The sequence below is a fragment of the Vibrio sp. AIC-3 genome, assembly GCF_013114515.1.
Taxonomy (GTDB): Bacteria; Pseudomonadota; Gammaproteobacteria; order Enterobacterales; family Vibrionaceae; genus Vibrio; species Vibrio crassostreae_C.
In genome coordinates, this window is record NZ_VTXG01000034.1 from 1 (window position 1) to 50,458 (window position 50,458).

Genomic DNA, 50,458 nt, shown 5'->3' on the forward strand with positions numbered 1-50,458 from the left:
TGGGTACGAGTCACTGAAAGTATATTCGGAACCGCCGTATGCGACCCACGCTTGTACGGTGGTGTGAGAGGACGGAGGCTGCGAGGCCTCCTCCTACTCGATTTTCCTCTTTACCGTGTTTTCTTGTCTCTTTTAAGCATGTGAAGTGCGATAAAAATGTTAATAACCGTAGAGACAACACCGCCTTAAATTTGGCGATAAGCCAAGGATTTGACATTACTTAAGCTTATGGTTTGCTTAAAATTATATTCCAATATTAAATTGTGAAATCGCTCGAATTTAATACTAATATTGGGTAGTATGCGCGAGATTTCCCACCACTCGTGAAACTTTGACATGAAACTAACACTAAAGCAGAAGTTGATAGGCGCTAGCCTATCTGCTGTTGTCGTTATGGCTACAGCGTTGACTTGGTTGTCAGCAAACCAATTATTTGAACAGACTCGTAATGGCGTATACCTACGAGCTGAAAGCGTATCTGAAGCAGCATCTGAAGGTATTAAAAACTGGATTGATATCCGTACTGATATCGCATCAGCATTTAATGACTTTTCACGAGAGGATGATGTTGTTCCTTTCCTTAGACAAGCTCGTGTAGCGGGTGGCTTTGACGATATCTTTTTAGGTACTCCAGAAGGTGGAATGTACCGTTCACATCCTGAACGTAATCGTGCAGATTACGATCCTCGTCAACGTCCTTGGTACCAAGAAGCAAACGCTGCAGGTAAGCAAATCATTACTACGGCTTACCAAGATGCAATCACCAAAGCACTTCTAGTAACGATCGCAGAACCTGTTCGCCAAAACGGCCAACTTGTTGGTGTTGTTGGTGCAGACGTACTGATCGACCAGTTGGTTAACGATGTAATCAGCCTTGATGTTGGTGACAACGCTTACGCAATGCTAATTGATGCCTCTGACGGCACATTCCTAGCACACCCAGATTCAGCACTAAGCTTGAAGCCGGTAAGCCAACTTTCAAACGATATCTCTATGCCTATCATCGAAAACGCAGTGCGTACGGGTAGCATCGAGATCATCAAAGAGCGCGGCGCAGACAAGCTGCTTTACTTCACGAAGGTGCCTAACACTAACTGGATCTTCGCGGTTCAGATGGACAAAGCAACAGAAGAAGCGAACCACTCAACGCTACTTACTCAGCTGATCATCACTGCTGTCATTATTACGCTCATCGTAATCGTACTTGTGTCTTGGTTAGTAAGCTTCCTATTCCGCGACCTAAACCGCGTTTCAGCAGCACTTGAAGAAATTGCTTCAGGTGAGGGCGATCTTACTCAACGCCTTGAGCCTAAGAGCGACGACGAAATTGGTCAGCTTGCAGCAAACTTCAACCGTTTTGTGGGCAACATGCACACCATGGTGATCAAGCTAAGCGAAGTATCTGCTGCGCTGGGCAACCAAGCGCGTCAAACGGCTTCTCAAGCTGAAGAACGTAGTGCTCGTATCCAAATGCAACAAGACGAGATCAACATGGTAGCAACAGCCGTTAACGAAATGGCTGCAGCAACACAAGAGATCGCAGGTAACGCAGACCATACTGCACAGAACTCATCTGAAGCGGTTGGCGCGTGTGAGCACGGTACTGGTCAAGTGACACAGACTCAAAGCTCTATCCAAAACCTGGCTCAAGAAGTTCAAATCGCAACCAACGTGATTCTAGAACTTGAAGAGCACGGCAACAGCATCAACGCTATCTTGTCTAACATTCAAGGTATTGCAGAACAAACAAACCTACTTGCACTTAACGCCGCTATTGAAGCAGCACGTGCCGGTGAGCAAGGTCGTGGTTTCGCAGTAGTAGCGGATGAAGTTCGAGTTCTGAGCCAACGTACACACGGTTCAACGCAAGAAATTCAACAAACGATTGAGTTGCTGCAAGGTACAACAGGCAAAGCGGTTAACATCATGAACGATAGCCGTACTCTTGCTGAAACCAGTGTTGATGACGCGAACTCAGCGGCTGCAAGCCTAACGCAAATCCATGCTGCTGTTGAACGCATCAGCGACATGGCAACACAGATTGCTTCTGCTGCAGAAGAGCAAGCGTCAGTAACGTCTGAGATTACTCGTAACACTGAAGGAATCCGTGACGTATCTAACGAGCTAGCAGACGAAGCACACCAAGCTGCAGAGCAAGCTGCGCAGCTTTCTGAACTGTCTCACGAGCTAGAAAGCGAAATCAGCCGCTTCAAGCTGTAATCGAAGCCAATATAACAAAGCCCCGACTTAGGTTGGGGCTTTGATGTATCTGTACCATCTAGACTAACGAGTTATTTAAACTCAAACTTGCCCTTCATGATTGCCCAGTGGCCCGGGAATGAACATAGGAAAGAGTAGTCGCCACCGGCTGTCATTTTCTCTGTGCTGAAAGTGATTGAGGTTGACTCGCCACCACCGATAACACGAGTGAAGGCGTAAACGCGGCTGTCGTCAGGTTTTACGTAGTTATTGTCGATACCTGCCGACATACCATCGATGCCTACTGCTTGTAGCGACGCAGTGTCTGTTATAACGACGTTGTGACCCATTGATTGGGCTGGCATAGAACCAGTATGGTTTAGCGTCAGCTTCACTTCTTTACAGCTCGCTGGAACGCTTAATGTGTCAGTTGAAAATTTCATTTGATCACTAGCATCAATCGATACTTCACATTCCGAGCTCGCTTGAGCGGTAAAGCTAGCACCTACAAGCGCTATCGTTGTTGCGATTAATCGTAAAGACATACACTGTTCTCCATTATTTTAGGGGGAGGTTATTCCATGAGGTTGATTGATACGTATTATCCTAGAAAGATGATCATAGTAATGTGCTACGACTTGAATTGTGTGCAACTCGTTGCTTTGTAAATGGTAAGTTTTTGTAGGAAAGGGCAAAACTAATCAGCGCATGAACAACCGTTTAGGGGGGAATGGTTGCTCGAGACTAGAATCGCAGACAACAAAAAGCCCGAGCATAAACTCGGGCCTTGAATAGTTTTCTTTATAGCTTAAGGGGAAGCTAGATTGCCTGACGAAGTTGGAAATAACGTCCTTCTTCGTTTAACAGCTTCTCGTGAGAGCCGTTTTCAACAATCTCGCCTTGTTCAATCAGAACGATAGAATCCATCGACTCTAGACCAATCAAACGGTGAGTGATGAAGATAACCGTCTTGCCTTCAAAGTGCTTCTCGAACAGCGTCATGATGCTGTGTTCTGTTTGCTTATCTAAGCCTTCTGTTGGCTCATCGAGAAGCAGGATAGGGGCATCATGAAGAATCGCACGTGCGATGCCAATACGGCGCTTCTCACCACCAGATAGTTGACGACCACCGTCACCTAACCAGCTATCAAGTGCGTTATTCTCAAGCAGCTTTTCTAGACCAACGTCTTTTAGGATATTCGCTAAGTGATCATCGGTCGCTTCTGGTCTTGCAATCAACAAGTTGTCACGCAAAGTACCATTTAGAATGTCGACACGTTGGCTTACTACACTGATTGATTCACGAAGCTGCGATTCGTTCCACTGCGTCAGTTCAATACCCGCGATTGATATGTAGCCCTTTTTAGGATCCCAGTAGCGAGTCAGAAGCTGGATCAGAGTCGATTTACCAGAACCCGTTTGACCAACAATCGCAACCTTGTGCGTGGCAGGGATCGTTAGGTCAACAGCGTTCAGAACACTGCGCTCAGAGTCAGGGTAGTTGAACGTCACGTTTGAGAACGTAATATCCAGTGGCTTGTTGATGTCTAGCTTCTCTTCAGCGAACTGAACTTCAGGCTCCGACAAAATAACTTCGTTCAAGCGACGTGCTGAAGACAGAGTTTGACCTAAATGCTGGAACGCACCTGCAATTGGCATTAATAGCTCGAAGCTTGCCATGGTTGCGAATGCCATTAGCGCGATGAACGGGTCTGGTGCATTACCACCCACACCGTCAGCCGCAAGCCAAAGCATAAGAACCAACGTCAAACCGTTGAACAGCATTAGCGCTGCTGAAGCCATACCGGTTAGGTTAGCATTCACAAACTGATTCGCCATCAGCTTGCGTTGAGTCTCTAGAATGGCATTACGGTAACGCTCTTCAGCACCAAACAGAGTCAGTTCGCTGTAGCCTTCAATCCAATCTAGCGTAGTCACACGAAGATCAGCTTTGTTCTGTGTCAGTTCACCACCGTTACGTTTACCCAATTTGTAGAACAAGATTGGCCAAACCAACAGCATGATCAGAAGGATAGAACCCAAGATCAAACCAAGCGAGCTATCGAACCACATCAAGAACAGAGTCAGGAAGAAGATCCCGAACACACCCACCGTCACAGGGCTTACTAAGCGCAGGTACACGTGATCCATCGCGTCTACATCAGCAACCAAACGGTTCAGTAGGTCAGCATCACGAAGGTTTGAGATACGTCCTGGGATCAGCGGAGCCAGCTTCTTGAAGAAGAAGATACGTAGATCAGTCAGAAGTTTGAATGTCGCATTGTGGCTCACAACACGTTCACCCCAACGACCCGCAGTACGGCTCATTGCCAAACCACGCACACCACCGCCCGGTAGCATGTAGTTAAAGGTTTCACGCGCAATCGTCAGGCCTGCAACCGCAGAAGCTGAAATGAACCAACCCGATAGCGTTAACAAGCCGATAGAAGCCGACAGAGTAGCAAAAGCCAATAGCATGCCTAGCGATAGGCCAAACCAATGCTTTTTATAGAGTTTCAGGTAAGGCAGTAAATCACGCATCTAAATTACCCTTATTATCTTGTTGAGCTAAGTTCGCGTTAAGCATCTCTTCGAATAAACCACCCGCAGTCGAAAGCTGAGAGTAATGACCTTGTTCAACCAGACCACCATCGCGCATAACCAGAATGTTATCGACCGATTGAAGTGGAGCGAGTTGGTGCGTCACAAGCAGGGCAGTGCGGCTTTCGATGTTGCTATTGATGCCTTTCATTACCAACTGTTCGCTACGAGTATCTAGGCTGGCAGTGGGTTCATCGAGCAACCAGAACTGACCGTCTTGGATCATTGCGCGAGCCAGAGCCAAACGCTGAGATTGACCCACAGACAGACCGCCAGAGCGATCAGAAATCATGTAATCCAAGCCGTGCTCATTTACGAATTCGTTAGCAAAAGACTGCTCAAGTGCGTTCTCGACAACTTGGTCAGTGATATCGTGCTTACCTAGAGTGACGTTGTCACGAATTGTGCCGTGCAGTAGCAACGGGTTTTGACCAACCCAGCTAATGGTTTTACGCCAAGAGGCTAAGTCTAGGTCACGCAGTTCAATGCCATTGATTTTCAAGCTTCCTTCATAAGGCATGAAACCAAGAATAGCGTTGATCAAACTTGTTTTACCTGCACCACTTGGGCCAACTAACGCAGTCGATTGGCGAGTGTTAAGCGCGAACGAGATAGGACCAACCAGTTGAACACCTTCAGGGCTCAATACTTTCAGATCTTGAGCTTCAATATTGATGCCTTGAGCCGGGTCTAACTGAGTGTCGCCTGATTTAACTTTAGTGATGTCTGTTTTTAGGAACTCGACAATACTTTCCGCTGCGCCAACCGCTTGTTGTTTTGCATGGTAGAAAGTACCTAAATCACGCAGAGGTTGGTAAAACTCTGGCGCCAAGATAAGGATAAACAAACCTGCGAATAGCGTAATGCCAACGCCGTAGTGGCCGAAGTTAAGCTCGCCGATGTAAGTGAAACCAAAGTAAACCGCCGTCATCGCAATCGAGATAGACGTGAAGAACTCAAGTACTGCAGACGACAAGAAAGCGATCTTCAATACATCCATGGTGCGCGTTCTGAACACCTCAGATGCACCTTTCAATACTTCTGTTTCAGCGTTTGTGCGGTCAAATAGACGGATGGTTGTCATTGACTGCAAACGGTCGTAAAAGTGACCAGAAAGACGTTGCAGTGCTTTGAAGTTTTTACGGTTTGCATCGGCTGCTTTCATACCCACAAGTGCCATGAACATTGGTACCAGTGGAGCAGTAATCAAGAAGATCAGTCCTGCTGCCCAGTTTACTGGGAACACCACAACCAAAATAATGAATGGAATCATTACCGACAAAGACATCTGAGGTAAGTAACGAGAGAAGAAGTCTTGCATGTCTTCGACTTGTTCTAGCAACAGGGTTGCCCACGTACCGGCAGGTTTGCCTTTGATATAAGCAGGGCCCAACTCACGTAACTTATCAAGGATCAGTTGCCTGATGTAGACACGGATCTGTTCACCACAGCGATAACCTGCGATCTCACGTCCCCATGTACAGCCAGCACGGCCAACGACCGATAATGCCAAGCCTGCGAAATGACCAACCAGTTCAGACTTATCGACATTTTCGATGATCAGCTGGTGAAGAATAGAGGCGAGAAGAGCTGCTTGAGCAATTAAAAACACGCTTGAAAGTACGCCAAGGCTAATCGCAATCATAAGCCAGCGTTTCGCTAACTTACTCTGTTGCTTAAGCCACTTGTTCAAGCTGCGTTGTTTTTTCTTATCCATTATGAAGGCTTAATGATAATTATTATTTGTTGAGGGCGGCTAGTATACAAAAGAAAGCCCAGTGGATATACCACTGGGCTCTAGGGATTTACAACAAAATGTGATGACGCCCTGCATCTACTGAGGCGAGAGCACCGATAATCAAATCTGCAATCTCAGATTTACTTATCGTTAAGGCCATCTAGGAAGCGTTCAGCATCCAGTGCAGCCATACAACCTGTACCAGCAGAAGTGATTGCTTGGCGGTAGTTGTGGTCCATTACATCACCTGCAGCGAACACGCCTGGGATGCTGGTTTGTGTCGCGTTACCTTCAAGACCAGACTGAACAATGATGTAATCATCTTTCATGTCGACTTGGCCTTTGAAGATTTCAGTGTTTGGTTGGTGACCGATAGCAATGAATGCGCCCATTACTTCGATATCTTCTGTCTTATCAGACTGAGTATCTTTAATACGAACGCCCGTTACGCCCATGTCGTCGCCCAGAACTTCGTCTAGCGTGCGATCAGTGTGAAGAACAATGTTGCCGTTCTCTACTTTGTCCATTAAACGTTTCACTAGGATCTTTTCAGCGCGGAACGTGTCACGGCGGTGAACTAGGTGAACTTCAGATGCGATGTTAGACAGGTAAAGTGCTTCTTCAACAGCCGTGTTACCACCACCAACTACCGCCACTTTCTGGTTGCGGTAGAAGAAACCATCACACGTTGCACAAGCAGAAACGCCACGGCCTTTAAATGCTTCTTCAGAATCTAAACCTAAGTACTTAGCCGATGCACCCGTAGAGATGATCAATGCATCGCACGTGTACTCGCCTGAATCGCCTTTAAGACGGAAAGGGCGGTTAGATAGGTCGACTTCGTTAATGTGGTCGAACAGGATCTCTGTTTCAAAGCGCTCTGCGTGCTCTTTCATGCGATCCATTAGAGCTGGACCCGTTAAACCTTCAGGATCACCCGGCCAGTTTTCCACTTCTGTCGTGGTTGTAAGCTGACCACCTTGCTGCATACCGGTAACAAGTACTGGGTTTAGGTTTGCACGAGCAGCGTAAACTGCAGCTGTATAGCCAGCAGGGCCAGAACCAAGAATCAATAAATTACAGTGCTTTACGTCGCTCATGAGGACTCCGAAATTGAATTTGTTTTAATTTATAATCGCTTAGGATTGTATGGAAAATATGGAGGCAATAAAAGGTTAAACAAGGGCAGAAGTGTAATTAATCGTTATACGTTAGAACATAACCGAACTAAATGATGGTCTTGTAATCCTGTGTCTTAGATCAATAGCGATAAGTCAAGGAAAGTGCTCTTGCAAACAGCTATGCATACTGCTCACTTTTAGGGCCTTCTTGATCATGGTGTTTCTATAGCAGTATTTACTTTTTTGCGTATACATTGATGAGTAGAAAAACAAGAGAACCTGAATCCTATGTTTTATTTTAAAAAGTTTGCGTTAAAAGACGCTGCAAGAATTCATCAAAATTAGCGTGCAGATAAGCGACCACAAGACGCACTTTTAGTATGAACGGCATGATTACAAACAGGTGTAATGTTGGTTAATACTTGAACTGTTGAGTGTTTCTCAGTTGTTATTTTTTTGTATGTGTTATTATTGATATTTATATATTGCGCGGAATCATTTGAACTCTATGCAGATTCTAATCCTTTTTATCAATGTGTTTATTGTGTGCCTGAATTCGGTTTTTGCTTCTCCGCTGCAGGTCAGCGGGGAACAATCTGTGTTAGCTAATGAAGCTGTAAGATGGTATGAAATGCCTTTGTTATCTGATCCAGTCGATTTTCCCATATTAAAAAAACACATTGAATCCTCTCCAAGGATTGAAACGATATTTGGTGGTGAAGGGGCGTTTGGGTTGAGAGTTGATTTGGCCAACTCCGATATCAAGTCGTCACAACAAATAGTTACACTCCATGCAAACTATTTGGATCAAGGCTGGGGTTACTGGCAATCAACAAATGGTCAAGTAAGGCGAATACTTGATTTTGGCCAATTAAGTAACAAGAGTATCTTGCATCTGCATAGGCAAAGCTTCCCGTTAATATTGAATGCGGAGGAATCTGGAACACTTTGGCTCTACTTGGAAGCAAAGAAATTTCCAAAGGCAGTTAACTTCACTCTTCAACCTGAATATCCATTTTATATTCACGTTTTCCGCAACAATACGCTCACATTAGCTTCTATTACTGTCATGCTAACGTTGGGAGTTTTCGCTCTTTTTTGTTACTTTCAAACTAAACATCCAGTCACACTGGCTTGTGCTGGTTATGTTGGGCTACATGGCCTGGGATGGTTCGCCGCTTCAGGCGCTTGGGGGTACTTATTACCAAGCCAAAGCTGGAACCCAGTTTATTTTGGAATGGTATTGTTTCCGTTTGCGGTTGCTTTTTCTTGCTATTACACAAGATTATTGTTTGGATTTCCGCAGCATTTTATTCGTATTAATCTTACCTTTCAGGCCTTTAGTTGGCTGTGTGTCATTATCGGGTTTATTAATGTCTTTGCCCCGTTTTCGTTGACTTTTGTTATGTCCCATTTAATTGCGGCAATCTGGGTGCCGACAATGATAGTGACTGGCGTATTGATGGTTTATCAACGAAACTTTGTCGCTAAATATTATTTGATCGGTGGTCTTTGTTATGGCACGGCTTTGGTATATTACATTTTTGCGCATTTTGCACCATTGCCGACTCAGAGATCGACAGAAGTCATCGTTGTTGTTGCATTAGCAATAGATTGTACCTGCATTTTATTGTCACTGACTGAATGGTTGCGGATTCAACAACATCAACATCAGAAAACCTATATCCAGTCGAGGGTGGATAGTTTAACGGGGCTTGGAAACCGGCTGGATTTTAATGATGCGAGTAAACAATTAGTACATCATTCCTATTGTATCGTCTTCATCGATTGTGATGGCCTTAAATCGATTAATGATACTTATGGTCATGATGAAGGGGATCGCTTTTTAGGATACACCAGCCGCATGATGCGAGAAAAATTTACAGACCTTGGAATGGTTTATCGAGCTGGTGGCGACGAATTTATCTGGTTGTTGAAAGTGGATAAAGAGAAACAAGTTGAGGCTCTCTATTCTCAGATTGAGCTTAGAGTGACTCAGGTGGAAGAGCAAATTCGCAGTGCTGATTGGCCTCAGTCTGGCCTCAGTTTTGGAAGCGCATCTAGTTTTGAATGTGTCAATTTTTCTGAGTGTTTGAGCTTAGCTGACCAGCGAATGTACCAGCAGAAGCGCTCGAAGAACGGTTTTAAAAATCAGTCCAGTGAAATTGAGTGTTAGCTAAATTCCCTATTTTCTAAGTGAATCGTTTTAAGTCTAGTTAACTTATTTTCGTTTTGACTTTTGGTGTAAATGTCACCAAAGGTGGCTCTTTTAGCAACCAACCTTTCAAGCTTGCTTACCCTCTCATCTGTTTTGTGTAGAACATTCCCAATCTTTATAGTCGCCTATTTTTAACGAATTCTAAGTTAGGACATAAAGGCAGACCATCATATTCCAAATAAACGCATCATTTATAATTGTAGGTTTTATTAGAAAGCACTCTATTTGAGGGCGGCCGAGTTCCCCCCGAACTCGACCTGTTCCAGACGCGCAAGCAAAGGCGTTTGGTTTCTGGTGTACTCATAAATTAACCAATTTCAGTTTGTTGTGTAAATAATCAATAGCTTGGCAATTGATAGGTAGGTCGTATTTCGTTGTGCAAAAGCATAGAAATGAATGATGGCGAGCGTGATGCCTGAACTCAGGCAAGAAGGCTGGCGTATTAAAGGGAAAGGGCTGACACAATATGAAACATAGCTTGCTAGTTTATAATATCGTTAAATTTAAATTTGCAGGGATTTATAACTAGCCAGTGGAGTGTGCTAGTTTTAAGAGTTGGTCATCTTTTATTCTGGTGTTATGCACTGCTTTTGAATTTAAAGTTAGTTTTACTATCTGAATTATTATTTCTGACGGGATAAATGATTGTTTAATGTTGATTTGACAAGATCTTCAAGTATCCTTTATGTAAACAAAACGTTAAATATCGAAAGTAAATTAACAATCATTAAGGAGTCGATGATGTTACATGCTCACGAAAATACCCTACATATTACCCACCTCAGTAACCACGCAGTTGAGGAGTTGTCACCGTCATTCTCTAAGCTTCCAAGCACAGAGCATGCGGATGGTCAGTTTCGATTGAGAAGGTACTCGGTGGTTCAATTCAGTAATGGACAAGTCGTAGAGCTAGACAAACATAACTTTGTTCAGTCTGAAGACATTAATCACTTTCAAGGTGACGTTGTTCGCCAATTCGAACCAATTGAAGCACCAATCTTAAGCAGCGAAGGCATGCAAGAGATGTGTGAGTTGTTCATTGAAACCAATGGGCTTGAAGACGGGCAAGAAATCGAAATCCACCAAATCCGCATCGCTGCCATTTTTGAAGAGACACAGGTTGCGCCAGAAGGTGTTCACCAAGATGGCTTCGACCACATCGCTTTAATTGGTGTTAACCGTCATAACATTGTGGGTGGCGAGATCATGCTGTACCAAGATTCTCATGAAGCACCGTTCTTTAGAAAAGTGCTTGAAGACGGCGAAGTTGCAATGCTTGCAGACAGTAAGCTATGGCACAACGCACAGCCAATTCGCACCATAGACCACGACGAGATGGGTTACATGGATGTGTTTGTTCTAACGGCTAAGGATGCGCGCAATGTCCTTCACTCTTAATGATGTGCGCCAGCAGTTTAGCGCGCTAGGCCAATACCATAACGGTAAGCCGGTGACCTTTTTTGATGGGCCGGGTGGCTCTCAGGTTCCTGAAAATGTTTTAGCATCCATGACGGAATACCTTGGGCACTTTAATTCAAACCTAGGCGGTCATTACTTTTCTAGCCAGAAGACCACAGGTTTAATGCAGCAAGCGAGAGAAGCGGCACAAGCGCTACTCAATGCTGAGTCTTCTGGCAACGTTGTGTTCGGTGCGAACATGACCTCGCTGACCTTCCAACTTAGCCGAGCGATCAGCCGCGATTGGAAAGAGGGCGATGAAGTTATCGTCACTGCGTTAGACCATTACTCGAATGTATCAAGCTGGCAGCAAGCCGCAGACGACAAAGGCGCGATTGTTCGCCAAGTTCGTGTCGACGAGTCGGATTGCAGCCTAGACATGGCGCACTTTGAGTCACTGCTGAATGAGAAAACCAAACTTGTCGCGGTGACGTTTGCTTCGAACACGACGGGCTCGATTGTTGATATGGCGAAAGTTATCGAGCTTGCACATCAGCATGGCGCGCAGGTTTATGTCGATGCCGTACATTACGCACCGCATCACTTGATCGATGTTCAGCAACTGAATTGTGATTTCTTAGCGTGTTCAGCTTATAAGTTCTTCGGCCCGCATGTGGGCATTGCTTATGTTGCACCTCAATGGCTACACACGTTAAAGCCTTACAAGGTAGAGCCTGCAACCAATATCGGCCCAGGCCGTTTTGAAACAGGTACGCAAAGCTTTGAAGGCCTTGCCGGTGTGATTGCAGCAGTAGATTACTTGGCGCAGTTTGGTGAGCCAACCGACTCATTGCGTTCTCGTTTAGAGCAAAGCTACGCGCTTTATAATAAGCATGAGAGCCAACTGAGTGAGTACTTCCTTAAACGCTTGTCTGATCTCGAAGGGGCAAAGCTTTACGGGAAAACAGAGTTTGACTCGAATCTAAGAACGCCAACATTTGCCATCACCTTTGATAATCACTCTCCAGAGTTTATCGCTAAGAAGCTGGGCGAGCATAATATCTGTGTGTGGAATGGACACTTCTACGCGCTAGGTTTGGTGAAGCAGCTGGGTATCGAAGAGCAGGGCGTGGTGCGTATTGGTTGTATGCATTACAACTCGATTGAAGAGATCGACTTGCTGTTCAATGTGCTTGAAGGGATCTTGCGAAGCCATTAGCAAGCAGTCACTAGCACTTAATAGCTAAAGAATTAGAAAAGAGCATACTTCTCTCATGAACATTGAGTAGGAAGTATGCTCTTTTTCGTTTCACAGCGCTTATTACTTATTTACGTAACGCCAGTGATTCGATTAAGACCGCTTTTAATCAAGACAGCTGCTCAACAATAGCTACACCCACTGCGTGTGCGCTGGTTGGGTTCTGACCTGTAATGACTCGCTCATCAACAATCACAAGCTCTTGCCAAGGTTGAACCTTGTTGAAACGCGCTGCGCTGCGAGCAAGAGACTCTTCCAATAGGAATGGAATGTCGTTGATGGTGCCAAAGTCGATCTCTTCTTCACGAGTAAAGCCAGTCACCGATTTAGAGCTCAATAGCTTCTCGCCGTTGCTTAAAACAATCGGAAGCAGTGCTGCTGGGCCGTGACATACTGATGCGATCACACCGCCATCTTCATAGTGCTTAGCTGCAATAGCTGCGAATTGCTCGTCGGTTGCTAAGTCAGAAAGCAAACCGAATCCACCTGGGTAGAAGATAGCATCGTAGCTTTCTGCATTAATTTGGCTTACAGGGATCGTATTGTTAATACGGTTTTGGAAGTCATCATCAGCCAAGATCTCCGCGTTTACTGAATCCCCTTCAATATCTGTCCCATACAACGGACCTTTACCACCCTTGATAGAAGCGATGTCGTACTCAAAACCCGCAGCCAAGATCTCTTTCAGAGCATGAGTCAGTTCAGGCGCGTAAGTCCCGTTCGCTTGGTCTGTATCGCCTAGTGTTGCGTGGTTAGTTACAGGTATTAGTATTTTTTTCATGATTCTTCCCTTTGAGCACGTTTGTTTGGTTTCAGCGTCGTTGTTTAGACATCCGCGTTTCTAAGACAGACATCCGTTTTATTGATAGAGGTGCCGCTGTTTCGTTACCTGTAATACTAATAGTAAACCATTTGAGTGATAATATGCCGAATAGACAAAACATTATTGCTATATAGCAATAATCGAATGAGAATTAGTCGGGTATGAATTCGTAGGGTGTAAACAGGTGAAGTATGGACAGCTTTGAAGGGATTAATGAGTTTGTTGCAGTAGCCGAGTGCCACGGCTTTTCTGCAGCAGCAAAACAACTGGGTTGCAGTACCAGTCATGTCAGTCGCCAAGTTTCAAGATTAGAAGAGAGAGTGGGTGTGGCGTTGCTTGCACGCTCTACACGAATGGTGAGCCTGACTGAATCGGGTCACACCTATTATCAGCAGTGTAGAGATTTGGTCATTGGGCTGCAACAGGCCAATGAACAAGTCACGTCTCAACAAACTCAGTTGAGTGGTACTTTACGTGTTAGTGCGGCGGGCGCATTTGCAGAGAACCATGTTGCCGCGGCGCTGATGGAATTTGCTAAAGATCATCCTGAGCTCACCATAGAAATGAATTTCAATACCAAGATGGTTAACTTCATCGAAGATGGCATCGATTTCGCGATTCGTTATGGTCGATTGGACGATTCAGGATTGGTGGCAAGAAAGCTGGTTGATCGCCCGATGGCAGCGGCAGCAAGCAAAGATTACATTGCTGAGTTTGGTGCTCCAGCGAATCCAGAACAACTCAAGCTGCACAGCTGTATTATCGCCAACAGTGACCAGTGGTTGTTCGAGAACGATGGAAATCCGCTAACCGCAGTCAGAGTTCATGGCCGTTGGAAAAGCAACAATTCAAGCGCTGTACTGAAAGCTTGCGAAGAGGGGCTTGGCATCGTTTATCTTCCTAAAAGCAGTTTCAATGGCAGTCTTAGCAATGGAAAACTCGTCCCTGTGTTAGAAGAGTATTGGGGAGCGGGCACAAGCAGTTGGATTGTTTATCAGAACCGTCGTTTTCTTCCACAGAGAGCACGGTTAGCTATCGACTTCTTAGTCTCATATTTCTCTGATTGGAATGAATAGTTCGTAGGTTTAAAGAATAGTGCGCAGGTTTAAAAGAATAGCGAACAGGATTTGAAGTGGTTGGGAGCGGATTCTTTCATCAGTTCAAGGCCAAAAGTAGAAAAAGATAATGGTTACATTGGTATAGGTTATCTATTTCTGTTTTTTGACGCGAATAATGGGATTGAGATGCTTGTCTACTTTTACTAACTCGTGTTAGCAATTGAGTTGTAGAGAAGGCCGCAACAGTACGATATACTAGATGGCATATTAATGTCCCTAGCGCGTGATAGATTGTGTGGAAGCGTTGGCAGGATGTATTGTTATGCTCCAGTTCGTGAAGTATAGCTATAATGCGGAGTTGGCAATGTCTTCAATAAATTTCGAATCCACGTACGGTGTAATAACTATTCAAGATATGAATGTAGTTAGTGTTGACGCTAATTATGCTCGTATTTATGGATACCAATCACCCGAAGAACTACTTTCCAATATAGATAGCTTTCTGGACCTCATTCCAGAAGAGTTTCACGTTCTCGCCTACCAAAATTACCTTGAAACCGTCAGTGGTCAACGCGACCCGCAGGTGCATACTTACACCAATGTTGATCGCCACGACAGAGAGTTCACCGTGTTCTCTATCGACCATGTGACTGAATGGCAAGGTAGGCCTGCGCTGCAAGTTACGGTCATCGATCTTTCTCCTGCGATTCAGCTGCAAAACGTAGTGCGCGAACAAGATAAAATGTACCACGATATGATCATGCAATCCGGTCAGGGCATCTTGGTTCATCGAGATTTTAAGCCGCTGATGGTTAATCAATCTTGGGTCAACATGCAAGGCGCGGCTTCCATCGAGCAAGTATTAGAGCTGGACTCTATCCTTGAACTGGTACCAAAACGGAATGCCGATGGCATCAGCAAGCACTATCACGCGATCGTATCAGGGGAGTTGTCAGGTACTAGTACCGTGGTTGAAAACATTGGCTTTGACGGCGTTCATCGGTTCTTCAATATTTACGACAATGCGATTACTTGGAAAGGTCAGCCAGCCGTTCAGGTTGTGCTCGAAGATGTGACTCAAAAGGTGATGCTGGAAAAGCAGTTGGTACACCAAGCGAACTTCGATGAAATGACCGACTTACTTAACCGTAGAGCGATTTATGAGTGGTTGAGAGAGCACATGTCCTCTAAAAACTACCTTGTTTGTATGCTGCTAGATATCGATGATTTTAAGTCGATTAATGACACTTACGGTCATATGGTCGGTGATGAGGTCATTTGTGCTTTGGCTAATATTACCAAGCGCAGTGCCGAGAAAGCCGGCGGAGTCGCAGGCCGTTGGGGGGGCGAAGAGTTCATTATATTTATCCCAAACACGTCTCTTGAAACAGCACACGAAGTGTCAGAAGAGATTCGCCAACAGTTCAATCAAGTTGAATTCAGAATCGATGAACAGTTACGATTTAATTCGAGTGTCAGTATCGGAATCAGTGATAGCCAAGCCTGTGAAGACGGTGTCACGATTGATGCACTCGTGAATTTAACCGATCAATCTCTCTATCGCGCGAAAGCCAACGGCAAGAATTGTGTAGACGGAGATGTGGTTGCGCTCTAACGCCTAAAATCGTCATCGAAAGCGAATAGGATCGACAACGAAAAATGCCCTCAAGTCATCACTTGAGGGCATTTTATTTTTTGGCTATTCACTAAGCGCTTCTAACTATAAGAAACGTTTAAGTTCTACAAGTTATGCAGACACTTCCACTTCGTAAGAGCCAAATTTACGGATGTTAATCACGCCCGTATCTAAGATTAGGTATTGGCCTTTAATACCTTGCAGCACACCAGATACTTCAGGGTTCTTGTCAAAGTTGTGCGACACAATCTTCACTGGGTGCTGTTCAACTGGGTAGCTCAATGAAGTGATGTTTTCGCTCAGAATCTCGATAGCATCATCACCAAACTTCGCTCTGATCTCTTGGATTTTATCCTCAACCAACGGCAACAGTTCTTTGGCTTTTTCTACCAATTCCATATCGTCGCCGTCGCCTTTAAGCAGCGTGCGCCAGTTGGTTTTGTCAGCAATGTGCTTTGCTAACTCAACTTCGATCAGGCCAGAAATCTGACGTGTTTTTACCTTCAAGATAGGCAAACCTTGAGTCGCGCCTTGGTCAATCCAACGGGTAGGGATTTGAGTGTGACGAGTGATACCGACTTTTAGGCTTGATGTGTTCGATAGGTAAACGAAGTGATCAACCATGCAGTTCTCTTCACCCCATTGAGGCTCGCGACACGTGCCTTCATCGTAGTGACAAGTCTCTGGCTTCATGATGCACATGTCGCAGCTTGCTAGCTTTTTCATGCACACAAAACAGTGGCCTTGAGAGTAGCTCTTCTTAGTTTTCTTACCACATGAGCAGCAAAAAATATTGCCGGTGTGAGTGAGGTTGATGGTTTTACCAATCAGAGGGTTTAGCTCTACAAACTCTTCGCCTACAGGCAAACGGTAGGTAACCGCGCCATCAAGGGAAGCACTCATCTTTTTGAGTGTTCCTTTTGCTAATAAAGACATGACATTACTCGTTGTATTTTGGTTATTATTTCGTCGACTCGATTGCGCTGTGAGCAGGCAGTACGGTTAACGATGATTATGCGATGAGTATAACAAATAGAGCCTGTTTTTATACGCAATATTACTTGATTCTCGCCGTGAATAATCAACAGCAAATACATGCATTAAAATATAGTATGACATTTTGTTCGGGCGTGATATAACGTTTTTTAGTGATTTATTGGTATTAAGATCACTAATTTATCTAACTTGTTTTTTATCGTGAAATCCCAACTATAGGGATATTAAGCAGGAAGCTTAGACGTGAAGTGGATCCATAAGATTGTTATCTTTCTAGTTATCGCAACGCTTGCCATTGTGCAGTATTACCGTGTGAGCGGAAATCGTGTGATAACGGCAATTACCCCTGATAAATATGAATTTATCGCGACCAGTGATCAAGTTGATAGGGGCGTCAGTACATCCCAATTATCCTACGAAAATGGGCAGTATATTCTCGACTGTGAACTTAAAGAGTCGGAGTATCCTTGGCCTTATTGCGGCCTATCGATTCGTATCAATCCAGACATTACCGAAGGCCTTGATCTCTCCCAGTATCACACCTTTAGAGTGAATATTGATTACCATGCGGAAGCGGACTCTCGTGGCCGTTTGAGAACTTACCTACGCAACTACAATCCTGCTTATTCTGTTCCCGATGACGAGTACACACATAAGTACAACGGGATGGAGTTTTCTCCAGGAGTCGATGGTGGTGTGATTGAAATCCCGATCAAAAATCTGCAAGTGATGACATGGTGGCTGGCTGACAACGACATTGCGTTAGAGCATTCGGCCCCTGAATTTTCGAATGTGAATATGGTTGAGTTTGCTACTGCGTCTGGAGCGAAACTCGGTCACCACAGAATCGTCATCCGCAGTATTGAGTTCGAAGGTTCGTATATCACCGCAGAAAGCTTGTTCATGATCCTACTGTTTGTGTGGGTGGGGACGGGCACCGTATTCTTGCTGTCAGAGTTAAACCGTTCAAGAAAACGCATGGTGATCGCAGAGAAAAGACATCACCACTTAAAGAACGTCAATCGCGCACTGAGAGAACAGAATTTTGAATTTTCAGAGATGGCCCATCGTGATGAGTTAACCGGAATACTAAACCGCCACGCGATTCGTGATTGGTTGAAAATGCAGTCACAACATGTGAAGCAAGGACATGGCAAGCTGGGTATGTTGTATCTCGATATCGACTACTTCAAGAGTGTAAATGACAAGTACGGACATCAAATGGGTGACCATATTTTACGCGAGTTCAGCATGGTGGTGGGCAGTTCGATCAGCGCTACCGACAAGTTGGTGAGATGGGGTGGTGAAGAGTTCATTGTTTTTTGCCCTGAGACCGAAGCCGGAGAGGCGCAGATAAAAGCTGAACGCATTCGATTATTGGTTAGCCAGCACCTTTGGGTTCATGGCGATCCGCTGACATGCAGTATCGGTGTTGCCGAGATGAAGCAAGAGCGAGTGACAGAGACCATTGCTCGCGCTGATGAAGCTTTATATCAAGCAAAGCATTCAGGTCGAAACCAGGTGATCTTGAGTCACTAATCTGAAAATTGTTTTGATGAGTTTATAAGCCACACGTGCATATGTGACGTGTGGCGTTTTTATGGTTCTTCTCCCAAAAGCCAAAACAAAAAAGGTGGCGCGGGGCCACCAAAAGGGAAAGCGTTTCTTGTTTTTATATGCCCGTTCAGTGCTTGCTTACGCTGAACGGGCATTTTTGTCTTGGTTGAACCGGGGGAAGTTCAACCAGTTTAGGGGAGCATTCCTGTAAGCATGCGCTTATAGAACGTTAGTGTTTACCAGAAGATCCAAGCGAACAGAGTCAGAACTAGGATACAAACTAGGTTCAACACCATACCGATTCGCATCATCTCTTTCTGCTTGATGTGACCCGAGCCAAACACGATTGCGTTTGGTGGTGTTGCAACAGGAAGCATGAAGGCACAAGACGCAGCAACAGCGATCAGTGCAGACAAAATAACTGGCGACATACCAAGTGCTTCAGCGATGGTTGCGAATACTGGCACCAGAAGTGCTGCACTCGCTGTGTTACTCGCAAATTCCGTTAGGAATACCACGAACGCTACCACGGCTAGAATCGTAAGCAGTACGCCAGCTGTTTCTAAAAATCCGCTTAGTGAGTGTGCTAAGAATACGCTGGTTCCTGTCGCTTTTAGAATGTTACTTAAGCAGATACCACCACCGAATAGGATAAGAACACCCCAGTCCGTTGTCTTCTCAACGTCTTTCCATTCCACCGCTCTAGAAGCGCCAAGCAGTACAATTGCGCCAATCGCTACTAAGCTATCAAATTTAGAGAATCCGCCAATCATTGCGTTGATTGGTTTACCGAATATCCAAAGCGTTACGGTTAGAAGGAAGATAGACAGTGTGATTTTCTTGCTGTTTGTCCATTCAACTGGGGCATGGTCTAGCTCGAATTTGTGGTCAAGCTTCGGCTTAGTCATCACGTAAAGAATAATCATCGCGATTGGCAGTAAGATCATTGAGATTGGTAGGCCAAGTGCCATCCACTCTGTGAAGCTCAAGCCAACTTCTGCCGCCGCAATTGCGTTTGGTGGGCTACCAACCAAGGTTGCGATACCACCAATCGATGCACAGTAAGCGATACCCAGTAGTACGAACACGTAGGTGTTGCGGTCTTCACTTTGGTCAACCTTGTTCATGATGCCAAGAACAAGAGGAAGCATCATTGCTGTGGTGGCTGTGTTTGAGATCCACATTGATAGACCTGCACTCACACCGAACAACATGAACACAGCGACCGACATTCTGCCTTTTGCTATCAGCAGCACTTTGTCAGCTATCGCTTTATCTAGCTCTTGCTTGTTCAGTGCAGCTGCTAATGCGAAGCCACCCATGAATAAGAAGATGATCGGGTTTGAAAAGTTAGCCAGCGCTGCGGGCGTATTGAACACACCAAACAAGACAGCCAAGAGTGGAACGAGCAGAGCGGTGATGCTGACATGAATAGCTTCGGTTAACCATAGAACCGCAACGAACACGAGAATACTCAAACCAGTATTGACTTGTGATTCGAAAGGAAGGGTGTTGAGCAAGAGTGCGAATAGCGTGAAATTACCAATTAATATCATGCTGTTGCGGGTGAACAACCAGTGTTTCAGTGTAGTAACAAGTGCCGTCATAAGACGCTCCTTTTGTTATCCTCGTTTTATTGGTGCACGACTTCATTGAGTCGTGCTTATTATTTTCGAGGTATATAGCTTGATGTAGGGTCAGACTTTGTTGGGAGAATGTTACTTAAGTTAATAAAGGCGTGTTGGTGTGTTTTTGTGTAACAGTGGGGAAATGTGAGGCAACAAATTCAAAATGTGTAGTTTTCTACACATCTGTCTCTGCTGGGTCTGCAATAGGGTTTGTTGTAGGATCTACAACAGGGTTTACAGAGGGGTCAGTCATAGGGTTTGGAATCGGAAATGATTCCGGTTTTGGACTCGATTGAATGGGCTCTTTAGGTCCAAGGAACTTTGGCGTTGTCCCCATAATATACAAATCTAAGAAGGCTTTGGTACGCGCAAAAACTTCACGCAAACGGATAGAGGTGCCTGAATGATGAGTAGGACCTGAAACCGCTAAACATTGTGCATGAATATCGTAAGAATTAGCGATAAATAGTGCTCTTTCACAGTGGAATTTCTGAGTAATGATCAGGAAGTTGTCGGTGTCGAAGATCTTTTTAGCGCGAACAATCGAGTCTAAGGTTCTAAAGCCTGCGTAATCGAGGTTAATGCGTTCATCGGGTACACCCGCTTTCAGCAAGTCGCGTTTCATCGTCCACGGCTCATTGTAAGAGCGATGAGCGTTATCACCACTTAACAGAAACTGGTCGACTTTTTCACGGTCGAACAGCTCAATCGCGGCTTCGATTCGGTGCTTATAATAGTCGTTGAGTGTTCGACCCAAATATTTGCTCGTGCCAAGCACAACGGCGACCTCAAGCTCAGGCACTTCATCTATATCGTAGATGATGCGATCTTCCGCTTGCCATGAAACCCAATAATCGATCGCAATAACCGCAGCGCTGCCTACTAAGAACACGAGGAAAGCGCCAAACAGAAAACCTTGCAGTTTTTTGTAAGCTTTTTTTATGTAGCTACGGATAATGTGAGAATCAAATTTCACTCTCGGTATGGTCCTTTCACTGAGCATTAATTTTTGAGTGCTCGATAATACCAAATAAAAATGAGAAAAATCAGTTAAAAAGACAAGACAGTTTAAAGAAAAAAGCCCCTGCAATTGCAGAGGCTCATATAAGAGTCGTTAACGCTCTTTATTCCAAGCGCAGTACGCTTTATTAGAATGCCGTGCGCTTGTAGCGACGGTAAACTGGCTGCCAGAAGTGCTGGTCAATCGCTTGTTGCAGTGCTTCTTCAGTGATCTCTAGAGCAACGCCCTGTTCAATCGCCTTTTTACCTACCGCAAGAGCAATTTTCTTAGATACCGTGTGGATCTCTTCCAATGGTGGAAGTAGAGCACCTGTGCCATTGATTGCTAGTGGAGAACACGTAGCAAGTGCACGGCTTGATTCCATTAGCATTTCGTCAGTGATGCGTGAAGCATTCACAGCCAATACACCAAGGCCAATACCTGGGAAGATGTAGCTGTTGTTACACTGAGCGATTGGGTAAGTTGTGCCGTTGTGAACGACTGGCTCAAATGGGCTACCTGTCGCAACAAGTGCTTGGCCATCAGTCCAACGAATAATGTCGTTTGGCGTCGCTTCAACACGGCTTGTTGGGTTCGACAGTGGGAACACGATAGGGCGTTCACTGTGTAGGTTCATCTCTTTGATGACTTCTTTGCTGAATAAACCTGGAGCACCAGACACACCAACCAATACGGTTGGTTTCGCGTGGCGAACTACGTCTAGTAGAGAGAAACCAGTGCCATCGCTTTCCCAGTCTTTGGTGTTTTCGTTGGTTTGAACCAGACGCTGTTGGAAATCAAGCAGGTTTTGCATGCCTTCTTGTAGCAGACCCCAACGGTCAACCATGTAAACTTGAGAGCGAGCTTGTGCATCGCTGATACCTTCAGACACCATTTGGGCAATGATAGCTTCAGCAATACCACAACCTGCAGAACCCGCACCTAAGAAGGTGATGCGTTGATCTGAAAGTTTGCTGTTTGCTGCTTTACATGCTGCAAGTAGAGAACCAACCGTTACGGCTGCTGTGCCTTGGATATCATCGTTGAAACAACAGATGCGATCTTTGTAGCGCTCAAGCAGTGGCATTGCGTTCTTTTGTGCGAAATCTTCGAACTGAACTAATGCATCAGGCCAACGGCGTTGAACCGCTTGGATGAACTCTTCAACGAATGCATCGTAGTCAGCACCCGTAATACGAGGATGACGCCAGCCCATGTACATTGGGTCAGCAAGACGTTGAGGGTTGTTAGTACCCACATCGAGCACGATTGGTAGCATGTAAGCTGGGCTGATACCGCCACAAGCTGTATAAAGTGCTAGCTTACCAATTGGAATACCCATACCACCGATGCCTTGGTCTCCCAAACCAAGAATACGCTCACCATCCGTAACCACGATAACTTTAACGTTGTGGTTTGTCGCATTATTCAGTAGGTCATCGATACGATCGCGGTTCGGGTATGAGATAAACAGACCACGGCCACGACGGTAAATATTTGAGAAGTTCTCACATGCTGCGCCAACTGTTGGCGTATAAATGATAGGCATCATTTCAGAGATGTGGTTTTGAACTAAACGATAAAAAAGCGTTTCATTAGTGTCTTGGATGTTACGAAGGTAGATATGCTTATCCATATCACTTTCGAAGTTACAATATTGTTTGTATGCACGTCCTACTTGCTCTTGGATTGTTTCGGTTGTTTCCGGTAACAAACCTTCAAGGTTGAAAGAACTGCGCTCTTCAGCAGAGAATGCGCTGCCTTTGTTTAGAAGAGGTGTACTTAGTAGAGCAGGACCAGCATAAGGGATATATAGAGGGCGTTTATCGTTGTTCATTGGATGCCTAATATGGGAGAAAGGGTAACTAAAAAATGATAACGGTTTAGTTATTCAATTGTAAATAGTTTCTCCGCGATCTGAGCAAACAAAATGATATTCTTACCTCTGTCCCACACTTATCGAATTTCAACACGATAATTCGTTATACTTTGCTCACACTTTTTCGCTACTCGCCATTTTATGTCATTACTTCCCATCGATGCTTATCAAAACGTATTCCACGAACAAATCGCTAATTCTCACCTTGTCGTAGAGGCGGAAACCGGATCAGGTAAATCAACGCGCCTGCCACTTTGGGCCTCTCAACATGGACGAGTGTTAGTGGTGGAGCCAAGACGCATCGCGTGTACATCACTGGCTAAATATCTCGCGCAGCGATCAGGCGAGAAGTTGGGTAGCAAAGTGGGCTATGCGATTAAGCTTGAGTCGGAATACAACGAGCAAACTAACGTTGTTTTTGTGACGCCCGGTATCGCGCTGCGTTGGTTATCAGAAGATGGATTAGCTAGTTTTGATGTGATCGTGGTGGATGAGTTTCACGAGAGGCGCTGGGACATTGATCTGCTGGTGGCGATTCTGAAACAAAAAGCGAGTCATCGTTTGGTGATCACTTCAGCAACCATTGAGGGTGAACGCCTTGCTCATTATTTGGATGCGAATCGCATAAGCTGTGAAGGGCGAACCTATCAAGTTGAGATTGAGCACAGAGCGAATGAATCCAGAACACTGCCTGATATCCGACATCTAGAGCAGCGTATCGCGGAAGAAGTGAATCATCAGCTGATCGCTTCTTCTGGCGATATGTTGGTTTTTCTGCCGGGTAAAAAAGAGATCGTGCAATGCGAACAAGCCTTGGCGAAAAATCCAGATATCCAAGTCGTTAAATTGCATGCGTCGGTCAGTGATAAAGAGCGAGATTCAGCCTTATCGGGTCGTAATATCAATACTGAAGGTAATGGCCTGAAAAAGGTCATCCTTGCGACCAACGTTGCAGAAACCTCATTAACCATTCCTGACATTGGCGTGGTGATAGATTCAGGATTAGAGAGACGCACCGTTCAGCGCAATGGCAGAACCACACTGATGCTTAAATCCATATCACGAGCGAGTGCCAAACAGCGAGCTGGCCGCGCGGGTAGGGTAATGGATGGCGTTTGCGTGCGTCTATATGGTGAACATGCGGCGTTAGAGTTAGTCACACCGCCTGAATTGCAGCGTGAAGAGCTGACTGAACCTATGTTGGCCGCAACATGTTGTGGATCTCCGCTTGAGAGCTTGTCCTTCCTTGACCCTATTCCAGAGAAATCACTCAACAGTGCAACTCAAACCTTGCTGACGATGGAAGCGATTAACGCCGACCATCAAGTTACCGAGCATGGTAAAAAGCTGTATCCGTTGCCGATTGATGCTTTGTATGCCGATATCGTTACTCGAATCAAAACCAAAGCATTAAAAGAGGCGATGGTTGATCTCACTGCGGCGCTGTCCGTTCCTGCTCGCTTGTATCAGTTACCAAACAATGCAGAACATCTTGAAGCGCTCGCGCAACAAGAGAAGGAAGGGTGTGATTTAAGCCTGTTGATTCAGATTGTGCGCGGTCGAGAATATCCGCATTTAGACATCGACCAACAGGCTCTGAATGAAGCTCAAGGATTGGCGAAGCAAATGCGGGAGGTATTTGAACTTCCTCAGCTAGAAGTCGCGTCACGTTTCCAACGCATTGAATTGCTCAAGACCATTGTGAATCTGCATCCTGAACTGGTGTTTGTGCGCCGACTGAAAAGGAAAGAAGCCTTTGCCAATGGTGTTTTAGAAGTGGTGCTCGGTCGTCAGAACCGTTTCCCTGATAATGCACAAGCGATGTTGGTGTTGGATACTCACAGCGTGCCGGGAAGAGGCGTTAAGCAAACACTGACCTTAGCGACGGTCACGACACCCATTCCTCTTGAGCTTCTCATTGATGCTGAACTAGGAGAGTGGGAGCAAGGCGAAACCGTTGTGAATGATGATGGTGTTTTTACCGAGATGGCATTGGTGTACACAGGCCGCACGATTACAACCAAACTCGTCGCCGCTGAAGGGCAACTATCGTTAAAACCTATCGTCGACCTTGTGTTAAATGGAGAGCAGCTTCCCGGTTTTGCAAAGGCTCGCACTCAAGAAATCAAACACTGGCAGTTGTATGTGAAACTTGGTCTCGATGAACAAACTAAATACACACCAGAAATTGAGAACATTAACTTTGAGCTATGGTTTATAGAGCAGCTTGAAGTACTAGGTGTTACTGATGTCAGCGAATTGGAAATGTTCGATCATGCAGACATACCGTTCGATGGCATTCCAACTTGGCTCTACTCAGAATTTTCGGAAAAATACCCGTTTGCATTGAGCCTTGCCGACTTGCAACTCGATGTTGAATACTTGCCCGCAAGAAAGCTGATTTACGTCCATTATCAGTCGGGTAGCCGAAAGTTATCGCCAAAACGTTGGGAGCTACCGACATGGTCTGGTTGGCGTATTCAGTTCAAAAAAGCGAGTCGAATAATTGATATTAAATAGATGGATAAGTTTTATCTCTAAAATATTAATCAAATAGATGCATATATGATTTTTCAGTGCTTATTTTGTTACAAGTTTGATTTTTATATTCCTTTTTAACCAATCAAAAGGTCATAAAAGACTATTCTTCTATATCCTATTGCTATAAAGAAAGAGTTGATAGATATTGAGTATATTGTGTTGCCAAAGTGTCGGGGGACATCATGGATAAACAGGAAGAGACGCGTGTAGAGTTCGATTACACAACATTTCTTGGCGCCTCATGCAGTAAAAAATGGACTTTTCTGGAAGCACTCACCACAATTGCGCCAGTGTTCAGTACCGTCTGGCGAGATAGCATTAAAGAGTTGGGCACCCCAGAGGATCGTTTATGGCAGATGGCATTGAAATCAATGTCGACGCGTAAAAGTGATGAGTCGAACATTGTTACCTTACTCAAGCTCGCTAAGCTGGAAGGGATCAATGAGCTCAAAGTGGTGATGCCATATTCACTTGAAGAAGAGCAGATCGAGTATATTGAATCGCGCAGTCATTTAGTGATTGCGGGTAATTCTGGAGAAGAGTTCACGATTAAGCTGTAACTTCAGCTCGCCTATAATCTCTCTCGAGGAATAGTAAAAACGTACACGTAAAAAGGGCCTCAAATATTGAGGCCCTTTTAGTATCTAAAACTTGAGTCTACGAGCTTATTAGCTTTCGAGCTTTTTATTTTGAGATTAAGCGATTAAGCAATTAAGCAATTAGCAATTAAGCGACTAGTCGATTAGACCATAGTCAGCGCGCAGTACATCGATGATCTCTTGCTTAGGATTTTCGCTCAGTACGATCTCCGCACCTGTGATTTTCGCTGCGATATCAAGGTAAGTGCGAGACAGAGACATTAGAGAATCCAGTGGAAGTTCATTGTCACGAGCCAATGCTTCACGTTCTGGCATACGCTCTTTATTCAAAAGAATGTCGGCATCAGGGAAGTAGTTAAGCAAGAACTGACGGAAGCCTTCTTTTGAATTCTCAACGATGTTGCCGTTGTTATATTCCTGAGTATCCCAAATGCGAGATGAATCTGGAGTACCGACTTCGTCCATGTAGATAAGCTTTTCTTTGCCTTGAGCATCGTTGACGTAGCCAAACTCAAATTTGGTATCAACAAAGGTTTGGTCTACTTTTGCTAGCGCTTGGCTGATTACGTTGAAGCCTTCTTTAAGAAGTTTTTCGTAATGCGCGATGTCGCTTGCTTGAGTAAAGTTGAATGCTGCGAAGTTATCTTCGATGTTGTTGCGTGTGATGTTCACATCGTCAGCTTCTGGAACGCCAGGAATACCTTTCAGAATCCCTTTTGTTGAAGGCGTGATCAGTAGCTCAGGCAACTTCTTGTCTTTCTCAAGGCCTTCAGGCATCTCGATACCACAGAATTCACGTTCGCCGTTTGCGTATGCACGCCACATTGAACCAGTGATGTATTGACGACAAATCGCTTCGATCATGACTGGGCGAGCTTTTTGTACAATCCATACGAACGGGTGAGGGATATCAAGAATATGACTGTCAGCAAGTCCGTTGTCTTTAAACAATTTGAACCAGTGGTTAGAGATAGCATTCAGAGCCGCTCCCTTACCTGGAACACCTTTAAGATTCCCTTCACCACGCCAGATACAATCAAATGCAGAGATACGGTCACTGATCACCATGATTGCTAAAGGCGCATCGGGTGCTACGTCGTAGCCTTTCTCTTTAATTAGTCGTTGGCTATCTTCTTCAGTTAACCAGTAGACTGAGCGAACCTTGCCACTGTGGACAGGTTTGTCAGTACGGATTGGTAGGTCATCATTTACGGCAAGAACTTGATCAGCAAGGCTCATTTAGACATTCCTATCTTTTATCAAACGTCATACAGAGAAGTGCGGTGTGCACATGATTAGACGGGCATTATACCCAATCTACTATTTGCTTCCAGAGAAAAAGCAAACGATTGCTAAATCTGCTGTTTAAATAAAAACCCCGCCTAACAATCCGCTAAAAAATGGGCGAATTGTAGGGCAGGGGAAGGCAGTATGTTTGGACTGTGTTTTGGCGAATTGTTTCTTAAGTTAAATTAAGTTTGTTAGCTAAAAGATTAAGCTATGTTTGTGGACCATGTTTTTGAGCCAAAATGTTATTAAGCCAACATGTTATTAAGCAAGGTGGCTTAGTGAATACGCTCTGAATTTGCATCCATAAAGAAGACTTCACATTGAAAGCGTAACCCTAATGTTCTTAGGTACTGTTGGCTGAACTGATCAATCGATGCACTTGCAACAATCGCGCTCGCATTCTTAGAGCGGATTGCTTTCTCGACAGTCTCTACCTCAGTCATTTGATGAGAGGCTTTCATATGAATAACGCGGTCGCAGCAAACATTATGTTGCTTAAGCTGCTTAGCCGATGGTCTTGGTGTTTGAGCCGTAAACAGTAACCACTGATGTTGATTGGACAGCAACGCCATTCTTGCAAACAACGCTTCCTCGTTTGAATTTTTGCTTTTACGAGAAACTGATGTAAATGCGCAGTGAACTAGCGGGCTAGAGTGTTGTGCTTTAACGTGTGCTTGAATCATTTTGCTGTCCTTATATACATGCTGTATGTGTATACAGTAGTTTTAGTTGCTTATAAGATCAAGCGTTTTTTGCGGGATTATTGGACGATTTCGTCTGAGGTTATGGATGGTAAATGATTAAATCATTGAAAGTATTCGATAAATTAAATTTGAATGAATCTGCTGTTTTGTATCATAAGTTGAATAAATGTGAGCTTTATACAGGTGTATACACTGGTTTTTGCAGAAAAGTACTGTATATACCTGTATAGAAGATAGAAGATAGAAGATAGAAGATAGAAGATAGAAGATAGAAGATAGAAGATAGAAGAAAGAAGAAAGAAGAAAGAAGAAAGAAGAAAGAAGATCTAAAACCACAGGCACAAAAAAAGCGCCTTAGGCGCTTTCTTATATTTCACGGTGTTGCTTATCTCAATGTCGCTTGGGAGAGTTTTGCTCTCATTTCCATTTCACCAATATTGAACTGGCGAACATCAATGGTTGCAATATCATTGCACTCGTTACATGCATGATGACACTTACCATCTAGGTAGTCGTGCTTTTTAACTAGGCTTGGCTTTTTGCACCAATCACAAACGCCTTCTATTGTGAACATATTCTCTCCTCACCTGTTTAAGTCAGGTGTATTTTCGGCGCAAATTATGACACAAGTAAGACCCATTAGTTAATAGTTTGTTACCCATTTTTGAGAGGGGGATCGATTGCAACACCAATAAAATCGATATCTTTGAGATCTAGGAAAATGAAGATGTGTGTTTGTTTACGGTTTTGTAACATTTTGTAAAATGGTTTTTAGCGCATTGTTCAAACGTTTCATTTCTTCGTCACATCCGTGACCATCTGGATGGTAGATCTTTGATAGCTGTTTGTATCGGATCTTGATGCTTTTCTGGTCGGGGATTGAGCTAGGTGTGTAGCCAAATAGCGCGCAGGCCACCTGCAAATTACTCAGACCTTTGCTGTTTTTCTGCTTCTTCAATTCGTGGAACATAGTGTTCAGCTGGCGTTTTTGCTGCTTAATCGTAAGGTCCTTCGAGCTAAGCTGCGCTTCAAGTGATTGTTGTTGCTGTCGCGAATCACCCGACTTTAGAGCTTGTCTTTTTCTTGAGATAACGAGCGTCGCAATAATGCTGATGATTGAAATCAACACGGCCAACGCAGCACCAATCATATAGTCAGAGCTAGTTAGGTTAGAACTGGAGAGGTTAGAACTGGAGAGGTTAGAGCGTGATGCTTGGTTAGATTGAACGTGCTTAGATACCCCCTGACTGGTGTCTATTTCAGAGTCGATGCTGTCATCGAGCTGTTCTATTGAAGAGATCTGTTTTGCACGTTGCTGGTTGAATTGTGCTTCCAAAATGCGGTTGTAGCCCTCTTCTGCTTGTGGATTATCTCTTAAGGCTGCTTCATACCATAGCTGCGCTTTATCTAATGGTTGAAGGAGGTCTTGTTCTAGCGAGGATTCGTAGAGTTTTGCTACCTCGATAGGTGCGCGCTGGTTACCTTGCAACGCCGCTTTAATAAACCATTCCAAAGCAAGCTTGTTACTTTGTTCAACACCTGTACCTGCCAAGTACCATTCACCCAGTCTAAATTGCGCGTTTGGGTTGCCGTTTTCTGCTGACTGCGTGTACCAATACAATACATCACTGGTGCTAACAGGAACGTCGACACCCGATTCATAAGCTTGAGCCAATTGGTATTGAGAAACTGGATCTTGAGGTTGTGATTCTAGTGAAAATTCATCACTGCTTGCTGCGTGCACGAAATGTGTGGTGGACAACGGTATCGTGGAAAAGATGAGGGCTAGAAATAGAGCTCTAAGAAATGATGAGGGGGGAAAATTGGACACGATAAACAATGGGACCTCATAGTTAAGTCTAATACGATATGTGGTTGTCAATTAAGTCGTATCTTCTTCGGCGAGTGATACGACTAAAGTAATCACTATCAATACCCTAAGCCAATGTGCATCGGCTCTATGATTTAGTTATCTTTTTAGCTGCCTGGGTACCGCCAACTGGTCGATTAACAGACAATTTACGACCTTTCTTCAAACCAACTTCATAATCGGCGGTGAGGTTTTTCATCGCTTCTCTCAGTTGCTGTTTGAACGTTTCACGGTCGATATTTTTGAATTCTTTATCAATGTAATTATTGATCTTGTTGTTTGATTCGTCGTCTGGGGTAATAGTTGGTAGCTTTTCAAGCGCACCTTCAACCCAGCCTGAAACAAACGAGTTCACGCGGCGTGTCACTTCTAAGGACCCTGTGCCAGAGCCAGCAAAGCTATTTCTGAATTGGCCGGTGTGTTCATTCAGTTCACGATAAATGATATCGAAAGCGAACGCTGCGAAGATCGCGCGGTCGGCTTCACCAATGAACTCAACACGCTTGAGGCCTTTATGATTCAGCAATACGGCTTCTACGCCAAATTTGGTGTTGATACCGCGAATAACACGCAGCAGTGTAGAACTGATATTTGCAGGTAACAGGTGACTGGACTGAGTTTTCCCCATCTTGATAAATTCAATATCGTCTTTTTCGAGACCATATTTCAGCATCAAGTTATGCGCCATTTTTATCGCATTGGCAGCTTCATTGACGTTCGCAGAATTTCCAAGCTCAAGACACTTGGCAATTTTCTTTAGGGCTTTTTTCTTATCCATCGACAATTTAATCAGTACCGCAAATTTTTAAAAGTCCAACATTTTACATGTTTTCGCGGGTAACAGAAAGGCAAAACTGGTTTGATGAACAAGGAAGGCGGTGAACATTGAACTGCATGAGCCCAGTTGGCGGTAAAAACAAAAACGCCATCAAGCGTATTGATGGCGTTAGTGACACGTTTTTTCAATATGTCTAGAGCATTCGTAAACTAGATACCCAGTTCATCGAGTAGATCTGCCGCAGAATCATTGCCAGAGCTTTGAGCTGGCTTGTTCGCTTCTTGCATTTTTTTCTGAGTCGCCTCAAGAATGCTATCTGGACATTCGTCTTCTGCGATTTCAAATTCTTCTAATTGAATGAACTCAGTCTTATCCATCGCAAGCTCAAGGTAGAAGATGTTGTTATTAGCGGTAGAGAAGGTCACACGACGAGCTTGTGGACGGTCGAGATTGGTATCAACAGAAAGGTTAACTTGCTTGTTCAGAGCCAGCATTTTCGGTTGGTTTTGTGTGATGTTGGTTTGCAGCTCTTTGCGGATTTTATTGGTGAAATCGCCAACTAATTGGTTCATCAACTCACCCAATACATCACCCACTTCGTCTGAAGTATGAAGCACAGCAAGCTCGTTTTCAGGCATGCCCATATTGCGCATGTAATTGGTGTAGATCTCTAGCGCTGCTTTGGACGTAAAATTAATAACAACGAGACCAGAAAAGCCGCCGTCAAACAGAACGAAGCAACCAAAATCTGGCTTTAGGCTTGTCTTGTTGATCTTTTGAACCATGGCTGAATAGGACACCTGAGAAGCCGTCGCTGAAGTCAGTACGCTTGAGACTGATTGGCATAGTTTAAGAAGGATATCTTCAGTTGTGACTGTTTTGTTTTTTTTCATTGTGATGTGCTCGTGGAGATGTCTTAAACAAAATGTTATTCAGTATATTGTTACTGAATTAAGACGAAATTGACTATTTCTCCATTCTTGCACTGAGATTCTGATTTGATCACCTTTTTATATGATCTTAATAGTAGTAAAGTGACGAAATTCAAAGAAAATTATTAAAAATCTCAGATAACCCAATGCTGATAGGATCAGCGAAGTAGGGGCAGGAAGCAAATGTTACCAAGACTTCAACTCAATGCTGATGTCGATCCAGTTGTCGTACGCTTTTTAGATGAACTAAAAACAGCGGGCTTTACTGGCGACATTGAATCTCAATATTCTAGCCGTTTGGCTGTGGCGACTGATAATAGTGTCTATCAGCAATTGCCGCAGGCGGTCATCCTTCCTAAAACAACGCAAGACGTTGTGCTTATCGGTAAAGTGGTTTCTAAATCCGCTTACGAACGCGTGACTTTTTCCCCTCGTGGCGGCGGTACCGGAACCAACGGACAATCTTTAACAAAAGGTGTCGTGGTTGACCTGTCGCGATACATGAATAAGGTTCTTGAGATTAACGAGAAAGAGGGCTGGGTAAGAGTTCAGTCTGGTGTCGTTAAAGATCAATTGAACGACGCTGTTCGCCCTTATGGTTACTTTTTCTCTCCAGACCTTTCTACCAGTAACCGAGCAACCTTGGGTGGCATGATCAATACCGATGCTTCGGGCCAAGGGTCATTGAAGTACGGCAAAACGTCTGACCATGTATTGTCGCTGCAAGCGGTGTTCGCAGATGGTTCATGTCTAGAATCTGATTTATCACACGGCTTACCTGTAGAGGGTGAATTCGCTCACCATGCACTTACGGTGACAGAGGCGGTTTGTCGAGACAAACGCGCTCAAATCTTAGATAAATTCCCTCCGCTGAATCGCTTCTTAACAGGCTATGACCTAAAGAATGCAATCAACGAACAAGATGACAGCTTTGACCTAACTCGCGTTCTATGTGGCGCTGAAGGTTCTTTAGCATTCATCACGGAAGCAAAGTTAAACCTAACCAAGATTCCAAAAGCGCGCACACTGGTTAACGTGAAATACAACACGTTTGATTCTGCGCTGCGTAATGCGCCGTTCATGGTGGAAGCGAAAGCACTGTCTGTTGAAACGGTAGATTCAAGAGTATTGAACCTAGCGAAGCAAGACATCGTTTGGCACACCGTGAGCGATTTGCTGACTGATGTTCCGAACAAAGAGATGCTTGGCATCAACATGGTTGAGTTTGCAGGCCAAGATGAAGCGGAAGTTGAACAGCAAGTTCAAGCGCTGACTGCACGCCTTGAAACCATGGTTGAAAGCGAAGAAGCCGGCGTGATTGGTTTTCAAGTTTGTAGCGATTTGGCGAGCATTGGCCGAATCTACAACATGCGTAAGAAAGCAGTGGGTCTGTTAGGTGCGGCGAAAGGCCGAGCTAAGCCAGTCGCTTTTGCTGAAGATACTTGTGTACCACCAGAAAACCTCGCGGATTTCATCTCTGAATTTAGAGTGTTACTCGATTCAAAAGAGTTGAATTACGGCATGTTTGGTCACGTTGACGCGGGCGTATTACACGTTCGTCCAGCATTGGATCTGTGTGACCCGATGCAAGAAGCATTGATGCATGAAGTCTCTGATGAAGTGGTTAAGCTGGTGGCGAAATACGGCGGTTTAATGTGGGGCGAGCACGGTAAAGGTTTCCGTTCTGAGTATGGCCCAGACTTCTTTGGTGAAGAGCTGTTTACCGAATTAAGACGTATTAAAGCAGCATTCGACCCGCACAACAAGATGAACCCAGGCAAGATCTGTACGCCTTTAGAAAGTGACGCTGAATTGGTGAAAGTCACCGATACCAAGCGTGGTTTCTACGACCGTCAGATCGACGTACAAGTTCGTGACAGCTTCAAGCAAGCAATGGAATGTAACGGTAACGGCTTGTGTTTCAACTACGATACTAGCTCGCCAATGTGTCCTTCAATGAAAGTTACGGCTGACCGACGTCACTCACCCAAAGGCCGCGCAGGCTTGGTAAGAGAGTGGTTGCGTCAACTGACTGAACAAGGCGTTGATATTCTCGACCTTGAGCAAGAAGCGTTGAAAGACAACACACCCGTTAAGACTATGATTGAGCGTGTTCGCAATACGATGAACAAACGCCATGAGTACGATTTCTCGCATGAAGTTCATGAGGCGATGAACGGTTGTTTGGCGTGTAAAGCGTGTGCGAGTCAATGTCCGATCAAAGTCGATGTACCAAGTTTCCGTTCTCGATTCTTGAACATCTACTACTCGCGTTACCAGCGCCCTGCAAAAGATTATCTAGTTGCCAACATTGAAACCATGCTGCCGCTGATGGCGAAAGCGCCAAAAGTAGTCAACGCTGCATTGGGTCAAAAGTGGATCCAAACGGCAACAGCTAAAACGGTCGGTTATGTTGATGCACCATTGATGTCGGTGCCTACGCTCAAAAATCGTCTAGCGAGTAAAGAGCTGCAACTCTTCGATTTACAGTATTTAGAAGGCTTGTCTTCTGAACAGAAGAAACAGCATGTGCTGATCGTTCAAGACCCGTTTACCAGCTTCTATGATGCCGAGGTGATTGAAGACTTCGTCACTCTGGCTCAAAAACTTGGCAAAACTCCGGTACTGCTGCCGTTCAAACCGAATGGTAAAGCGTTGCACATCAAGGGCTTCTTAAATCGTTTTGCACGTGAGGCGAAATCGACTTCGGATTTCTTGTCGATGGTGGCGGATATCGGAATTCCTTTGGTCGGTGTTGATCCTGCTCTTGTGCTTTGTTACCGCGATGAATACGTCGAGATCTTAGGTGACAAGCGCGGCGACTTTGATGTACTTACTGTGCATGAATGGTTAATGCCATCGCTAGGTGAGTTCGAAGCACGCTCAGCAAGTGAAGATATGTGGTACTTGTTTGCTCACTGTACTGAGAAAACCAAAATGCCGAACGCTGAAAAAGAGTGGGGTACTATCTTCAAACACTTTGGGGCGGCGTTAACCAGCGTTCCTGTCGGCTGTTGTGGTATGGCGGGAACTTTCGGCCACGAAGTCGATAAGCTACAAATGTCGAAAGACATATATGGTTTAAGCTGGAAGCCTCAAATGCAGGACTTACCAAAAGATCGTTGCTTGGTGACGGGCTATTCTTGCCGCAGCCAAGTGAAGCGTTTTGAAGGTGAGAAGCTTGCTCACCCATTACAGGCGCTAGCAAAAATTCTCTAATACATTTAGCCCAGCAATTGCTGGGCTTTTTTCTAAACTAACAAAGGAATGTTAATAAGGAAAAGTATGAAATTTCTAGAATTAAAAGTACCACCAGTTGCACTGTTCATTATTGTATTCGTAGCATCATACTTCTGCGCTCAACAGTTGAGCCAAGGGACACTGGCATTGCCTTATGGAATGATTGTGTTAGGAATCGGAGTCACATTGAGTGGTGTGATCGGAATATCCGGTATATTGGAATTTCGAAAACAGAAAACCACCGTTAACCCGATCAAAGTAGAAACCGCTTCAGCCGTCGTGGACAGTGGAATTTTTGGCTACACGCGAAACCCAATGTACTTAGGGTTGTTCATCCTGCTATTTTGCTTTGGCTACTTCTTCCAGAATATCTTCAGTGTACTACTTAGCTTTGGCTTCGTAATCTACATGAATTACTTCCAAATCAAACCCGAAGAGCGAGCACTAGAACAATTATTCGGCGCAGAATATGTTGATTACAAACAAAAGGTTAGACGCTGGATTTAGTTTTGACTTGAGTGTCTTCGTGTAGTCAGAGAACGTACTAAAAAAGCCCAGCTTGAGGATATCAAGCTGGGCTTTATTGATCTTATTCTAGAGCTTATTTACATCGAGATGTGTAAATAAGGATGCTGATTAAGCAGCAGCGGCGAATTGAGCTAGAAACATCTCTTTACGCTCGTTGAAGCGGTTTACTAGGTCGTCGACAGAAGCTTGGTCGTATGGCTTAAGGCCGCTTGCTACCATGCGCTTCACGCCTTTACCTACTACTTCGCCGTCTTCTTTGAAATCGAAGTTCAGGGTCACGATGCCACGTTTGCCTTCAACATCAAAAGTCGCGCCAGAGAATTCAACTTCTGGGTGAGACAGGTCTAGGCGAGTAAATTCAACTTCCATGCTCTCGTAAATCACTAGAGGACGTTGGCAGTTGATCATCATTTGTTGTTCTTCCATAAGAGGAACCATGATGTGTGGGAAGTTCATGCCAGAGAACTTAACGTAGTTTGTTACTACGTGCTCGATGAATGCTTGATCATGGCTCTTCTCACCTTCACAAGACATGTGTAGGTACTCTTTACCATTTGCATCGATAAGTGAGCTCTCTTTTTCACACTTGTTGTCAACGCTTAACGCAATACCGTTACCAACCATACCTGAAAAATCAAAACGCATTTTTTGGCTGATGCCTTCTTTTTGCAGAAGTACTGCAAATAAAAGATCGCCAGGTACACAGAAGCGCTTGTTGTCTTCATCGTGAATCGGGTTGAAATCGCCAGCTACTTTTTTAGCAAAGTGGCTTGCTTGTTCACGAGTGAATTGAAATTGATTGTCTTCAGTAGAAAAGTAAGGTGTCAGAAACATAGTATCGCTATTAGTCATCAAATCTGGGGTGGATTATAGCTAACTAACTTCGTTCTAATGGTCTATCCAGTTAACTTTGCTTATATATCAGTCGATTAGATAAATACGTTGGATGGTATGTGACGATTTTGAGGGGAATAGGGGCTTGGATTCAATGCAACAAGGGCTAATCAATAGCCCCTGTTTATATGACGTGCTATTTCGCCAAACCTTAGAAGCTACACAGTAGGCCTTCTGGCATTAGATGGTTATGCACTGATAATTTGAGCAGTAGATTTGCTTGCTCGATATCAGGTGAGAAGTAACGGTCTTTGTCGTAGAAGCTGACTTTCTCGCGCAGTATCTGTTTTGCTTCTTCTACTCGAGGAGAAGAGAGATTTGGTGCTCTAAAATCCAAGCCTTGTGCTGCTGCTAAGTATTCAACAGCCAAGATGCCACGGGTGTTTTCTGCCATGTCACGCAGTCGACGACCCGCAAAGGTTGCCATAGATACATGATCTTCTTGGTTTGCCGATGTTGGAAGGCTGTCTACTGAAGCTGGGTGTGCCAGTGTTTTATTCTCGCTTGCCAGAGCAGCAGACGTTACTTGAGCAATCATAAAGCCTGAGTTAACGCCGCCGTTATCGACTAAGAAAGGTGGAAGTTTGCTTAGTGCGCTATCAATCAGCAGTGCCATTCTTCGTTCAGAAAGGCTACCAATTTCTGCAATCGCAAGTGCTAGGTTATCCGCTGCCATTGCCACAGGTTCTGCGTGGAAGTTACCACCTGAAATAATGTCGCCGTCTTCAGCAAATACCAGTGGGTTATCCGATACCGAGTTCGCTTCAACGTTTAACGTTTCTGCTGAATTACGAATTTGCTGTAAACAGGCACCCATCACTTGAGGCTGACAGCGCAACGAGTAAGGGTCTTGAACCTTTTCACAGCAAGTGTGTGATTCACCAATCTCACTCTTTTGATCAAGCATATGGCGATAAGCAAGCGCGGCATCCATTTGACCACGATGACCACGAACGCGATGAATTCGAGGGTCAAACGGACGACGACTACCCAGTGCAGCTTCAACAGACATTGCACCACATACGGTTGCAGACGCAAACAAGTCTTCCGCTGCGAACAGACCTTCTAATGCAAAGGCAGTCGATGCTTGTGTGCCGTTTAACAGCGCTAAGCCTTCTTTCGGCGCAAGTGTGATTGGTTCAAGACCTGCGATCTGCATTGCTTCTAAGCCAGTGATGATCTTGCCGTTGTGGCGCGCTTGGCCTTCACCTAGAAGTACCGTACTCATGTGGGCGAGGGGAGCAAGATCTCCAGATGCGCCTACTGATCCTTTTTGTGGAACACACGGGTAAACCTGCGCGTTCACAAGATCGATAAGAGCGTTAATCACTTTGAGGCGGATACCAGAGTAACCGCGAGACAAGCTGTTAATCTTCAATACCATCATCAAGCGTACGGTTTCATCAGACATGAACTTGCCAATGCCCGCAGCGTGAGAAAGTACGATACTTTTCTGTAGAACTTCGAGATCTTCAGGCGCAATCTTGGTGTTTGCTAATAAGCCAAAACCCGTGTTGATGCCATACACAGTGCGGTCTTCAGCAATCACTTGTTCGACAACTTGCATGCTCGCTTCGATATCCGGGATTGCTGCAGGATCGAGTGATAAGTTCACAGGGCTACGGCTGATTTTTCGAAGTTCAGATAGGCCAAGAAGTCCTGGCTTAAGTAATAAGTTCAACATGTTCTCTCCAGACATTAAAGGCGACGAAGTTCTTCGTTTAGCATAGGTAAATCAAGCTTCTGCTCTTTGGCACATTGCTTGGCAATATCGTAACCTGCATCAGCATGACGCATAACGCCGGTTGCTGGGTCATTGTGAAGTACGCGAGCAATACGCTGTGATGCATCTTCACTGCCGTCACAACAAATCACCATGCCTGAGTGTTGCGAGAAGCCCATACCAACGCCACCACCGTGGTGCAAAGAAACCCAAGTTGCGCCGCCCGCTGTGTTCAGAAGGGCATTCAATAGAGGCCAATCTGATACGGCATCTGATCCATCCATCATGCCTTCTGTTTCGCGGTTCGGGCTTGCTACTGAACCTGAATCTAGGTGGTCACGACCGATAACAACTGGTGCTTTCAGTTCGCCATTTTTCACCATTTCATTGAATGCTTGGCCTAAGCGTTCACGATCTTTCAAGCCAACCCAACAAATACGCGCTGGCAGGCCTTGGAACTGAATGCGTTCACGCGCCATATCTAGCCAGTTATGTAGATGTGGGTTGTCTGGAATCAGTTCTTTTACTTTTTGGTCTGTTTTGTAGATGTCTTCTGGGTCACCAGATAGTGCCGCCCAACGGAAAGGACCAATACCTTCGCAGAATAAAGGTCGAATATAAGCCGGAACGAAACCTGGGAAATCAAACGCGTTTTCTACGCCTTCTTCCAGTGCCATTTGGCGAATGTTATTACCGTAATCCACGGTCGCTGCGCCGCGGTATTGCAGGTCTAACATCGCTTGTACTTGAATCGCCATAGATTGCTTAGCGGCTTTCACCACTTTTGCTTCATCAATGGAGCGCTCTTGTGCGGCTTTCTCCATCGTCCAACCTTGCGGCAAGTAGCCGTTAAGAGGATCGTGGGCAGAGGTTTGGTCAGTCACCACATCAGGTGTGATATTGCGTTCAACTAACTCTGGGAAGACGTCTGCGGCGTTACCTAATAAGCCAACAGAGATTGGCGTGTCTGACTCTTTAATCATTGCCATCGCTTCATCTAAGCTGGTGGCTTTTTTGTCTACATAGCCAGTACGCAAGCGGTAGTCGATTCGTGATTCATCACACTCCACTGCGATCATTGAGAAGCCAGCCATCGTTGCAGCAAGAGGTTGAGCGCCGCCCATTCCACCAAGACCGCCCGTTAGAACCCACTTGCCGTTTGCTTCACCTTGGAAGTGCTTCTTCGCGATAGCGACAAAGGTTTCGTAAGTACCTTGAACGATGCCTTGTGAACCAATGTAGATCCAGCTGCCCGCGGTCATTTGGCCGTACATCATCAAGCCTTCTTTATCGAGCTCGTTGAAGTGTTCCCAGTTCGCCCAGTGTGGAACAAGGTTCGAGTTAGCGATCAGTACGCGAGGTGCGTTTTTATGAGTCGGGAACACGCCCACAGGTTTACCGGATTGAACAAGTAACGTTTGGTCGTCCTCTAAACGCTCTAATACTTCAACAATTTTGTCATAACATTTCCAATCACGTGCCGCGCGACCAATACCGCCATACACAACCAGTGCATGTGGGTGTTCTGCCACATCAGGGTCTAGGTTGTTCATCAGCATACGCAGTGGTGCTTCTGTTAACCAAGATTTAGCGCGCAAAGTGGTGCCGTGAGGTGCGCGAATTTCGCGAGTCGTGTCGAGACGAGGGTCACTGTTGTGGTGTTCCGTCATTTTGGAATTCCTTCTGTTTCACGTTATATCGTTGTAGTTGTAGTTGTAGTTATCGGTATCGGTATAGCTGGATTAGTCGCTGGCCATTGCACTGGCAATATCCCAACATAAACGAGCCGCTAATCGAGCCGTTTGGCCATCGACGTCGTAGTCTGGGTTGTATTCCGCTATGTCCGCGATAATGAGTTTTTCACTGTGTTGGAAAATCTGTTCTAGAAAAGGAGCAAGCGCTTCATAGCTCACGCCTCTTGCCGCTGGTGCACTTACGCCCGGCGCAGTAGCTGCGGGGAAAACATCGAGATCAATGGTGAGATAGAGATAATCACACTCAACGATGAATTTTTGTAACTTGATCAGTTGAGCGACTTGATTCACTTGGGTCATGTTGCGGTCGTGTTCATACCACACGCCCAGTTGGTCAGCTTTGTTAAACAGCGCTTTGGTATTGCTGGCGGCACTCACACCAAGACAAGCGTAATGAAACGGCCATTGATGTGCGTGGCAGTAATCACTGATCTGGTTAAAAGGCGTGCCGGAGCTCGGTTTAACATCGGTGATGTCGCTTTCAAATTCACGAAGATCAAAGTGAGCATCAAAGTTAACGATGCCTATCTTAGGTTTGCGCTCTGGTTGAATTTTATCAAGGTGTTCAGCTTTTTTATGTAGATGCTCAGCGAGACCTTGGAACGTTGCCCAAGCCACCTCGTGACCACCGCCAAGGGTAATCACTTTGTTGGTTGCTAAGGCATTGGCAATCACAGAAGCACACTGTTTTTGGCTGACTTCTAATTGACCATCATTGCACTCGATATCACCAAGATCGGCGATGTGTGCGTCACTGTGCCAAGCCATATTAGCTAACGCTTGACGAATCAGGTTGGGTGCTTGTTTCGCGCCCACTCGACCTTTGTTTCTTGCAACGCCTGCATCGCTGGCAAAGCCTACCAAGGCGATTGCGCGGTCATTAAGCTCGTCACTTAAATCACTATGTTGCACTTGTTTGGTAATGTGATGAACGCGTGTACCTAGTGCGCCATCTTCAAGATCATTACGTCCCGTCCACACGAAGTTATGTACGGTTTCTGAGTTCTTTTGAATGCCGTTGGAATTAGATTGAGTCATGACACACCTCGCCATTAACAATGCGTTTATGAAGATGAGGAACACCGACTTGATAGCTTAGATCGGCAGGGTGCTCGATATTCCAGATAGCTAAATCAGCGGCATAACCAACTTCAATTTTGCCTTTAGTTTGTGAGTCGCCAATGGCAGCCGCAGCATGACAAGTCACACCGCGCAGCGCCTCTTCAGGCGTCGTGCCAAACAGGGTGCAGCTCATGTTCATCATCAGCGTCAAATCAGCAAAGGGAGACGTGCCGGGGTTTAAGTCGGTCGCGATCGCCATTGGAATGTTGTGTTCACGAAGTAGGGCGATAGGTGGCTGTTGAGTCTCTTTCAAGAAATAGAAAGCGCCGGGTAGCAAGGTGGCAACTGTGCCTGATTCAGCCAGTGCTTTGACCCCTGTTTCATCAAGGTACTCAACATGGTCAACAGAGAGTGCGCCGTATTTTGCTGCAAGTGCGCTACCACCCATATTCGAAAGTTGTTCAGTGTGGCCTTTAATCGCGAGGCCATGTGCTTTGGCGGCTTCAAATACACGTTCGGTTTGTTCTAGGTTGAAGCCGATAGATTCGCAAAACACGTCAACAGCATCGGCGAGCCCTTGCTCTGCAGCTTTAGGAATGATCTCTTGGCAAACCAAATCGATATAGCTGTCCGGTTGTTCTTTATATTCAGGTGGCACAGCATGCGCTGCAAGGAGAGTGGTGGTGATCTTAATTCGGCGATGATTCTCTAACGCTTTGGCTGCACGTAACATCTTGAGCTCATCTTCAAGCGTTAAACCATAGCCAGATTTTACTTCGATGCTGGTTACGCCACTTCTTAATAGTCCATCGAGTCTAGGTAGTGCCATTTCAACCAGTTCAGATTCTTGGGCTGCGCGTGTTGCAGTGACTGTCGCCAGAATCCCACCGCCTTGCTTGGCGATATCGGTGTAAGACACACCATTCAAACGCTGTTCAAATTCGTTGGCGCGATTGCCTGCAAATACGAGGTGAGTGTGGCAATCAATCAGACCTGGGGTAACGAGCTTGTTTTTGCAATCATAGGTGATGTAATCCAAAGAACCATCAACACGTACTTGTTCTAACTCAGAAGCAAGTGCGCCTTGGTTTGAACAAGAGATGGACACGATTTTACCGCTTTCGATAACGATATCTTGAGGGGAAGAGGGCTGATAACCGTCGACTCCCGAGCTCATGGAGACCACTCGTGCATTTTTGAGGATCAAATTCATAATCACCTAGATCTTTGCTAAATATTAAATGTATATACAAATAAATAGGCTAAACGCTGACCCGAATCAAGTTGATGTTGCAAAAATGTGATCGGCGATCAGGATGATGTTCTTTAATCTAGAAGTATCTTGGAGCTTAATTTGTACTTAGAGCCAGGATGGTAGAGCAATGCAAAGCTGATGAGGCGTTCTTTGCTCCATGTTCTTCTATTCAAAAGTAGGCAAGGTTCTGATTCAGATAGCTTTAGTGACGTTCTGATTTGAGAGTCAGGAATAATGGCTTCAACCGTGTGCTCGATTGCACTCAACGGGCAGCTTTTTGAAAGGTATTCATTGGGTGTAGAGGTTGAAAAGTCTTGCTCTAGGTATTTTGGTGCGGCTTGCGAGTTCACCCAGCGCGCTTCCAATTGAATCGGTGTGTTGTCAGCAAAGTGGATGATTTCACTATAGAATACTTCGGCATTGATCATCACACCTAACCGTGTCGCGGTGCTTTCATCTGCCTTGATGCTCTTGTGCTTGATAACCTGGCTAGCATACGTTTGACCTCGGTCTTTGATCTCTTGTGCGATGTTGTTGATATCAAGCAGCGGAGATTGCGCTTTTTCGTCTGGTTCACAAACAAAAGTACCTAGCCTTGGCTTCCTGATGAGTTTGCCTTCAGACACAAGATCTCGAATGGCTTTATTGACCGTCATTCGACTCACATTGAACTGCTCTGTGAGTTCGAGTTCTGTGGTTATCTGGTAACCCACTGGCCAGTGACCACTGTTGATATTATCGTCTATGAACTGTTTTATCTGAAGGTAGAGCGGCGCTTTCGACATAATGAAACCTTATTTGACTATACAAATAGAGTAACGGAATTTTTCACGATTTCAACATTTCCTCGGGCAATGTGACCTTATTCAACATAGATGGGGCAAATTGCTTGATTCTGTGAGGCAAGTGTCGCAAATTGTCACGTAATAACTATTCGTAAATCAGATGATTAGAAAGGGAAATAATATGTTTAAGAAATTAAAGGCCTCGTTGGGCATCGGTGCAGCAAAGGTTGATACTGTCTTAGATAATATTGAAGTTTTCCAAGGTGGAGAGTTGTCTGGCAATGTTCACATTGTTGGTGGCGACGTTGAGCAACAAATCGACTTGATTAACTTGGTTCTCAACACAGAAGTAAAAGTAGAAACGGAAGACAGTACCAGCTACGAAACCTTTTCACTGGGTCGTATTCAAGCGGTAGAGCCTTTCGTTATCCAACCGGGCGAAACCAAACTGGTTCCATTCCGACTTAAGTTAAATGATGAAACGCCAGTCACCGCGTTGAACGCACAAATGAACCAATGCCATGTGTGGGTTGAAACCAACCTAGATATAGGCTTCGCGATTGACCCTAAAGACCGTGACTTTATCTCCGTACACCCACTGCCAACAGTTGCTAAAATCATCCAAGGCGTGGAAGCATCCGGTATGGCAATGGTGAAAGCTGACGTAGAGAAGGGCTTCTTAAAAGGCAACAACTTTGCTTCTCGTTCGGGTTGTTACCAAGAGATTGAATTTCGCAGCGGCGGTTTCATGAATAATAAAGAGATCGAGCTGTCATTCATCGTTGAAGGCTCAATGGTTCACTGCCTAGCAGAAATCGATCGCTCAATGAGCTTCCGTGGCGATCAATACATCTCATTCAGCTTGCCTGCGAACGCTGCCGATTCAGACATTCGTAAGGCTGTATCAAGAATCATGAGTGCGTAGTTCCCTTTCTGTTAGTAGTCGCTTTTTCTATTAATAGAGACAAGACAGTACGATTTCTATAGCCGAACTTATCCGTTCGGCTTTTTTGTATTGTAGATAAAGCCAACGAATTACTGATTGAACTATGGGTTAGGCGTTAGAAGGATCTATATAGAAGAGACATTTCAGTCATATAGTTTTGTGGTGCTGCGGGACTAACATTGTCATTTCATATTATTTCGTTACAATGTTCGGCTACTCACAGATGTGGCATCTGTATTTGCTTCTATGTGGGTATATTTATTATGCATATATCCCCAATCAGCGTACTCGTTGATTGAAAGACATATATTAAACATTTTCATGTGTTGCTTGGTGTGCAACACCACTGTAAAGGACAAATAATGCCAATTATTACTCTTCCTGACGGTAGTCAGCGTCAATTTGACAACCCTGTATCAACTCTAGATGTTGCCCTATCAATCGGTCCTGGTCTTGCGAAAGCTACCATTGCTGGTCGTGTAGACGGCGAGCGTGTTGATGCTTGTGATCTTATCGAAAACGATGCAAGCCTAGAAATCATCACAGCTAAAGATGAAGTTGATGGCCTTGAAATCGTTCGTCACTCTTGTGCTCACCTTTTAGGCCACGCGGTTAAGCAGCTTTTTCCAGAAGCGAAAATGGCGATCGGTCCTACTATCGATAACGGTTTCTACTACGATATCGATCTTGAGCACTCTCTAACGCAAGACGATCTAGAAAAGATCGAAAAGCGCATGAAAGAGCTAGCGAAGACCAAATACCAGGTTGTTAAGAAGAAAGTTAGCTGGCAGGAAGCGCGCGACGCATTCGAAGCTCGCGGCGAGACTTACAAGATTGAAATCTTGGACGAGAACGTTTCTAAAGATGATCGTCCAGGCCTGTACCATCACGAAGAATACATCGATATGTGTCGTGGTCCACACGTGCCTAACATGAGCTTCTGCCAGCACTTCACTCTACTTAACGTAGCGGGTGCATACTGGCGTGGTAACAGTGACAACAAGATGCTTCAACGTATCTACGGCACTGCATTCCACGACAAGAAGGCACTTAAAGCTCACCTTGTGCGCCTAGAAGAAGCGGCTAAACGTGACCACCGTAAAATCGGTAAAGCGCTTGACCTATTCCACATGCAGCAAGAAGCACCAGGCATGGTGTTCTGGCACCACAACGGTTGGACTATCTTCCGTGAGCTAGAAGTATTTATTCGTCAAAAACTGACTGAGTACGATTACCAAGAAGTTAAAGGCCCATTAATGATGGACCGTGTTCTTTGGGAACGCTCTGGTCACTGGGATAAGTACGCTGAAGCGATGTTCACTACTTCTTCAGAGAACCGTGAATACGCTATCAAGCCAATGAACTGTCCTGGTCACGTTCAAATCTTCAACCAAGGTTTGAAATCTTACCGTGATCTACCGCTACGTATGGCTGAGTTCGGCTCATGTCACCGTAACGAGCCGTCTGGCGCACTTCACGGCATTATGCGTGTTCGTGGCTTCACTCAAGATGATGCTCACGTATTCTGTACTGAAGACCAAGTTCAACAAGAAGTTAAAGCTTGTATTGAAATGGTTTACGATACTTACACAACTTTCGGCTTCGAAAGCATCGTTGTTAAGCTATCTACTCGTCCAGAACAGCGTGTAGGTTCAGACGAAATGTGGGACCGTGCAGAGGCTGACCTTAAGCAAGCGCTAGAGGCAATGGACATTGCATACGAGATTCAAGAAGGCGAGGGTGCGTTCTACGGACCTAAGATTGAATTTACTTTGCATGATTGTTTGGACCGCGCTTGGCAATGTGGTACAGTGCAGCTCGATTTTGCATTACCAGAACGTTTAGGTGCTACTTACGTAGGTGAAGATAACGAGCGTCACACGCCAGTTATGATCCACCGCGCGATTTTAGGTTCACTAGAACGCTTCATTGGTATTCTTATTGAAGAATACGCTGGCTTCTTCCCAACGTGGTTGGCGCCAGAACAAGCAGTTGTAATGGGCATTACAGACAAACAGTCTGAATATGTACAAGAAATTACGAAAAAACTGCAAAAAAGTGGATTTAGAGTCAAAGCAGACTTGAGAAATGAGAAGATTGGCTTTAAAATCCGCGAACATACTTTGAAACGTGTACCGTTCATGCTTGTGTGTGGTGACCAAGAAATGGAAGCCGGCGAAATTGCAGTACGTACACGTAAAGGTAAGGACCTTGGCAAATTTAAAGTGGATGACTTTATTTCATACATCCAAGCCGAGGTTTCAAGCCGTAAGCTCAATCTGGAGGAATAGCTATTAAAGGCGGAAGACGTGGCCAACAACCGGCCAAACAAAACCAGCACCGTTTAAACGGTGACATTCGTGGCGTTCGTGAAGTGCGTCTAACTGGCGCAGACGGCGAAGCTGTTGGTGTAGTATCAATCGCTGAAGCGATGGAAGCTGCAAATGAAGCTGGTATGGATCTTGTAGAGATCAGCCCTAACGCCGAGCCGCCAGTTTGTCGTGTGATGGACTACGGTAAGTTCCTCTTCGAGAAGAGCAAAGCTGCGAAAGAGCAGAAGAAGAAGCAAAAGCAGGTTCAGATCAAGGAAATTAAATTCCGACCTGGAACTGATATTGGAGACTATCAGGTAAAACTACGCAACCTGACTGGTTTCCTAGAAGACGGCAACAAAGTGAAGGTAACAATTCGCTTCCGTGGCCGCGAAATGGCTCACCAAGAAATCGGTGTTGACGTTCTTAATCGTTTGAAAGCGGATACTGAAGAATTTGCAGTAGTCGAATCTTTCCCAACGAGAATTGAAGGTCGCCAGATGATCATGGTGTTGGCCCCTAAAAAGAAGTAATTAACGGCTTTGCAAGTAATTGAACCCTGCAGCCTCAGGTTGCGGGGTTTTATTCGCCCTAATTACTATGTTATTAACAACTCAACAATGCGGAGTTATTCATCATGCCTAAGATGAAAACCAACAAAGGTGCTGCTAAGCGTTTCCAGAAAACTGCTGGTGGTATTAAGTTTAAGCACGCTGGTAAACGTCACATCCTGACTAAGCGTACTACTAAGAACAAGCGTCAGCTACGTCCGAACTCGATCCTTCCTAAATGTGAAGTTGCTCAAGTTCTACGTATGATGCCATACGCTTAATTCTTTTTAGTTTATAAATTCGTTTAGTTTAGGAGAAGCATAATGCCTCGCGTAAAACGTGGTGTACAAGCTCGTGCACGTCATAAGAAAGTTCTAAAACAAGCTAAAGGTTACTACGGAGCACGTTCACGTGTTTACCGCGTAGCTTTCCAAGCAGTTACCAAAGCTGGTCAATACGCTTACCGTGACCGTCGCAACAAGAAACGTCAATTCCGTCAACTTTGGATTGCACGTATCAACGCGGCATCTCGTCAAAATGGTCTATCTTACAGCCGTTTCATCAATGGCCTAAAGAAAGCATCTATCGAGATCGACCGTAAGATTCTTGCTGACATCGCAGTATTCGACAAAGCAGCATTTGCTGTTCTAGTTGAAAAAGCGAAAGCATCTCTATAATTTAGAGTTAGCTTAAAGGTTTAAGAAAAGGAGAACTTCGGTTCTCCTTTTTTATTGCCTGTAATTTGGCTTTGCCATACTCTCTCGCATCTCGCATCTCGCATCTCGCATCTCGCATCTCGCATCTCGCATCTCGCACCTAATTTTTATTCGCTTGAACACGCATTCTGGTATATAAACATTTACCTAACCTTTAAATGTAAAGCGACCGAAATAAATGACCGCACCGACTACTATGACGTTCTTCGAGCGTTTTGAAACTGACATCCTTTCTGGCAAGAAGACGATTACCATTCGTGATGAATCTGAGCGCGATTACCAGCCGGGCAGTGTTGTAGAAGTATCCACGCTAGAGCAGGGTCGTGTGTTCTGTAATCTTAAGATCATCAGCGTTGAGCCAATTTTGTTTGATGACTTAGGTGAGTTCCATGCTCAGCAAGAGAACATGACGCTGCAAGTACTGAAAGACGTGATTCAAGATATCTATCCAGGTATCTCTCAGCTGTATGTGGTTTCTTACGAGCTTGTGTAGCCCGCTTTAAATAGAATTGGTTGATCAATACCGCGTCTAACGCAGAGCAATGAGAAAGAGAAGTCACAATGAATGAATTACAGAATGAAACAGTTCAGCAAATTTTGCTTCAACTTTATTGTCGTGAGCAAAATGAGCAGCCGTTAATCTCTAGAACTGATCTCGACATTGCTCTTTATGATAGCGAAGGCTTTCTAGCGTGGCGTGACACAAGGCGTAACTTTACGGTCAGTGATATCGAGAATCGAGTTTGGGTGAAGAGCTGCCCCGGCGGTTACATCACTGAAGTGCACTTCAATGCTGACGGTTCTTTGATTGAATATCGTTTGTTCGACCGATTTGAAACAACAGGGCAGTGGCAACTAAAAGACGGTTTGTTACACGTCGAGATTCTGAAGGGTGACAACTGCTACCAGTTTGCTGTTGTGGCTCGTGCTGATCTTAATATTCATTCTGCGGTGGAATATAAAAATGGTGAGCTGCATTCGTACTTGAAGCTTGTTCAAGTTGAAAGCTAAACGCAGGTTCGTTTAATTAGCATATAAAAAAGCCAACAGTGATGTTGGCTTTGTTGTCTTCAATCTGACTGAATACTTCTATTAAGCTTCGAAGTTCGCCAATCGAGTATAAAGCTCGCTGTCTTGGTCTTGCTTTGCACAAACCGTCAGTAGGTCTTCAATAAAGTACTTCAATGCACGCGCTTCAATTCGGCGAATGCCTTGTTGCTGTTCTTCAGTTAGGTAACCGTAGATAGTCGCAGCGCCAAAGTCACCAAAGATCATTTGGCCTTGTTCATTAACCAAAGTGTTATGTGCGTATAAATCACCATGACAGACCTTGTTGGCATGAAGGTGTTCAAACACATCAATCATCTGCTCTGTAATGCTATTGATTTGAGCAATTGAAAGTTCGAAACCTTCTGGGAAAGTATCACGCGTGCAAGTCTCGAGTGTTGGTGGTAGCCCTAGGTTGTAGTAGCTGTTTGGAATGAGTTCCATCACCAAAGCTAGGTAATCTTGTTCCTCTACTTGGGCGATAGATTTTACCAAGTTGTTATGGTGTCCAGCCTGCAAGCACGCTTCCAGTTCATCATGTGGGTAGCCGTCACTGGTGACTTCGCCTTTAAACACTTTAACCGCCACTTCCTGTGGAAAATCGAAGTCGCTGTTTAGCCAGCTTGCATGCGAGATCACGCCAGATGCGCCTTGGCCAAGTACTTGATTCAGTGAATAGCTTTGAGAGCTAACCGCAGGCACGCTATCTAAGCTGCTAGGGTGTTTGCAAAACGGGTTACCCGCAAACGCTAACCAAGCCAGTTTTGGTAGCTTGATAAGGAACTCTGGGAATTCAGTCAACTGGTTTGCAGACAGGCGAACTAGCTCAAGGTTGGATAGGTTTTCCATGCTTTCTGGTAACACGCGAATCTTGTTACCCGCCAATGCCAGTTTCTGTAGTCGCGGTCTTTCACCTAGTGAGCTAGGCAGGGCCTCAATCTCATTGTCGGTCAGGATTAACCAACGTAGTTGAGTCGGCAGAGATTGTTCGCTAACGGTTTTGATTTGGTTGGTTTTGAAGCCAACCATTTCGAGCTTAGGAAGTGACCCTAGAACATCAGGCAGGTGCGTAAACAGGTTATTCGACGCGAAGATAATACGCAGGTTAGTTAGCTTTGATAACTCGGCTGGTAGGTCTGACAGCTGATTACCTGAAAGGTCTAGGATCTCAAGAGAATCTGCAAGCTCTATGATTTCTAGAGGGAACTCTGTGAGACCTTCTGATAGTTTTAGACGCTTAATACCTTTAAGTTGCCCTGATTTTAATTGTTCTAGAGTATGCAAACCTTAGCCTTATGAATAGATGTTCGAGGCGAGTAGTTTACTTGTCTCAACCGAGAAAGGCGAGTATCCGGAAGAATACTCGCCTAACTAAGCTCAGTGAACGAATTTACGAAGGTTAAAGCTGTATATGGTTTTGGCTAACGCCGACCTCCTCAACAAAATCGCTATCATGACTGACCAAGATGAATGCGCCTTGGTATTCACGCAGAGCCGAAGCCAATATTTGCTTCGAGTCTATGTCCAAGTGATTGTCTGGTTCATCAAGCAAAAGAAGTGGGGCATCCTGTTTATGGCTGACGATCAACATCGCCAGCTTCATTTTCTCGCCACCACTGAGGTGATCGACTTTTCGATATACCGAGTCACGCCTGAAACCAATTCCCGCTAGCAGTGTTCGCGCGTCGCTCTCTGTTAATACAAAGCTATGCGTTATTCATAGACAGAACCTTAAGCACTAAGCTCAGCGTAAATTCCGTCTAACGTAATGTTTTCTTTAGACTTCCTCTGCGCGGACTTTTGAGCGTTCCTTGATATATA

At 44.9% G+C, this 50,458-nt stretch carries 40 protein-coding genes and 1 pseudogene; 18 read left to right on the top strand and 23 right to left on the bottom strand.

Features of this window, described 5'->3' with window-relative positions; translation table 11 throughout:
* Positions 1-336 precede the first annotated feature (336 nt).
* A complete protein-coding gene (locus F0229_RS18770) occupies positions 337-2,220 on the top strand; it encodes a methyl-accepting chemotaxis protein (protein ID WP_171733450.1) in 1,884 nt (627 codons plus the stop codon).
* 71 nt (positions 2,221-2,291) lie between these two features.
* Here the strand turns inward: F0229_RS18770 and azu are convergent, their stop codons facing one another.
* The 4 genes from azu to trxB form a co-directional block, all read right to left on the bottom strand.
* Positions 2,292-2,744, bottom strand: coding sequence for an azurin (azu, locus tag F0229_RS18775; RefSeq protein WP_017063577.1), 453 nt, complete (start codon positions 2,742-2,744; stop codon positions 2,292-2,294).
* Positions 2,745-3,018: 274 nt separating this feature from the next.
* The gene (cydC, locus tag F0229_RS18780) at positions 3,019-4,740 is read right to left on the bottom strand and encodes a cysteine/glutathione ABC transporter ATP-binding protein/permease CydC (protein WP_017072487.1); all 1,722 of its coding nucleotides are present in this window, start codon (positions 4,738-4,740) and stop codon (positions 3,019-3,021) included.
* Positions 4,733-6,517 (bottom strand): cysteine/glutathione ABC transporter permease/ATP-binding protein CydD, encoded by a 1,785-nt coding sequence (gene cydD, locus F0229_RS18785; protein WP_171733451.1) that lies wholly within the window; start codon positions 6,515-6,517, stop codon positions 4,733-4,735. The genes cydC and cydD overlap by 8 nt, the downstream gene beginning before the upstream one ends.
* A gap of 161 nt (positions 6,518-6,678) precedes the next feature.
* A complete protein-coding gene (gene trxB, locus F0229_RS18790; RefSeq protein ID WP_012603688.1) occupies positions 6,679-7,638 on the bottom strand; it encodes a thioredoxin-disulfide reductase in 960 nt (319 codons plus the stop codon).
* Positions 7,639-8,167: 529 nt separating this feature from the next.
* Between trxB and F0229_RS18795 the strand changes: the two genes are divergently transcribed.
* From F0229_RS18795 to F0229_RS18805, 3 genes are all read left to right on the top strand, one after another.
* The gene (locus F0229_RS18795; RefSeq protein WP_171733452.1) at positions 8,168-9,835 is read left to right on the top strand and encodes a GGDEF domain-containing protein; all 1,668 of its coding nucleotides are present in this window, start codon (positions 8,168-8,170) and stop codon (positions 9,833-9,835) included.
* 783 nt (positions 9,836-10,618) lie between these two features.
* Entirely contained in the window at positions 10,619-11,275 is a 657-nt protein-coding gene (locus tag F0229_RS18800; RefSeq protein WP_029405418.1) for a 2OG-Fe dioxygenase family protein, read from the top strand.
* Positions 11,259-12,494 carry a cysteine desulfurase-like protein gene (locus F0229_RS18805; RefSeq protein WP_171733453.1) on the top strand — a complete coding sequence of 412 codons (1,236 nt, stop codon included), beginning with the start codon at positions 11,259-11,261 and terminating at the stop codon, positions 12,492-12,494. The genes F0229_RS18800 and F0229_RS18805 overlap by 17 nt, the downstream gene beginning before the upstream one ends.
* A gap of 148 nt (positions 12,495-12,642) precedes the next feature.
* On the opposite strand, the gene F0229_RS18810 is transcribed toward F0229_RS18805, so the two are convergent.
* Complete coding sequence (locus tag F0229_RS18810; protein ID WP_171733454.1) at positions 12,643-13,314, bottom strand: type 1 glutamine amidotransferase domain-containing protein; 672 nt, start codon at positions 13,312-13,314, stop codon at positions 12,643-12,645.
* A 233-nt stretch (positions 13,315-13,547) separates the two neighbouring features.
* Here F0229_RS18810 and F0229_RS18815 point away from each other — a divergent pair, with 233 nt between their 5' ends.
* Both F0229_RS18815 and F0229_RS18820 read left to right on the top strand, forming a co-directional pair.
* Complete coding sequence (locus tag F0229_RS18815) at positions 13,548-14,432, top strand: LysR family transcriptional regulator (protein WP_171733455.1); 885 nt, start codon at positions 13,548-13,550, stop codon at positions 14,430-14,432.
* Positions 14,433-14,736: 304 nt separating this feature from the next.
* Complete coding sequence (locus F0229_RS18820; protein ID WP_171733456.1) at positions 14,737-16,029, top strand: GGDEF domain-containing protein; 1,293 nt, start codon at positions 14,737-14,739, stop codon at positions 16,027-16,029.
* Between the two features lie 132 nt (positions 16,030-16,161).
* Here the strand turns inward: F0229_RS18820 and F0229_RS18825 are convergent, their stop codons facing one another.
* Positions 16,162-16,986, bottom strand: a complete 825-nt coding sequence (locus tag F0229_RS18825) for a DUF2797 domain-containing protein (protein ID WP_029235797.1) — start codon at positions 16,984-16,986, stop codon at positions 16,162-16,164.
* 303 nt (positions 16,987-17,289) lie between these two features.
* On the opposite strand from F0229_RS18825, the gene F0229_RS18830 reads away from it, so the two are divergent.
* Positions 17,290-18,585 (top strand): GGDEF domain-containing protein, encoded by a 1,296-nt coding sequence (locus tag F0229_RS18830; protein ID WP_017066188.1) that lies wholly within the window; start codon positions 17,290-17,292, stop codon positions 18,583-18,585.
* Between the two features lie 254 nt (positions 18,586-18,839).
* Here F0229_RS18830 and F0229_RS18835 read toward each other — a convergent pair whose 3' ends face one another.
* The 3 genes from F0229_RS18835 to F0229_RS18845 form a co-directional block, all read right to left on the bottom strand.
* Positions 18,840-20,210 (bottom strand): DASS family sodium-coupled anion symporter, encoded by a 1,371-nt coding sequence (locus tag F0229_RS18835; protein ID WP_017059762.1) that lies wholly within the window; start codon positions 20,208-20,210, stop codon positions 18,840-18,842.
* A gap of 196 nt (positions 20,211-20,406) precedes the next feature.
* Positions 20,407-21,207, bottom strand: coding sequence for a vancomycin high temperature exclusion protein (locus F0229_RS18840; protein WP_017063589.1), 801 nt, complete (start codon positions 21,205-21,207; stop codon positions 20,407-20,409).
* A 172-nt stretch (positions 21,208-21,379) separates the two neighbouring features.
* On the bottom strand, positions 21,380-23,068 hold the full coding sequence (locus F0229_RS18845) for an NAD-dependent malic enzyme (RefSeq protein ID WP_017059764.1): 1,689 nt from the start codon (positions 23,066-23,068) through the stop codon (positions 21,380-21,382).
* 183 nt (positions 23,069-23,251) lie between these two features.
* Here F0229_RS18845 and F0229_RS18850 point away from each other — a divergent pair, with 183 nt between their 5' ends.
* Both F0229_RS18850 and F0229_RS18855 read left to right on the top strand, forming a co-directional pair.
* The gene (locus F0229_RS18850; protein ID WP_171733457.1) at positions 23,252-25,630 is read left to right on the top strand and encodes a helicase-related protein; all 2,379 of its coding nucleotides are present in this window, start codon (positions 23,252-23,254) and stop codon (positions 25,628-25,630) included.
* Positions 25,631-25,833: 203 nt separating this feature from the next.
* A complete protein-coding gene (locus F0229_RS18855) occupies positions 25,834-26,211 on the top strand; it encodes a hypothetical protein (protein WP_017059766.1) in 378 nt (125 codons plus the stop codon).
* A 174-nt stretch (positions 26,212-26,385) separates the two neighbouring features.
* Here the strand turns inward: F0229_RS18855 and F0229_RS18860 are convergent, their stop codons facing one another.
* From F0229_RS18860 to F0229_RS18885, 6 genes are all read right to left on the bottom strand, one after another.
* Positions 26,386-27,489, bottom strand: a complete 1,104-nt coding sequence (locus tag F0229_RS18860; protein ID WP_017055177.1) for a phosphoribosylaminoimidazolesuccinocarboxamide synthase — start codon at positions 27,487-27,489, stop codon at positions 26,386-26,388.
* Between the two features lie 326 nt (positions 27,490-27,815).
* The gene (locus tag F0229_RS18865; RefSeq protein ID WP_017055178.1) at positions 27,816-28,223 is read right to left on the bottom strand and encodes a SulA-like leucine-rich domain-containing protein; all 408 of its coding nucleotides are present in this window, start codon (positions 28,221-28,223) and stop codon (positions 27,816-27,818) included.
* A gap of 406 nt (positions 28,224-28,629) precedes the next feature.
* Entirely contained in the window at positions 28,630-28,818 is a 189-nt protein-coding gene (locus F0229_RS18870) for a hypothetical protein (RefSeq protein ID WP_017059767.1), read from the bottom strand.
* A gap of 165 nt (positions 28,819-28,983) precedes the next feature.
* The gene (locus F0229_RS18875) at positions 28,984-30,084 is read right to left on the bottom strand and encodes a tetratricopeptide repeat protein (protein WP_171733458.1); all 1,101 of its coding nucleotides are present in this window, start codon (positions 30,082-30,084) and stop codon (positions 28,984-28,986) included.
* Between the two features lie 118 nt (positions 30,085-30,202).
* Positions 30,203-30,892: a DUF2786 domain-containing protein gene (locus F0229_RS18880; RefSeq protein ID WP_017059769.1), complete on the bottom strand. Its 690-nt coding sequence runs from the start codon at positions 30,890-30,892 to the stop codon at positions 30,203-30,205.
* 209 nt (positions 30,893-31,101) lie between these two features.
* Positions 31,102-31,785, bottom strand: coding sequence for a DUF3334 family protein (locus F0229_RS18885; RefSeq protein WP_017059770.1), 684 nt, complete (start codon positions 31,783-31,785; stop codon positions 31,102-31,104).
* 222 nt (positions 31,786-32,007) lie between these two features.
* Here F0229_RS18885 and F0229_RS18890 point away from each other — a divergent pair, with 222 nt between their 5' ends.
* Positions 32,008-35,043, top strand: coding sequence for an FAD-binding and (Fe-S)-binding domain-containing protein (locus F0229_RS18890; RefSeq protein WP_171733459.1), 3,036 nt, complete (start codon positions 32,008-32,010; stop codon positions 35,041-35,043).
* A gap of 66 nt (positions 35,044-35,109) precedes the next feature.
* The gene (locus F0229_RS18895; protein ID WP_017066183.1) at positions 35,110-35,571 is read left to right on the top strand and encodes an isoprenylcysteine carboxylmethyltransferase family protein; all 462 of its coding nucleotides are present in this window, start codon (positions 35,110-35,112) and stop codon (positions 35,569-35,571) included.
* A gap of 129 nt (positions 35,572-35,700) precedes the next feature.
* On the opposite strand, the gene F0229_RS18900 is transcribed toward F0229_RS18895, so the two are convergent.
* The 6 genes from F0229_RS18900 to hutC all read right to left on the bottom strand — a co-directional run bounded on the left by F0229_RS18900 (position 35,701) and on the right by hutC (position 43,065).
* The gene (locus F0229_RS18900) at positions 35,701-36,426 is read right to left on the bottom strand and encodes a DUF3581 domain-containing protein (protein WP_061032742.1); all 726 of its coding nucleotides are present in this window, start codon (positions 36,424-36,426) and stop codon (positions 35,701-35,703) included.
* A gap of 211 nt (positions 36,427-36,637) precedes the next feature.
* On the bottom strand, positions 36,638-38,170 hold the full coding sequence (hutH, locus tag F0229_RS18905) for a histidine ammonia-lyase (RefSeq protein WP_017067090.1): 1,533 nt from the start codon (positions 38,168-38,170) through the stop codon (positions 36,638-36,640).
* Positions 38,171-38,184: 14 nt separating this feature from the next.
* Positions 38,185-39,879: a urocanate hydratase gene (hutU, locus tag F0229_RS18910; RefSeq protein ID WP_017063597.1), complete on the bottom strand. Its 1,695-nt coding sequence runs from the start codon at positions 39,877-39,879 to the stop codon at positions 38,185-38,187.
* 72 nt (positions 39,880-39,951) lie between these two features.
* The gene (hutG, locus tag F0229_RS18915) at positions 39,952-41,001 is read right to left on the bottom strand and encodes a formimidoylglutamase (protein WP_171733460.1); all 1,050 of its coding nucleotides are present in this window, start codon (positions 40,999-41,001) and stop codon (positions 39,952-39,954) included.
* Positions 40,988-42,238 carry an imidazolonepropionase gene (hutI, locus tag F0229_RS18920; RefSeq protein ID WP_171733461.1) on the bottom strand — a complete coding sequence of 417 codons (1,251 nt, stop codon included), beginning with the start codon at positions 42,236-42,238 and terminating at the stop codon, positions 40,988-40,990. Before hutI ends, hutG begins: the two co-directional genes overlap by 14 nt.
* A gap of 113 nt (positions 42,239-42,351) precedes the next feature.
* Positions 42,352-43,065 carry a histidine utilization repressor gene (gene hutC / locus F0229_RS18925; protein ID WP_017063600.1) on the bottom strand — a complete coding sequence of 238 codons (714 nt, stop codon included), beginning with the start codon at positions 43,063-43,065 and terminating at the stop codon, positions 42,352-42,354.
* Positions 43,066-43,246: 181 nt separating this feature from the next.
* On the opposite strand from hutC, the gene F0229_RS18930 reads away from it, so the two are divergent.
* The 7 genes from F0229_RS18930 to F0229_RS18960 all read left to right on the top strand — a co-directional run bounded on the left by F0229_RS18930 (position 43,247) and on the right by F0229_RS18960 (position 48,601).
* Positions 43,247-43,990 carry a sporulation protein gene (locus tag F0229_RS18930; RefSeq protein WP_171733462.1) on the top strand — a complete coding sequence of 248 codons (744 nt, stop codon included), beginning with the start codon at positions 43,247-43,249 and terminating at the stop codon, positions 43,988-43,990.
* 383 nt (positions 43,991-44,373) lie between these two features.
* Positions 44,374-46,302, top strand: coding sequence for a threonine--tRNA ligase (gene thrS, locus F0229_RS18935; protein WP_017059786.1), 1,929 nt, complete (start codon positions 44,374-44,376; stop codon positions 46,300-46,302).
* A 2-nt stretch (positions 46,303-46,304) separates the two neighbouring features.
* On the top strand, positions 46,305-46,856 hold the full coding sequence (gene infC / locus F0229_RS18940) for a translation initiation factor IF-3 (protein ID WP_076654893.1): 552 nt from the start codon (positions 46,305-46,307) through the stop codon (positions 46,854-46,856).
* 104 nt (positions 46,857-46,960) lie between these two features.
* Positions 46,961-47,155, top strand: coding sequence for a 50S ribosomal protein L35 (gene rpmI, locus F0229_RS18945; RefSeq protein ID WP_004738430.1), 195 nt, complete (start codon positions 46,961-46,963; stop codon positions 47,153-47,155).
* Between the two features lie 42 nt (positions 47,156-47,197).
* Positions 47,198-47,551, top strand: coding sequence for a 50S ribosomal protein L20 (gene rplT, locus F0229_RS18950; RefSeq protein WP_004733517.1), 354 nt, complete (start codon positions 47,198-47,200; stop codon positions 47,549-47,551).
* 217 nt (positions 47,552-47,768) lie between these two features.
* Positions 47,769-48,083, top strand: coding sequence for a N(4)-acetylcytidine aminohydrolase (gene yqfB, locus F0229_RS18955; protein ID WP_004733516.1), 315 nt, complete (start codon positions 47,769-47,771; stop codon positions 48,081-48,083).
* Positions 48,084-48,151: 68 nt separating this feature from the next.
* Positions 48,152-48,601, top strand: coding sequence for a hypothetical protein (locus F0229_RS18960; RefSeq protein ID WP_171733463.1), 450 nt, complete (start codon positions 48,152-48,154; stop codon positions 48,599-48,601).
* 81 nt (positions 48,602-48,682) lie between these two features.
* Here the strand turns inward: F0229_RS18960 and F0229_RS18965 are convergent, their stop codons facing one another.
* Complete coding sequence (locus F0229_RS18965) at positions 48,683-49,921, bottom strand: leucine-rich repeat-containing protein kinase family protein (protein ID WP_171733464.1); 1,239 nt, start codon at positions 49,919-49,921, stop codon at positions 48,683-48,685.
* A 115-nt stretch (positions 49,922-50,036) separates the two neighbouring features.
* Positions 50,037-50,363, bottom strand: a pseudogene (locus F0229_RS18970) (ABC transporter ATP-binding protein); the annotation flags it as partial.
* Between the last annotated feature and the right edge of the window lie 95 nt (positions 50,364-50,458).

Excerpts from the sequence above, each read along its gene's own strand:
- trxB (WP_012603688.1), bottom strand. The coding sequence starts at position 7,638 with ATGAGCGACGTAAAGCACTGTAATTTATTGATTCTTGGTTCTGGCCCT.
- F0229_RS18885 (WP_017059770.1), bottom strand. The coding sequence starts at position 31,785 with ATGAAAAAAAACAAAACAGTCACAACTGAAGATATCCTTCTTAAACTA.
- hutU (WP_017063597.1), bottom strand. The coding sequence starts at position 39,879 with ATGACGGAACACCACAACAGTGACCCTCGTCTCGACACGACTCGCGAA.
- F0229_RS18900 (WP_061032742.1), bottom strand. The coding sequence starts at position 36,426 with ATGTTTCTGACACCTTACTTTTCTACTGAAGACAATCAATTTCAATTC.
- F0229_RS18890 (WP_171733459.1), top strand. The coding sequence starts at position 32,008 with ATGTTACCAAGACTTCAACTCAATGCTGATGTCGATCCAGTTGTCGTA.
- F0229_RS18880 (WP_017059769.1), bottom strand. The coding sequence starts at position 30,892 with ATGGATAAGAAAAAAGCCCTAAAGAAAATTGCCAAGTGTCTTGAGCTT.
- yqfB (WP_004733516.1), top strand. The coding sequence starts at position 47,769 with ATGACCGCACCGACTACTATGACGTTCTTCGAGCGTTTTGAAACTGAC.
- F0229_RS18795 (WP_171733452.1), top strand. The coding sequence starts at position 8,168 with ATGCAGATTCTAATCCTTTTTATCAATGTGTTTATTGTGTGCCTGAAT.
- F0229_RS18870 (WP_017059767.1), bottom strand. The coding sequence starts at position 28,818 with ATGTTCACAATAGAAGGCGTTTGTGATTGGTGCAAAAAGCCAAGCCTA.
- azu (WP_017063577.1), bottom strand. The coding sequence starts at position 2,744 with ATGTCTTTACGATTAATCGCAACAACGATAGCGCTTGTAGGTGCTAGC.
- F0229_RS18810 (WP_171733454.1), bottom strand. The coding sequence starts at position 13,314 with ATGAAAAAAATACTAATACCTGTAACTAACCACGCAACACTAGGCGAT.
- F0229_RS18825 (WP_029235797.1), bottom strand. The coding sequence starts at position 16,986 with ATGTCTTTATTAGCAAAAGGAACACTCAAAAAGATGAGTGCTTCCCTT.
- F0229_RS18770 (WP_171733450.1), top strand. The coding sequence starts at position 337 with ATGAAACTAACACTAAAGCAGAAGTTGATAGGCGCTAGCCTATCTGCT.
- F0229_RS18805 (WP_171733453.1), top strand. The coding sequence starts at position 11,259 with ATGTCCTTCACTCTTAATGATGTGCGCCAGCAGTTTAGCGCGCTAGGC.
- F0229_RS18850 (WP_171733457.1), top strand. The coding sequence starts at position 23,252 with ATGTCATTACTTCCCATCGATGCTTATCAAAACGTATTCCACGAACAA.
- rplT (WP_004733517.1), top strand. The coding sequence starts at position 47,198 with ATGCCTCGCGTAAAACGTGGTGTACAAGCTCGTGCACGTCATAAGAAA.
- F0229_RS18855 (WP_017059766.1), top strand. The coding sequence starts at position 25,834 with ATGGATAAACAGGAAGAGACGCGTGTAGAGTTCGATTACACAACATTT.
- cydC (WP_017072487.1), bottom strand. The coding sequence starts at position 4,740 with ATGCGTGATTTACTGCCTTACCTGAAACTCTATAAAAAGCATTGGTTT.
- rpmI (WP_004738430.1), top strand. The coding sequence starts at position 46,961 with ATGCCTAAGATGAAAACCAACAAAGGTGCTGCTAAGCGTTTCCAGAAA.
- F0229_RS18820 (WP_171733456.1), top strand. The coding sequence starts at position 14,737 with ATGCTCCAGTTCGTGAAGTATAGCTATAATGCGGAGTTGGCAATGTCT.
- F0229_RS18930 (WP_171733462.1), top strand. The coding sequence starts at position 43,247 with ATGTTTAAGAAATTAAAGGCCTCGTTGGGCATCGGTGCAGCAAAGGTT.
- F0229_RS18845 (WP_017059764.1), bottom strand. The coding sequence starts at position 23,068 with ATGAACAACGATAAACGCCCTCTATATATCCCTTATGCTGGTCCTGCT.
- F0229_RS18860 (WP_017055177.1), bottom strand. The coding sequence starts at position 27,489 with ATGAGCCTTGCTGATCAAGTTCTTGCCGTAAATGATGACCTACCAATC.
- F0229_RS18865 (WP_017055178.1), bottom strand. The coding sequence starts at position 28,223 with ATGATTCAAGCACACGTTAAAGCACAACACTCTAGCCCGCTAGTTCAC.
- F0229_RS18800 (WP_029405418.1), top strand. The coding sequence starts at position 10,619 with ATGTTACATGCTCACGAAAATACCCTACATATTACCCACCTCAGTAAC.
- hutI (WP_171733461.1), bottom strand. The coding sequence starts at position 42,238 with ATGAATTTGATCCTCAAAAATGCACGAGTGGTCTCCATGAGCTCGGGA.
- F0229_RS18815 (WP_171733455.1), top strand. The coding sequence starts at position 13,548 with ATGGACAGCTTTGAAGGGATTAATGAGTTTGTTGCAGTAGCCGAGTGC.
- F0229_RS18895 (WP_017066183.1), top strand. The coding sequence starts at position 35,110 with ATGAAATTTCTAGAATTAAAAGTACCACCAGTTGCACTGTTCATTATT.
- hutG (WP_171733460.1), bottom strand. The coding sequence starts at position 41,001 with ATGACTCAATCTAATTCCAACGGCATTCAAAAGAACTCAGAAACCGTA.
- hutC (WP_017063600.1), bottom strand. The coding sequence starts at position 43,065 with ATGTCGAAAGCGCCGCTCTACCTTCAGATAAAACAGTTCATAGACGAT.
- hutH (WP_017067090.1), bottom strand. The coding sequence starts at position 38,170 with ATGTTGAACTTATTACTTAAGCCAGGACTTCTTGGCCTATCTGAACTT.
- cydD (WP_171733451.1), bottom strand. The coding sequence starts at position 6,517 with ATGGATAAGAAAAAACAACGCAGCTTGAACAAGTGGCTTAAGCAACAG.
- F0229_RS18960 (WP_171733463.1), top strand. The coding sequence starts at position 48,152 with ATGAATGAATTACAGAATGAAACAGTTCAGCAAATTTTGCTTCAACTT.
- thrS (WP_017059786.1), top strand. The coding sequence starts at position 44,374 with ATGCCAATTATTACTCTTCCTGACGGTAGTCAGCGTCAATTTGACAAC.
- F0229_RS18835 (WP_017059762.1), bottom strand. The coding sequence starts at position 20,210 with ATGACGGCACTTGTTACTACACTGAAACACTGGTTGTTCACCCGCAAC.